This is a genomic window from Nocardioides sp. WG-D5 (assembly GCF_054031175.1).
In genome coordinates this window covers 561,878-615,702 of the sequence record NZ_CM132928.1, presented here as the reverse complement: position 1 = coordinate 615,702, position 53,825 = coordinate 561,878, and the positions used below count along the sequence as shown (strand labels likewise).

The following is a 53,825-nucleotide window of genomic DNA, read 5'->3' as shown; positions in this document are numbered from 1 at the left end:
ACGGACGTACGCGCTCTCCCAGTCGGTGGGGTCGTTGACGGTCATGGGACACAGTCTCTCCGACCGGCGCCTGGACGGTTCCCTGTGCCGTCGCCGACCGGTACGCTTTCGAACATGAGATCGACTGGCGGCGCGTCCCGACGTGACGTACCACTGCCGTTCGACATCGCTCCCGATGCGGTGCCGGCGCCCGCGAAGCGCTCGCCTGCGCCTGCGCCGGAAGACGGAGCGCAGGTCCATCGTCTCGTCGGTGCCCACCTCACCTCGCGCGGGCTGCCGCCCGGCTCCGACCTGGTGATCAACCCCCGCCGGCCCAGGCGCGGAGAGGTGGCGGTCGTGCGTTCCGGTGGCCGCACCCGGGTCGGCATCTTCGACCTCGAACGCGGTCGTGCGGTCCTGCGCTCCGACCGCGGCACCCGTTGGCTGCCGCCCGATGCCGTCTACGTCGGCGTCGCGGCCCTCGTCTCCCCGACCCTGGACGGGATGCCGACGGGCTGATCAGCGATTCGCGGCTGAGCGGCTGAGCGGCTGAGCGGCCGTCGTCGTGACGTACGACACGTCCTCACCGTCCCGGCGGGCAGGTAAGGGTTGCCTTCGTTGAATCGCTCGGGGGAATAACGTCACAATGGTGTTGTGAAATTCGACGAGACCACTCTGCAGCCCGCAGAGACCAGCGAGGAGAGCACCCGCCAGCGGGTGGCTCGGTCGCTGCTCGTCGACGGTCCGCAGACGGCTGCGACGCTGGCCAAGAGGCTCGACCTCACCCCGGCCGCGGTCAGGCGCCACCTGGACGCCCTGGCCGAGGAGGAGGCGGTGGAGCAGCGTGAGCCGCGCACCGCGTCGACGCGTGGCCGGGGGCGCCCGGCCAAGGTCTTCGCGCTCACCGACCAGGGTCGCGACGGCTTCGAGAAGAAGTACGACGACCTGGCCGTCGAGGCGCTCCGGTTCCTCTCCGAGGTGGCCGGCGAGGAGGCGGTGCGGGAATTCGCGGAGCGCCGCGCGGCGTTCATCAAGGAGGGACTGGACCGGATCGCCGCAGGCGAGACGGACCTCAGCCCCGCTCAGGTGCTTGCGAACGTGTTCACGGCCAACGGTTACGCGGCCTCCGTCAGGGAGCTGCCGTTGATCAACGGTCATGACGCGGGTGAGCAGCTGTGTCAGCAGCATTGCCCGGTCGCCCACGTCGCCCAGGAGTTCCCCGAGCTCTGCGAGGCGGAGACGGAGGCGATCGCGAAGCTGCTCGGCACCCACGTACAACGCTTGGCCACCATCGCCCACGGTGACGGTGTCTGCACGACGCACATCCCTCCCGGGTCCTCCGGGTCCGGTGAAGTTTCGAAGAAGAAGGAGCAGGTCACGACATGACCTCCATCGAGGAGCTCAACCCCGAGCTGAAGGGCATCGGGAAGTACGAGTTCGGCTGGGCCGACCCCGACGTCGCCGGTGCCGCCGCGCAGCGTGGTCTCAACGACGCCGTCGTGCGCGACATCTCCGGCAAGAAGTCGGAGCCGCAGTGGATGCTCGACCTGCGCCTGAAGGGTCTCAAGCTCTTCGGCCGCAAGCCGATGCCCACGTGGGGCTCGGACCTCTCGGACATCGACTTCGACAACATCAAGTACTTCGTGCGGTCCACCGAGAAGCAGGCCACCAGCTGGGAGGACCTGCCCGAGGACATCAAGAACACCTACGACAAGCTCGGAATCCCGGAGGCGGAGAAGCAGCGCCTGGTCGCCGGTGTCGCCGCGCAGTACGAGTCCGAGGTCGTCTACCACCAGATCCGTGAGGACCTGGAGCAGCAGGGCGTGCTCTTCCTCGACACCGACACCGCGCTCAAGGAGCACCCGGAGATCTTCCAGGAGTACTTCGGCACGGTGATCCCGGTCGGCGACAACAAGTTCGCCGCGCTGAACACCGCCGTGTGGTCGGGCGGCTCCTTCATCTACGTGCCGAAGGGTGTCCACGTCGACATCCCGCTGCAGGCCTACTTCCGGATCAACACCGAGAACATGGGCCAGTTCGAGCGCACCCTGATCATCGCCGACGAGGGCTCCTACGTTCACTACGTCGAGGGCTGCACCGCCCCGATCTACCAGTCCGACTCGCTGCACTCCGCGGTCGTCGAGATCATCGTGAAGAAGAACGCCCGCGTTCGCTACACGACCATCCAGAACTGGTCCAACAACGTCTACAACCTGGTCACCAAGCGCGCCGTCTGCGAGGAGGGCGCGACCATGGAGTGGGTCGACGGCAACATCGGCTCCAAGGTGACCATGAAGTACCCGGCGGTCTACCTGATGGGTGAGCACGCCAAGGGCGAGACCCTCTCGATCGCGTTCGCCGGCGAGGGCCAGCACCAGGACGCGGGCGCCAAGATGGTGCACGCCGCCCCCAACACCTCCTCGAGCATCCTCTCGAAGTCGGTGGCCCGCGGTGGTGGCCGCACCTCCTACCGTGGCCTGATCCAGGTCAACGAGGGCGCCCACGGCTCCAAGTCCAACGTGCTGTGCGACGCGCTGCTCGTCGACCAGATCAGCCGCTCGGACACCTACCCCTACGTCGACATCCGCGAGGACGACGTGTCGATGGGCCACGAGGCGTCGGTCTCGAAGGTCTCCGACGACCAGCTGTTCTACCTGATGTCCCGCGGCATGGCCGAGGACGAGGCGATGGCGATGATCGTGCGCGGCTTCGTCGAGCCGATCGCCAAGGAGCTCCCGATGGAGTACGCCCTCGAGCTCAACCGCCTGATCGAACTGCAGATGGAAGGAGCGGTCGGCTGATGACCGCAGCTGTGCAGGAGGCCCTGGAGCTCGGCAAGGTCGAGTCCCACCTCCACCCCGAAGGCTCTTTCGACGTCGAGGCGCACGAGGTGCCGAAGGGTCGCGAGGAGATCTGGCGGTTCACTCCGCTCAAGCGGCTCAAGGGCATCCACGACTCGGCGCCGTTCGCCGACGGTGCGACCAAGGTGGAGGTCGAGGCGGCCGCAGGCGTGACCGTCGAGACCGTGGCGGCCGACGATGCCGTACGCGGCTCCTCGGGTCTGGTCCCGACCGACCGCGTCTCGGCGCGGGCCTGGGCGGCCAGCACCGGCGCGACCGTCGTGCGGATCCCGACCGACACCGTGATCGAGGGTGCGACCGTGATCCGTCACCACGGCACCGGCTCGGAGACGGCCGGCGCCGGTCACGCGGTGATCGTCGCGGAGAAGTTCGCCAAGGCGACCGTCGTGCTGGTCTTCGAGGGCTCGGCCGTCGTCGCCGACAACATCGAGATCGTCGTCGAGGACGGCGCCGACCTCACCGTCGTCTCGGTCCAGGACTGGGCCGACGACGCCGTCCACCTCTCCACCCAGCACGCCAAGGTGGGCCGCGACGCCAACCTCAAGCACGTCTCGGTGAGCTTCGGCGGCGATGTCGTGCGTCACGACTTCTCGGCGGAGTACGCCGGCCCCGGCGGCTCCGTGGAGTCGCTCGGCCTCTACTTCGCCGACGAGGGCCAGCACATCGAGCACCGCCTCTTCGTCGACCACACCGCCCCGAAGACCAAGTCCCACGTGGTCTACAAGGGCGCGCTGCAGGGCGAGAAGGCCCACGCGGTCTGGATCGGCAACGTGCTGATCCGCAAGGAGGCCGAGGGCATCGAGACCTACGAGGAGAACCGCAACCTCATCCTCACCGACGGTGCCTGGGCCGACTCCGTGCCCAACCTGGAGATCGAGACCGGCGAGATCGAGGGCGCGGGTCACGCGTCGGCGATCGGCCGTTTCGACGACGAGCAGCTCTTCTACCTGCAGAGCCGCGGCATCTCCGAGACCGAGGCCAAGCGCCTGGTCGTGCACGGCTTCTTCAACGACCTGATCCGCCAGATCGGCGTCCCCGAGCTCGAGGAGAAGCTGACCGGCACGGTCGAGGCCGAGCTCGCCAAGAACATCAACACGCTTATCACGAAGGACAACGCATGAGCACGCTGGAGATCAAGGACCTGCAGGTCTCTGTCGAGACCGAGGACGGTCCCAAGGAGATCCTCAAGGGCGTCACGCTGACCATCAACTCGGGCGAGACCCACGCGATCATGGGCCCCAACGGCTCGGGCAAGTCGACCCTTGCCTACTCGATCGCCGGCCACCCGAAGTACACCATCACCGGCGGCACCGTCACCCTCGACGGTGAGAACGTCCTGGAGATGTCGGTCGACGAGCGCGCCAAGGCTGGTCTCTTCCTCGCGATGCAGTACCCCGTCGAGGTCCCCGGCGTCAGCGTGGCCAACTTCCTGCGCACCGCGAAGACGGCGTTGGACGGCGAGGCCCCCAAGCTGCGTACCTGGGTCAAGGACGTCAACGGTGCGATGGACAAGATGCACCTGGACCCGTCCTTCTCCCAGCGTTCGGTGAACGAGGGCTTCTCCGGTGGTGAGAAGAAGCGCCACGAGATCGCCCAGCTCGACATCCTCGACCCGGCCTTCGCGCTGCTCGACGAGATCGACTCCGGCCTCGACATCGACGCGCTCAAGGTGGTCTCAGAGGGCATCAACGACTTCCGTGCCCGCGAGGCCAAGTCGGTCCTGCTGATCACCCACTACACCCGCATCCTGCGCTACGTGAAGCCCGACCAGGTGCACGTCTTCGTCGCCGGCCGGATCGCGGAGTCGGGTGGCCCCGAGCTCGCCGAGGAGCTGGAGGCCAACGGCTACGAGAAGTACGTCACGGCAGGAGTCTGACATGAAGGGTCTGCTGCCCGACCTGGATCTGGTCCGCAAGGACTTCCCGATCCTGGAGCGCACCTTCGACGGCGGCGAGACCCCGCTGGTCTACCTCGACAGCGCCAACACCTCGCAGAAGCCGCAGATCGTGATCGACACCATGGTCGACCACCTGGAGCGGCACAACGCCAACATCGCCCGGGCGATGCACCACCTGGGTGCCGAGGCCACCGAGGCGTTCGAGGGGGCGCGCGACATCGTCGCGCGCTTCCTCGGCGCGCCCGAGCGTGACGAGGTGATCTTCACCAAGAACGCCTCCGAGGGTCTCAACCTGGTCGCCAACACCGTGCCGCTGGCTGCCGGCGACGTGGTCGTGACCACCGAGATGGAGCACCACTCCAACATCGTTCCGTGGCAGCTCGCCACGCAGCGTGCGGGTGCGACGCTGAAGTGGTTCGGGCTCACCGACGACGGTCAGCTCGACCTGTCGAACATCGACGAGCTGATCACGCCGGCGACCAAGATCGTCGCGCTGACCTGGGTCTCCAACATGCTCGGCACGATCAACCCGATCGGCGAGATCGCCCGCAAGGCGCACGAGGTCGGCGCCCTGGTCGTCGTCGACGCCGCGCAGGCGGCGCCGGTGGTGCCGATCGACCTGGCCTCGATGGCCGAGGAGGAGCGTCCCGACTTCCTCGTCTTCACCGGCCACAAGGTCGTCGGCCCGACCGGCATCGGCGTCCTGTGGGGCCGGCGCGCGGCGCTCGAGGCGCTGCCCCCGTTCCTCGGTGGCGGCGAGATGATCGCGACCGTGACGATGGAGAAGTCGACCTACGCGCCGATCCCGCACAAGTTCGAGGCCGGCACGCCGCCGATCGCCGAGGCCGTGGGTCTCGGGGCGGCGCTGGAATACCTCATGCACGTCGGCATGGAGAACGTCCACGCCCACGAGCAGGCGATCACGGCCTACGCGCTGGAGCGTCTCGCGAGCGTGCCCGGTGTGACCGTGCTCGGCCCGGCCGACGCCGCCAAGCGCGGCGGCGCGATCGCCTTCGAGCTCGACGGGGTCCACCCGCACGACGTGGCCCAGGTGCTCGACTCCAAGGGCGTCGCCATCCGCGCCGGCCACCACTGCGCCAAGCCGGCCCACCAGCGGTTCGGCGTGCAGGCCTCCAACCGGATGTCGTCCTACCTCTACACCACGCCCGCCGAGATCGACGCGCTGGTCGAGGGGTTGGAATACGTACGCACGTTCTTCAAGTTGGACCAGTGATGACTGCCGCCAACCTCGAAGCGATGTACCAGGAGATCATCCTGGACCACTACAAGAACCCGCACGGGAAGGGTCTTCGCGACCCCTTCGAAGCCGAGGTTCACCACGTCAACCCGACCTGCGGTGACGAGATCACCCTGCGTGTGCACGTCGACGGCGGCAAGATCGAGGACATCTCCTACGACGCCCTCGGCTGCTCCATCTCGCAGGCCTCCGCCTCGGTGCTCAACGACCTGGTCGTCGGCAAGAGCGTGGACGAGGCGATGGTCATCCACGAGGAGTTCCTGCGGCTGATGCAGGGCAAGGGTCAGGTGGAGCCCGACGAGGACATTCTGGAGGACGGCATCGCCTTCGCCGGCGTCGCCAAGTTCCCCGCCCGGATCAAGTGCGCGCTGCTCTCGTGGATGGCGTGGAAAGACGCCACCGCGAAGACTCTCGCTGAGGAGAACTGATGACTGAGACCGACCACAGCACACACGACCACGCCGGTCACGACCACGCCGGTCACGACCACTCGGGTCACGGCCATGGCCACGGTCACGAGGCCCCGGAGTGGCAGGGGATGCGTACGTCCACGGTCGAGGGCGCGAGCCTGAAGATCGAGGACGTCGAGGAGGCGATGAAGGACGTCGTCGACCCCGAGCTCGGCATCAACGTCGTCGACCTGGGCCTGATCTACGGCCTGCACATCGAGGACCACTCCAACGTGGTCATCGACATGACGCTGACCTCGGCGGCCTGCCCGCTGACGGACGTCATCCAGGACCAGACCGCCACCGCGCTGGAGGGCTTGGTCAACGACGTGCACATCAACTGGGTCTGGATGCCGCCCTGGGGCCCGGACAAGATCACCCCCGACGGCCGCGAGATGCTGCGCGCTCTCGGGTTCAACGTCTGAGGGTTTCGCCCGACGTGGGAGTCCTGAGGTCACCCGGTGACCTCAGGACTCCACGTCATTTCCCTCGGTTCACGGAGTCGCCACGAGGGCGGTGCCTGAGCCGAGATCCTGCAGCTGACTGCTGGAGCCCGACCACAGCACCTTCGTGCTCGTCGCGCTCGCGTCCACGACGTGACGCACGGCCACGTTGGACGCCAGCTGGTTGCTGGACAGGAAGTTCCGCGTCCCGCTCTTCACGAGCACGATCGTCGGGGTGGCGCCCGAGGGCACGATGCTCCCGGAGGGGACGCTGAAGGAGAAGAAGTTGGACGAGACGGCATTGTCGTTGCCGTTGAGGTGGACCATGCCGAACAGGTCGTCCTGAGGTGCCGGACCACCGTCGCCGAAGATCCGGCGGAAGTGGTTGCCGCTGATCAGATGCTCGTGGCAGGTGGTCTCCTGCACGATCATCCCGGAGAAGTTGCTGACCAGCTTGTTGCCGGTGATGACCGCGCGGTCGACTCCCTTGAACTGGATGCGGGCGCCCCAGAGCAGGCTGTTGCCGCTGATCAGACAGTTCTCGACGTTCTCGATGAAGATCGAGTGTCCGCCCCACGGGGTCACGATGTAGTTGTTGGTGATCTTGCCGACGATCGACCCGTTGATCATCCGGATGCCGTTGCCGCACTCGCCGATGAAGTTGTTGGTGATGCTGTAGGCGTCGGCGTTGCGGATGGTCACGGCCTCCTGCAGGTAGACGAAGCCCATCCCCTCGACGCGGACGGCGTCCGAGTCGAACTGGACCTTGATCCCCACCTTCCCGTTGCCGTTCGCGCCGGTGTAGGGCTTGGAGCTGCTGACGCCGTCGATGCAGAAGTCCTGGAAGACGACCGAGTTGAGTCGCCCGTTGGCGCCTGGCTGGCCGCTCTTGTCGACGAGGAATCCGACCTGGTTGGCGTTGGCGATCTGGACGTGGCTGGATCCGGGAAGCGTCTCGGTCCAGGCGGAGTGGTCGACGTCGTCGCGGATGGCCTCGGAGAGGAATCCGTGTCCGGAGCCCTTGACGGTGATGAAGCTGCGATCGATGACCGCCGTCGTCGCGAGGGTGTAGTGGCCGGGCGGGATGTAGATGACGGCTCCGGGCCGGGTGGTCTGGCCGGACTGCTGGGTGCGGATGTCGGCCATGATCTCGTTGATCACCCGGCCGATGTCGGTGTACGGCGAGACGCTGGCAGGGAAGGTGGTGACGTCGTAGACGGTGGATGCCATGGCGATGTCCTGTCTTCGTGGGGTTGTCAGAGGAGGCCGACGATGGCGGCGTACGCCGGATGGCTGGTCGCGGCCGCTGCCTGCTGTGGGGGCACACCGACCGTGGCGACGATCGGCGAGGCGGCGACGGTGGCGGCGCCGACGATGGCGAGCAGCTGCCGGCGGGTGACCACCGGCTCTGCCGCATGCACTGCTGGAGGTGTTGGCATGGTGCTCATCCCTTCACTGCGCCGGCGGTGAGTCCGGCGATCACATGGCGCTGGAAGACGGCGTAGATGGCGAGCTGGGGGAGGAGCACCAGCGTTGCGGCCGCCATCATGCCGCCGTAGTCGACGGTGTACTGGCCCTGGAACCGGGACACGGCGAGGGACACGGTGGCCAGGTCGGGGTCGTTGATCAGGATCGACACGAACGGGAACTCGTTGAACACGTAGACCACGTTGAAGATGACGATCGTGGCGAGGATCGGGCGCATGGTCGGAAGGACCACCGACCAGCAGATCCGGAACAGCCCGGCGCCGTCCATGATCGCCGCCTCCTCGAGCTCGCTCGGGAAGTCGCGGAGGAAGCCGGTCAGCAGGAGGGTGTTGAACGGGATCGAGACCGCGATGTAGGGGATGACCACGGCCAGATAGGTCCCGTAGATCCCCAGCGCGAGGTCGAGGCGGTAGACCGGGAACAGCAGCACGTAGACCGGGACTGCCAGACCCGACAGGAGGTAGAAGCGGAGGAAGGACTGCGTACGTCGCCGCCGGAAGACCATGCGGGTCAGCGCGAAGGACACCATGAACGAGACGGCGGTGCCGACGGTCACCGATGCCACCGCGATGATGAGCGTGTTCGCGTACATCCGGACCAGCGGCAGCGTCTCGAGCACGTTGCGGTAGTTGTCCAGCGTCAGCGAGTCGAGCGAGAACGGGTCGGACAGGATCGTGTCGCTCTGTTGGAACGACAGCAGCGTGATCCAGAGGATCGGCAGTACGACGAGGAACGTGATCAGGTACGCCGCGGCGCTGATGATGACGGCGGGCCGTCGCATCCGCCGGCCGGCTCTCGGCCTGGGCGTCGGCGCCGGCGTACGAGATCCGCTCATCGTCCTGTCCCTGCTGGTCGTGGCGTTCTCGGCCACCTGCGCGCTCATGCGAGCCGCCCGCGGCGCGAGAGGGTCAGGTAGGCGAGCGAGGTGAGCGCGCCGATGACGAAGACCACCATCGCGATCGCCATGCCCGAGCCGTAGCGCTGATCGGTGAAGGTGACGAAGTACATGTAGCTGACCAGGGTCTCCGAGCTGTGCACCGGCCCGCCCCCGGTGAGCATGTAGACCAGCTCGAAGATCTTGAACACGTTGGTGATCAGCAACAGCGACACGATCCCGATCGTCTCCCGCATCATCGGGATCGTGACGTAGCGCAGCTGCTGCCACCTGCTGGCCCCGTCGAGGGAGCTGGCCTCCATCACCTCCGCCGGCAACAGCCGCAGGCCGGCGTAGAAGATCGTCATCGCGAACCCGACGCTTGCCCAGATGAACACGACTGCGATCGAGTACGGCGCGAGGGAGTCGCCACCGATCCACTGCACGGGCGGGATCCCGAGCGGTTCCAGGAGGTGGTTGAGCAGACCCACCCGGGGGTCGAGGATGAACACCCAGACGAGCCCGACGAGGATCGGAGCGACGATCGCGGGACCGAAGAGGAGCGCCCGCAGGGCGCCGGCGGCACGGACGCGCTGCTGCATCAGCAGAGCGAGCCCGAACGAGGCCGGCACCAGGAACGTCACGCTCAGCACGAGGATGAGCAGGGTGTTGGTGACCGAGCGCCGGAAGAACGGGTCCTCACCCAGCGCGAGGTAGTTGTCGAGCCCGATGAAGTCGGCGCCGCTGAACCCGGCGGCGTCGGTGAGGCTGTAGCCGCCGGCGTACACGACGGGGTAGATGAAGAAGGCCGTGAAGAGGATGAAGGCGGGGAAGACCATCAGTGCGATCTTCCACGGGGAACTGACCCAGACCATGGGTGATGCTCGCTTCGCAGTAGTTCGGAGGCCGATGTGGGCGTGGGGTGTGCCGGCGTCGGCACACCCCACGGAAGGTCACTGGTTGTCGAGCGCCTTCTGCACCAGCGCTGCCGCCTCGGACGGGCTCAGCTGGTCCTGGATGACGCCGTAGATGCTGTCGTAGATGGCGTTGGAGACGTCGACCGAGAACAGCAGGTCGGGCTGGCTCTCGGGGCTGGTGACGTCGTCGGCCTGCGCCTCGTCGATGGCAGACGCGAGCACGCTCTGCTTGACCGGGTCGAGCTTCGGCTCGTAGTCCGTCACCGGCGGCTGACCGTTGTCGACCAGGATCTGCTGGCCCTCGTCGCTGTAGTAGAACTCCAGGAAGTCCTTGACGGCGTCGAGCTTGGCATCGTCGTCGGCCACCTTCTCGGCCACCACGAGCGGCGCGGACGCGACGTTCATGACGATGTTCTGCTCGCCGACGCCGTCGGAGAACTCCGGTCCTCGCCAGAAGTCGGCGTCCGGCGCCACCTTGGACTCCTGGATGGCGCTTGCCGCCCACACCCCCGAGTCGAGGAACGCGGCCTTGCCCTGGAGGAACTGGTCGACCGCCTGCTGGTAGGTCTGGGTGGACACGTTCGAGGAGAAGGCGCCGGCGTCGCGCAGCTCGGCGATGTGCTCGTACATCCGGATGAAGTCGGGGTTGTCCCACTTCTCCGAGCCGTCCAGGAGGCCCTCGGCCTTGTCCTCGAAGCCGAAGCGGTCGAGCCAGACGAGGAACTGCCACACGCTGAAGGCGGACTGGCTGGCGCCGTTGGAGATGGTGACCACGCCCTTGGCGTCGAGTGCGCGTGCCACCGCGAGCAGGTCGTCGAAGGTCTTCGGCATCGACAGGCCGTTGTCGGCGAGGACCTTGTTGTTGACCCACAGGCCGGTCAGCAGGCCCTGGTAGGGAGCGCCGAAGACCTTTCCGTCGGCGGTGTAGTTCGCGACGGTGCTGTCCGGCAGCCGGTCGAGGATGCCGAGCTCGTCGAGCACGGGGGAGAGGTCCATGAGACGGTCGCCCTCGAGCATCTCCTCGGCGTTGGCCTTGTAGACCCAGAAGATGTCGGGCAGCGTGTCGCTCTGGGCCGCGATCGAGAGCGACTGCAGGTGCTCGGCCACGGGTTGACCGCTGACCTCCACGTCGACGTCGGGGTTGGCGTCCTCGAACGCCTCGACGATGGCCCAGGTGGCCGGGTCGGCGGTCTTCACGTCGGCGTTCTGCATCGAGAGCGTGATCGTTGTCTTCCCGCCCTCGTCTGCATCGCTCGAGCAGGCCGCGAGAGACAGGATCGCGGTCACCGCGAGGCCCACGCCGACGGGGCGGCGGAGACGGCGGGACCAGGAGGGGTTCTGGCCAGGCATGGTGTGTCCTTCTGTTGGCGGTGCCCGAGGCTCGAAGTGCGATTTTATCGAAACGTTTGCGCGAATCGATTGCGAATCTAGTGGCGCCCGTCACACGCTGTCAAGAAGCTCGCGGCTCGTAGTTCTCGGTGGACTCGCGGAGCTCCAGCGTCTGGTTGAGCCGAAGGGTGCGAGGGCTCGCACCCGGTGCGGCCAGCCGGTCGATCAGCAGCGAGACCGCGGCTGCGCCCATCTCGAACGCCGGCTGTCGAACGGTGGTGATGGTCGGACGGAAGAGGTCCGAGTGGCTGAAGCCGTCGAATGCCGCGAACGCGATCTGGTCGGGTGTCGCCAGGCCGGCGTCGCGGAGGCACTCGAGCGCCGCGACCGCGAGGGGTGTGCTCGCCGCGATCACGCAGCTCGCGCGGTGTTGCTCGAGCGCCGTCGCGACTGCTTCCCGCACCTCCGCGATGTCGACCGCATCGACGACGACCTGCTGGGGCAGGTCCGCATCCGGGATAGCGTCGCGAAACCCGCGGAAGCGCTCGACGAGCGTGGGAACGCGCTGGTCGCCCGCGACGAGGACGAATCGGCGGTGGCCGGCCGCCTGGAGGTGCTCGACGAGCCTGCGCATCGAGTCGCGGTTGTCGGCGCCCACCTGGTCGTGGGGCGAGTTGTCGAAGACTCGGTCCAGAAGGACCACCGGGCGCGGTGCCTCCGACTCGAGGCGAGAGGAGACCGTCGCGCTGGACTCCGCACACCGCGCGATGATCAGTCCGTCGACACGGCGGGAGAGCAGCGTGTTCACGGCACGCTCCTCGCGTACGGGGTCCTCGGCCGAGTTGGCGAGGATCAAGGTCAGCCCCCGTGCTGCCGCGGCGTGCTCGACGCCGTGGACCATCTCGGCGAACGCGGGCTCGCCGGCGTCGGAGACGACCAGTCCGATGCTGTCGGTGCGCGCCCGGCGCATGGCGCGGGCGACGGCGTCCTGGCGATATCCGGTCTTCTCGATCGCGGCCATCACCTTGGCGCGGGTGCTCGGCTCGACGTTGCGGGTGTCGTTGAGCACGTGCGACACCGTCGATGTGGACACGCCGGCAAGTCGCGCGACCTCGACGATCGTAGCCATCCGCTCTCCAATCAATCGTTTTCGTGACCGGTGGCCTCTGGGTGGCGCCCGGGATTTTGCAGGTTAGCGCCCATTGCGCCCGATGCGCGACTGGCTCTACGATCCACGAGCTAGACGCAAACGTTTCGATGGGCGTTCGGACTCCACCCCGGACGCAGTGAAAGGACAACCATGAGTGCGCCATCCACCCCCACCGGCCTCCTCGGTGATCTCACCCGGGCACGACCAGGACGCAGCGCGCGGGCCTCGAGCTTCGACCAGACCGGGCGCAACCGCGACAACTGGATCGTGATGCCCGGGGAGGAGCGGACTCTCGCCGACATCGAGGGCCCGGGGGCGATCACCCACATCTGGATGACGCAGTCCTGCCGGATCCAGCCCGGGCCGGGACAGATCGCCCCCGAGGTGGTCGGCGTGCCGATGCTCGAGATCCACAACGCCCTCGGCGTCAGCTGGGAGGTCGTGGATCCCGACTACTACCGGAAGATCCTGCTGAAGATCTACTGGGACGACCAGGAGACGCCGAGCGTCATCGCGCCGCTCGGCGACTTCTTCGGGCTGATGAACTCGCTCAGCGGCAGCTATGACTCGTTGCCCCTCTCGGTGTCCGCGAAGGAGGCCGAGCTGCACACGTTCGGCGGCAGCGCCGCGTTCAACAGCTACTTCCGGATGCCGTTCGCGCACCGCGCCCGCGTGGTCGTCGAGAACCAGAACGACATCCCCTACCTGCAGTACTTCTACATCGACTACGAGCTCTCGCCGGACCCGCTTCCCGACGACACCGTGTACTTCCACGCCCACTGGCGCCGATCGCTGCCCAACGTGGGCTGGGGACCCGACCTCCAGGCGAACAGCATCGAGACGACCATCCCCAACCTCACCGGCGCCGACAACTACGTCGCGCTCGAGACGACCGGGCGCGGCCACTACGTGGGCTGCAACGTCGCGGTGCGCCACTTCCAGGGATCGTGGTGGGGCGAGGGCGACGACATGATCTTCATCGACGACGACACCTGGCCGCCCAGCCTCCACGGCACCGGCATGGAGGACTACTTCGGTCACGCCTGGGGCATGCAGCACAACGCGTACAACTTCAACGGGACGATCGTGCACGAGGAGGACGTCCCCGGGTTCCACCACAGCTATCGCTTCCACATCGTCGACCCGATCCGGTTCGAGAAACGGATCAAGGTGACCTTCGAGCACGGTCACGGCAACCACCTCTCCGACGACTGGTCCTCGACGGCGTACTGGTACCAGACGCTTCCGTCGCCCGTCCTGACCGTGCCTGAGGTCGAGGACCGGCTTCCTCTCCGTCCGGTCGACCGCGTCATCGAGGTCCCGCTCCCTCCGCTGAACGCCGACCAGCAGGCGGCCCGCGAGGCCGCGGCCGAGAGGATGGCGGCGTTCGTCGCGAAGCGGGATGCGCTGCGTGAGGAGCGCCGGCTCGAGGTCGACGCCTGGGAGCAGGGCAACCGCGATCAGGCTCGTGAGATCCGGCGCGAGTACGACGGGCGGAACTGACGTGCGACCGACCCTCCACTTCACCGCGGCGTCCGGCTGGATCAACGACCCGCACGGCATCACGTTCCGCGACGGCGCCTACCACCTCTTCCACCAGTACGTCCCGGGCAGCATGGTCTGGGCGCCGAACTGTCACTGGGGGCACGCCGTCGGCGACGACCTGCTCGCGTGGGAGCACCGTCCGGTCGCGATCGCACCGGGCGAGGGCGACGACGGCATCTGGACCGGGAGCCTGGTCCGCGACGACGACGGATCGGCGCGCATCCTCTACACCTCGGTGGTCCAGCCGGGCATCGGCATCGGTCGGATCAGGGTGGCCACTCCCGAGGACGGCTCCTGGACGGCATGGAACAAGGGCGACGTACTGATCGAGGCTCCTGACGATCTCGACCTGATCGCCTACCGGGACCCGTTCGTGATGCGCGACGGCGACGGCTGGCGGATGTTCGTGGGTGCGGCCGACAGCACCGGCCTGGCCATGGCACTCACCTATACGTCGGCCGGCCTCGACCAATGGACCTACGACGGGGTCGCGGTGTCACGGTCGACCGGCGAGACCGACCCGGTCTGGACGGGCGCGCTGTGGGAGTGTCCCCAGTTCTTCGAGATCGAGGGCCGCTGGGTGATGGTGAGCTCGATCTGGGACGACGACGTCCTGCACCACGCCGGCTACGGGATCGGGCAGCTCGCCGACGGGCGCTTCGTGGCGGACACCTGGGGCCAGCTCAGCTTCGGTGACAGCTACTACGCCCCGTCGTTCTTCCGCGACCGGCAGGGCCGTCCCTGCCTGATGTTCTGGATGCGCGGGGTGAGTGATCCAGCCGAGGGCTGGGCCAGCTGCCTGAGCCTTCCCCATCTCCTCTCGATCCGAGGGGACCGGCTGGTTGCGGAGCCCCACCCGGACCTCGACGACCGCCGCAGCGAGGACGGGGCGACCGCGACCGCGTACGACGTCATGTGGGATCCGGCGCCTGACGGCGACCTCCTGGTCCTCAGGTCCCAGGAGGCGGAGAGTGCCGTCGTGTCGGTCCGCGACGGCGTCCTCCGGCTCGATCGCCCGGGCCAGAAGAGCGCCCGGATGCCGTGGACCGAGGGATCGGTACGCGTCGTCGTCGACGGCCCGGTCATCGAGATCGCCTCCGTGGACGGTCTGCTCGGCGGCGCGATCGACCCGGTTCGGCAGATCATGCCCACGCAGGGTGAGTCCCGCACGTGGACGCTCACGCGAAGCGCGGTGAGCGGGCGTGCTGGAAGATCAGGCTCGTCTCGGTGAGGGCGACATCCGGGTTGCTGCTCAGGTGCTCGACCACGAAGGCGTTGAGCGCTGTGGAGTCCGGTGCGGCGACGTGGACGAAGAAGTCATAGGTGCCGCCGAGCAGGAACGCGTTGAGCACTCCTGGCAGCTCCGAGAGATCCCAGAGGAACGGGTCGAGCCGGCTCCTCGCGTTCGGCTGGATCCGTACCGCCACCATCGCCTGGAGCGGCCGGCCGGCCAGTGCTGGGTCGATGTCGGCGTGAAAGCCGCGGATCACGCCACGCTCGCGTAGCGCTCGGATCCGCGTCAGACAGGTCGAGGGGGCGATGCCGGCCTTCGCCGCGAGTGCGTTGTTCGGGATCCGGGCATCGATCGAGAGCTCCTCCAGCAGGATGTGGTCGATGTCGTCCAGCGGCGGACGCTCGACCGTCCGCCGCTCCAACCCGCTGCGAGGTGCCCGAACATTGTTCGATCGTCCCGTGTGGATCCGGCCGGATTCCGAAGATCGCGATGTCATACGCCGATCCTAGAGAATTATCAGCGAATCTCTGGCGCTGGACCGAACATCATGTTCAGAGTTGAGCCATGAGAATCGGCGTTCCCAAGGAAGTCAAGAACCACGAGTATCGGGTGGCGATCACCCCTTCGGGTGTTCACGAGCTGGTGGCCAACGGCCATGAGGTGTTCGTGCAGGCCGGTGCCGGTCTCGGTTCCTCGATCACCGATGGCGAGTATGCGGCGGTGGGTGCCAAGATCCTGGGTGATGCCGATGAGACCTGGGGCAACGCGGAGATGGTGTTGAAGGTCAAGGAGCCGGTGGCGGAGGAGTATCACCGTCTGCGTGAGGGCCTGACCCTGTTCACCTATCTGCACCTGGCTGCGGACAAGCCGCTGACGCAGGAGCTGTTGGCGAAGAAGGTCACCGCGATCGCCTACGAGACCGTGGAGCTGCCCAACCGGGCGCTGCCGTTGCTGTATCCGATGTCGGAGGTCGCGGGCTGTTTGGCGCCGCAGGTGGGCGCGTACAACCTGATGAAGGCCCAGGGTGGTCGGGGTGTGTTGATGGGTGGTGTCGGTGGTGTGGCCAACGCCAAGGTCGTGATCATCGGTGCTGGTGTCTCGGGGCAGAACGCGGCCAACATCGCGCTCGGGATGGGTGCGGATGTGACGTTGCTGGACACCGATCTGGAGAAGCTGCGGATGTCGTTTTGGCGTTACTCCAACCAGGTCCACGGGCTGGCGTCGAACAAGCTGGTGCTGGAGGAGCAGGTGCTGCAGGCCGACCTGGTCATCGGTGCGGTGCTGATTCCGGGGGCGGCGGCGCCGAAGCTGGTCTCGAATGATCTGGTCTCGCGGATGAAGCCGGGTTCGGTGCTGGTTGATATCGCGATCGACCAGGGTGGTTGTTTCGAGGACTCCCACGCCACCACCCACGCCGACCCGACCTACCAGGTCCACAACTCGACGTTCTACTGCGTGGCCAACATGCCGGGTGCGGTGCCGAACACCTCGACCTATGCGCTGACCAACGCGACCATGCCCTACGCGGTCGCGCTGGCCAACAAGGGCTGGAAGCAGGCCCTGCGTGAGGACGCCGCGCTGGCCAAGGGCCTCAACACCCATGCCGGTGAGCTGACCAACGCCCCGGTCGGCGAGGCCGTCAGGATCGACACGGTCGCACTGGAGACCGTGCTGGCCTGAGGCCGAACCGGCGCGTTCTGACGCGCTAGCCCGCCGAGTCGGCTCGTCATGACGAGCCGACTCGGCGGTGTGTCACGAGGACGCCGGACGACTCAGGCAACGCTGCGGGCGCGCGTGATCGCCTCCTGGCTTCGCTTGTAGGGCTTCCGTCCGGGGGTTCTGGGGGTGTCGCGGGGTCTGCCGCTCTCCAGCAGGACACCACCCCAGACGCCCCATTCCCGTCGGTCGATGCCGAGGTCGAGGCAGGTCTGCCGCATCGGGCATCGCGCGCAGACCTCCTGGGCCTCGGCGAGCTGGGTGAGGTCCTCGGGGTGAAAGAGCTCCGGGTCCTCGCCCACGCAGGCCCACTCGTCGGTCCGGGGAGTCGGGTGCTTCAGCGTCAGCTCATAGGTCTTGGTGCTGAATCCCTCTCCGAAGAGTGTGTTGATCTCCATCTCGTTCACCTCCTGGTGACTGTTGCTGAACATGAGAAAGGGCCGCTCCGTGTCGATCGGAGCGGCCCGGTGGGTGTGGTGAGCACCTACGTCTGATGCGGCTCCGGGCGCGTAAACTCCACGCCCCGGACCGGGCGGTCCAGGGAGGTGCAGATGGTCGTCTCGCGCATGACGCCCATGCTATTGACCGGGGCGGTGGCGAGACCACTGGTTTGTCGGGAAACGTGCCGGTGACGGCGGCTTAACCCGCTGCGTACGCGGCCTGGTTAGCGTCCGGGGACCGCCTCCCCGACGCTTAGGAGACCCGATGAAGGTCCTGAAGTCCCCGGCCGTCCTGATCCTCGTCGGTGCGATAGCCGGCATCGTCTTCGGCCTGGTGGCCGGGGAGTGGGCGGCGAACCTCAAGTTCGTCGGTGACATCTTCATCCGGCTGATCCAGATGTCGATCGTCCCGCTGGTGGCCTCGTCGGTGATCGTGGCGACGGGCGCGATGACCGGGGCAGGCGCCGGCAGGCTGGCCGGAGCGACGTTCGGCTGGATGCTGGGCTTCGCCGTGGTCGCGGCCTTCGTCGGCTGGGGACTGGCCGAGCTGATCCAACCGGGCGCGGGGATGCGCTACGACGGGGAGCTCGACCCGGCCCTGGCCGACTCGGCCGCGGAGACGGCGGTCGGCTGGCAGCAGACGGTGACCAGCTTCGTCTCCACCAACGTGGTCGAGGCGATGGCCACCGGCGCGATGGTGCCGATCATCGTCTTCGCCCTGCTCTTCGGCCTCGCGCTCAACCGCTACAGCGCCGTCAATGGCCCGACCGTCGTGCTCACCTTCTTCGAGCAGGTCCAGGCGATCGTCCTGCTGATGATCAGGTACGTCATGCTGCTGGCCCCGATCGGCGTCTTCTGCCTCCTCGCCGACCTCGCCGGCCGGGTCGGCTTCGCGGTCGTCACCACGGCCCTCGCCTACCTCGGGGCGACGCTGGCCGGGGTCGTGATCATCTTCGCCCTCTACCTCGTCGTGGTCGTCGCCGTCACCCGGCTGAACCCGCTGCTCATGCCCGCGAAGCTCGCCGAGCAGACCGTCGTCGCCATCACCACGACGTCGTCGGCGGTCACCTTCCCGACCGTGCTGAAGAACGCCGTCGAGAAGTTCGGCATCTCGAAGCGCGTCGCGGACTTCACCCTCTGCCTGGGGATGACGATGGGCTCGTGCGGCGCGGTCCTCAACTACACGATCGTGGTGCTCTTCCTCGCCCAGGCCTCCGGCGTCTCGCTCTCGCCCGGAGACATCGCTCTCGGCATGGCGCTCGCGGTGCTGCTCAACATCGGCACGATCACGGTGCCGGGCGGCTTCCCGGTCGTCGCGATCTTCCTCGCCACCTCGCTGGACCTGCCCATCGAGGCCGCCGGACTGCTCATCGCGGTCGACTGGTTCACCGGGATCCTGCGTACGTTCCTCAACGTCAACGGGGACACCATGGTCGCCCTGCTCGTCGCGCACGGTGCCGACGAGATCGACCGGGACGTGTACGCCGGGACGAAGCCGTCGGTCGAGCCGGTCACCGAGGAGGCCGCGGCCTGACACGATGGCGGCATGGACGTAGCCGCCCGCACCGCAGCCAACCGCCGTCTGCTCGCCGACTTCTTCGAGGGTCTCGACGAGGCACAGCTGGAGACGCCGAGCCTCTGCCCGGCATGGACGGTGAAGGAGGTGCTGGGACACAGCGCGATGCCGTTCTCTGTCGGGATCGGACGGCTGCTGTGGCGTACGTTGCTGGCCGGCGGCTCCATCGACCGCGCTTCCGCCGCGATCGCCGAGGAGCAGGCGCGACGGCCGGTCGCCGAGCTGACCGGGCTGCTGAGGACGTACGCCGAGAAGCGGGTGCCGGCTCCCGGGGTCGGTCCGATGGGCCAGTTCACCGACCACTGCATCCACCTGCGCGACTGCGCCCGGCCGCTCGGCCTGGACACCGACGTCCCGCTCGAGGACTGGCGGGCGGTGCTCGACTGGCTGCCGACGAAGCAGGCCTCGCTCGGGGTGGTTCCGGCCGGCCGGCTCGACGGGCTCGCTCTCCGCGCGACCGATCAGGACTGGTCCTGGGCGCGGACGAGGCCGCGGAGGTCACCGGTCCGAGCGAGGCTCTGGCGATGGCCCTCTCCGGCCGGTCGGTCGCACTCGCGGACCTGACCGGGACCGGAGTCGCGACGCTGCGGGAGCGGCTCTGCTGACGCGCGGGTAGGCTCCGCGGACGTGGAGGCACCTGGTCGGATCTGGTTCGGTTACATCGCCGCGGTCGTGCTCGTGCTGGTTGGGTTCCTCTCCTCCGATGTTCGTGCGATCTACCTGGCCATCGTCATGCTGGTCGTGGCCGTGCTGGGGGAGTGGTATCGCGGTCGGCAGGCCGCTCTCGCACTGGCGGCGCAGAACGCAGACCTTCCCGAGCTGGTCGCGCGATGGGCGCGGGGCTGGGCCTACTCGCGGGGCTTCCCGCGTCCCGCGGCGGTCCCCGGAGGCGTACGCGTCGAGGTGGGGGAGCCGGAGCGGCGGGTCGAGTGGGTGGCGACCGACGACGCGGACACGCTCGGCGAGCTCGTCGACACGGTCCGGGCCACGCCCGAGGCGTGGCTGTCGGTGGTGACCGAGTCGCCTGCGGGCGTACGCCCCTGGTTCGCAGAGGGTGGGTTGACGGCGACCGACGCCGAGGAGGCGCTGATGTCGATCCGCCTTGCCGACCACGAGTCCCGGCCGCTCCCCGAGGGCTACCGCGTCGAGGTGGAGCGTGATGGCGGCGTCATCGCGGTGAGGGTGCGCCCGGACGACGCCGCGGAGGCGGTGGCGGCCGGCGGGCGGATCGCGGTCATCGGCACCGACGCCGTCGCCGACCGCATCCAGACCGATCCCGGCCACCGGCGCCGCGGGCTGGGCGCCGCGGTGATGAGCCTGCTCGTCGCGGCCGCACGGGAGGCCGGTGCGGTCCAGGGCCTCCTGGTCGCCAGCGAGATGGGCGAGGCTCTCTACGCCGAGCTGGGCTGGCGCGTCGAGGCCCGCCTGGTCACGGCCCGGTCGGCCGCGCCGCGTACGTCGGCCGAGTCCCGGCACGGCTAGACCCGACTTGTGGTTGAGTGACGCCTATGAGCGACGACGTGACCCCTGCGCCTGAGGCCCCTGACTTCGACTCCCAGCAGGAGGCCGACATCGCCGCGTTCTGGGAGGACGTCAAGCACCACGCCCACCTCAGCGCCGCACCCGGCTATTTCGGCGCCTCGCCGCTGGAGGCGCTGCAGCCCCCGGCCTGGGCCTTCGGAGGCACGCCGGAGCAGTCCAACGAGCTCCTCGAGCTCGTCCTGGAGGGCGTGAAGACCGCGACCGCCTCGGCGATGTGGGACTACGAGGCCGCCGAGGAGCCCATCCCGACCGTCGGCACCCTCGGCATCGTCCTCGACGGTGCCGGTCACCCGCGGGCTCTGGTCGTGACCACCGCGGTCGACGTGGTGCCGTTCGACGAGGTCTCCGAGGAGCACGCTCGCGCCGAGGGCGAGGGCGACGGCTCGTTGGAGCACTGGCGTGAGGTCCACCGGCGCTTCTTCTCCGAGGAGGCCGGCCACGACCGCGGCTTCGCCGAGGACATGCCCGTCGTCCTCGAGCGCTTCGAGCTCATCTGGCCGAAGCCCGAATGAACCCAGCCGGATGTCACCGCAGGAGCTGACCGACCGGGTCCGGGCGATCTGCCTCGGGTTCCCGGAGAGCGCCGAGCGGGTCACCCACGGCGCGCCCGGGTTCTTCGTGAAGAAGCAGTTCGTGATGCTGTGGCCACAGGGCCACCACGGGCGCGACGAGCCGCACCTGTGGGCGGCCGCGTCGGCGGGGGTGCAGGACGAGGTCGTCGGCGACGATCCCGAGCGCTTCTTCGTCCCTCCCTACGTCGGTGGACGGGGCTGGATCGGCATGCGGCTCGACGGTGACGTCGACTGGTCCGAGGTCGCCGAGGTCTGCGAGGACGCCTACCGGCAGATCGCGCCGGAACGCCTGCTGCGCCGGCTGTGAGGGACATTTTCGTGGCCGTTCGTCCTGGTCTGACCGACAGTTCGGCAACGGATCGGTAGCCATCGCGCGGCGGGTCTTTCCATGCCGTGCGGACATGTGGGAGCGTCCGCGCGTTCGGCCGAGTTCGGCGGTCTGCGGGGCGACTTGCGGTGGTCCGTTCCCGTGCGCCCGTCGTGGGTGCCAGAGGCCGGTTCTCTCTCACACACCGCAAGTCATCTGGAGGTTCCTCATGGGCTGGTTCATCGCCCAGAGCTTGGTATTCATCCTGGTCGCGTTCGCGATCGGACTGCTCGTCGGCTGGCTGATCTGGGGCCGCCGCAGCAAGCGCACCGTCGTCGAGGAGTCGGCGGCCGCGGCGCCGGAGGCCGACACCACCTCGGAGTCGGAGGTCGAGCCTGAGATCGAGCCTGAGGTCGAGGCTGCTGCCGTCCCCGTTGCTCGAGCCGAGTCCGAGGACGCGGTGGCTTCTGAGCCTGAGCCGGAGCCTGAGCCGGCGGCCGAGGCCGAGCCTGAGGTCGAGGCCACGGCCGAGGCCGCGGTCGTCGCCGAGGCGGAGTCCGTCGCGCGCGAGGCGGCTGAGCAGAAGCCCGAGCCGGAGCCGGAGCCGCAGGACCTCAAGCGGATCGAGGGCATCGGCCCGAAGATCGACGCAGCGCTGAAGGCGCAGGGCTATGTGACGTACGCCCGTGTCGCCGCGGCCACGGAGGACGAGCTCCGTGCGGCGATCAAGGCGGAGGGCGTGCGGTTCGCTCCGTCGGCGAGCTCGTGGGCGCGCCAGGCGCAGCTCCTGGCCGAAGGCGACGAGGACGGGCTGAAGGAGTTCCAGGACTATCTGGTCGGCGGTCAGGACCGCAGCGTGAAGTTCCACGAGAAGGTCGACTTCGCCGACGTCGACGAGATCACCGACGCCGAGGACAAGGCCGAGGCACTGGCCGAGGATGCGGCCGAGGTCGCCGCGGTCGAAGCCGCTGAGGACGACGCCTCCGGGGCGAAGGCATGAGGCTGCGTCGGATCGTCCTACCCGTCATCGTCGGCGTCGTCCTGCTCGGCGGGCTCACGGCGGTCCAGGACACGGTCTTCCGCGAGCGGATCGAGGACAAGCTGACCGACAAGGCGGCCGCAGCGCTGTCCGAGGCCGGGCTCGACGAGGTGGAGGTCGCCTTCACCGGGCGCGACGGCGAGGTCACCGCGAAGACGGAGGCCGCCGCGGTCGAGGCCGGCGCGCTCGTCGAGGACGTCAGCGGCGTACGCGTCGTCCAGGCCTTCGGCCCGGATGGTGCGGTCACCGGTGAGGACGGGAGCGGCACGGACGCAGTGGGCGGCGACAGCGAGGCCGAGGCGACCACGGAGCCCGAGCCGTCGGAGCCGGCCGTCACGGCGGAAGCGTCGCCGACGCCGACCACGGAGGAGCGCGAGGCGGCGCAGGCCGAGCTGGACAGGTTCCGGTCGATCGGCTTCGAGCACAACAGCGACGTGCTGACCAGCGACGGGCTCGGCGTGGTCAAGGCGCTGGCGGCGACGCTGACCGAGCACCCGGACGTCACAGTGCGGATCGAAGGGCACGCCGACATCACCGGGATGCTCGCGCACACCCAGGACCTGAGCGAACGCCGGGCCAAGCGGGTCCTGGACACGCTGGTGGGTCTGGGTGTCGAGGCGGACCGGCTCACCTCGAAGGGCTACGGCGAGACCCGGCCGATCGTCCCCGGCAAGCCGGACCCGGGCAACCGACGCGTCGAGCTCGTCATCACCAACTGATCCGGGCCGACTGATCGGCTCCCTGTCGACCGGGACGGTAACGTACGGCCATGCCCAACGTCGCCGTCCCGGTCGCTCGGATCCAGCGCTGGGTCGACAACTTCGCGGCACGACACGGCGAGACCCGGCTCGCGGTCGACTCGGGTGCGCTGACCGGTGACGCGGCCGACGGATCCTCGTTCATCGCGGCGCTGCCGTTCGAGAAGACGTACGCCGGGCCGGCCGAGGTCGAGGCGTTCATCGCCGCGTCGGCGGCCCCGCAGGACTGGGGCATCCTGCTGGTGCGCAAGGGCGGCTTCGCGATCGCCCGGATGAACGGCGCCGAGATCGCCGACCACAAGATCGGCCGCCGCCACGTCCAGGGAAAGACCAAGGCCGGTGGCTGGAGCCAGCAGCGCTTCGCCAGGCGCCGGGCGAACCAGGCCAGCGCGGCCTACGAGGCGGCCGCCGAGCACGCCGCACGGATCCTCGACGGGCTGAGCGGTCCGCTCGTCACCGGCGGCGACCACGGCGGCGTCGACGACGTGCTCGAGGACCGGCGGCTGCGGCCGCTCACCGTCGCCGGACCGTGGCTGGCCGTGCAGAACCCCAACCGCGCGGTGCTCGATCAGGCGATCGAGGACGCCCAGAAGGTGAGGATCGAGGTCCTCAACGCCGACTCGTGACGCCTCGGCGTCAGGCGAGCTGCCAGACTCCCGGCGAACCCTTGATCATCGAGCCGTCGCTCAGGAGCGTCTGGCGGGCGCGGCGGGCCGCGTAGCGCCAGCGGAGCTCGCCTTCCGGGGTGGTCTCGAAGTCGCCCGGCAGGAGCTGGTCGGCCAGCTGGGTCTCGAGCTCGTCGAGGACGGCGTCGGCCGTCATCGAACCGCCGGAGGCCTCGAGGATCTCGAGGATGAGCGGCGCGAAGGCGGCAGGTGGGGTCCACTTGCGCGGAGCGGACTTGGTGACGACCTTCGGGGCGGAGGCCGTCGAGCTCGTCGTGGTCTTGCGGACCCGGGTCGCAGGCTTCCGCACCGGAGCCGGAGCGGGCGGGGCCGGGGGCCGGCCGTGGATGCACTGTGACTTCGGCAGGTCACACAGCTCGCAGTAGTCAGTCTCGGACATCGGCTCAACGATATCGGCCCGATCACGCCGTCGTGGCATCCCGGCGGCGAATACGGTCACGACCTGCGAGGATGCGCTACTTTGGCAAGCATGTGGCAACCCGACCCCGGGTGGCTCGTCCTTCCCGGAGGCACCGGACCCTCCACGCTGGGGGTCTGGCGCACCGCCGTGGGCGAGGAGCCGGTCGTGGTCAAACGGATCGGTCGCCCGGGGACGTACGACCCGGTCGAGCTGAGCCGGCGGCGACACTTCGCCTACTGGCGGCGGGCGGCGGACGTCGCCACCACCGGGCTGGTCGACGACACCCCGGGCATGATCTCCGCCCGCACGAGCGTCGCCGAGGACGACGAGGGCATCACCCTGACCACCGAGTGGGTCGAGGACGCCGCCAACTCCGGTCTCTTCGCGGCCCTCTCGATGGGTCGATTCGCCGGTGCGGACCTCGGCGAGGCGCGCTGGCTGGCGCGCGACCAGTTCCGCGACCGGATGGCGCGGGTGGAGTACAACGGCGGCTGGCCGACCATGATGCGTACGACCGCCGCGGACATCGCCCACACCCTCTGGGAGCGGCGCGGTCGTTTCACCGATCTCCTCGACGGGCTTCCCCAGGTCGCCCAGCACGGCGACCCCGCGCCCCAGAACCTCCTCGGCCGCACCGGCGACGGCGAGCGGCTGATCGCGATCGACTGGTCGAGCCTCGGCCTGGGTCCCGTCGGTGGGGATCTCGGGCTCTACCTGCTGCACGCCCGGGAGTCGTTCGAGCCGTTACTGGAGGCGTACGTCCTGGGGCTGCCGCCCGGCATCGCGACCCGCGAGCAGGTGACTCTCGGTGCCCAGATCAGCGCGGTCTACACCGCGCTCAGCCGTGCCGAGTGGGCGCTGAGCCGGGTCACGCCGGGGGAGGGCCCGCTGCTCGCGAAGTTCCGCCACCCCGCCGTCGCGCCGCATCTGCGGACTCTGCAGAAGCAGGCTCCGTTGGTGGAGGCTCTGCTCGAGATGTGAGCTGCGCCCCCACGAGGACGGCTACGGCCGGTCGAGATCCCGCGCCTTGAACGTGTCGCAGCCCGCGATCGAGTCGGGGGTGGTCATGCCCTTCTTGAACCAGGCGATCCGCTGCTCGGAGGAGCCGTGGGTGTACTGCGAGGTGTCCACGCGGCCGGTGGTCTGCGACTGGATGTGGTCGTCGCCGACGGTCTTGGCGGCGGAGATGCCCTCGGAGATGTCCTGCTCGGTGATGTCCTCGATGAACTCGTCGCTCTCCGCGGCAGCGGTCCACATGCCGGCGTAGCAGTCGGCCTGCAGTTCCAGGCGGACGGCGTCGGAGTCGGGGCCCTGCTGGGTGCGGACCTGGCCCATGGTGCCGAGCAGGTTCTGGATGTGGTGACCGTACTCGTGGGCGAGCACGTAGGCGCGTACGAAGGTGGTGTCCTGACCGCCGAGCTGCTCGAAGATCGAGTCGAAGAAGGTCGGGTCGAGGTAGATGGTCTGGTCGGCCGGGCAGTAGAACGGTCCGACGGAGCTCGACGCGGAGCCGCAGCCGCCGGTCTGGACCTGGTCGGCGAAGATCACCACCGACTGCTCGGGCTCGAACCGGCCGGAGAGGTCGGGCTGGGAGTCCCAGTAGCCGGTCAGCGAGTTCTCCAGCGCGACGAACGCGCAGTTCTCGTCGTTGTTGGCGTCCTCGCCGGTCCGGCAGGAACCGAAGTCGCCGGTCTCCCCGCCCTCGGCCGCCTGGAGGCCGCCGAAGGTGCCGGTGCCGACCGAGGTCGAGCCGCCGCCTTCGCCGAGGACCTGCGGGCCGACGCCGGTGCACTGGGTGATGAGGAAGAAGACCAGCAGCACGATGACGGTGCCGATCCCGCCGCTCGCCTTGCCGCCGGGGATCGGGATGCGGGCGCCACCTCCGCCGAACCCGCCACCGCCACCGCCGCCGGACGTCCGGCTGGTGTCGAGTCTGGCCTTCGGGTTGAACCGCATCTTGTCCCCCTGGAGGTGGTGATGTGTGGAGCCGAGTGCCCCGCCCATACACTAGTGACGGTAATGATCACTGCCCATGACCTAGAAGTCCGCGTCGGCGCCAGACTTTTGATGGAGAACGTCACTTTCCGAGTCGGACCCGGCGACAAGGTCGGGCTCGTGGGCCGTAACGGCGCCGGGAAGACGACCCTGACGAAGGTGCTCGCCGGCGACCATCTGCCTGCCTCCGGAACGGTTTCCAACACCGGTGAGATCGGCTATCTGCCCCAGGATCCGCGGGTCGGCGACCCCGAGGTGATCGCCAAGGACCGCATCCTGTCGGCCCGCGGGCTCGACGATGCCGTACGCCGTATGCGCATCGCCGAGGAGGAGATGGGCTCCGACGACCCGAACGTCCGCGAGAAGGCGATGAAGCGCTACCAGCGCGCTCACGACGAGCTCGACGCCGGCGGTGGCTACGCGGCCGAGACGGAAGCCCTGCAGATCGCCCAGTCGCTCGGCATCCCCGACCGGATCATGACCCAGCCGCTGAAGACGCTCTCGGGCGGCCAGCGGCGGCGTGTCGAGCTGGCACGCATCCTGTTCTCGAGCGCCGAGGTGCTGATCCTCGACGAGCCGACCAACCACCTCGACGCCGACTCGATCATCTGGCTGCGCGACTGGATGAAGTCCTACAAGGGCGGCTTCATCGTGATCTCCCACGACAACGACCTGCTCGCCCAGACGGTCAACAAGGTCTTCCACCTCGACGCCAACCGCGAGGTGATCGACATCTACAACATGCCGTGGAAGCAGTATCTGACCCAGCGCGAGACCGACGAGGCCCGGCGCAAGCGCGAGCTGATGAACGCGCAGAACAAGGCCAAGACGCTCACCGACCAGGCCAACAAGATGCGCGCCAAGGCCACCAAGGCGACAGCTGCCCAGCAGATGCTCAAGCGCGCCGAGAAGCTGATGGAGGGCGTCGAGGGCGAGCGGCAGCAGGAGAAGGTCGCCGCGATCAAGTTCCCCTCGCCCGCGCCGTCCGGCAAGACCCCGCTCACCGCCAACGACCTGTCCAAGTCCTACGGCGCCCTGGAGGTCTTCACCGCCGTCGACCTGGCCATCGACCGGGGGACCCGGGTGGTCATCCTCGGGCTCAACGGCGCCGGGAAGACCACGATGCTGCGCATCCTGGCCGGGGTCGACGAGCCCGACACCGGTCGCGTCGTGCCCGGTCACGGCCTCAAGATCGGCTACTACGCCCAGGAGCACGAGACCCTCGACACCAAGCGGTCGGTGCTGGAGAACATGCAGTCCGCGGCGCCACAGCTCACCGACACCGAGGCCCGCACCGTGCTCGGTGCGTTCCTCTTCACCGGTGACGACGTGCACAAGCCCGCCGGGGTGCTCTCCGGTGGGGAGAAGACCCGGCTGGCGCTGGCCTCCCTGGTCGTCTCCGCGGCCAACGTGCTCCTGCTCGACGAGCCCACGAACAACCTCGACCCGGCCTCCCGCGAGGAGGTGCTCAACGCGATCCGCCGCTACGAGGGCGCGATCGTGCTGGTCACCCACGACGAGGGCGCCGTGCACGCGCTGGAGCCCGACAAGGTGCTCATCCTCCCCGACGGTGTCGAGGACCTCTGGAACGAGGAGTACGCCGACCTGGTCTCGCTCGCCTAGCTCAACGTCCGCACGAACCTGACCGGCATCGAGGTCGGGTAGCGGTAGGAGAGCGAGTCGGTGTTGCGCTCGACCTGGTCGGCCGGCACCGCGAGGGTGACCTCGGGGAGGCGCTCCAGGACGGTGCGTACGGCCGCCTGGACGATGATCGTGCCCGGCCGCTGGGCCGGGCAGGAGTGCGGGCCGGCGCTCCACGACATGTGGGCCCGGTTGCCGATCTCGACCCACGGGTCGCCGCCGGTCATCAGCGGGTCGAGGTTGGCCGCGGCGATGCACGGCACCACCGCGTCGCCCTTCCGGATCAGCTGACCGCCGAGCTCGACGTCGCGCAGCGCGAAGCGCGGGGTGATGTTGTAGCAGGGCGGGTCACGCCACATCACCTCCTCGATCGCCTGGTCGACGCCGAGACGGCCGCCACGCAGCCTGCCCGCGAAGCGCTCGTCGGAGAGCATCAGCAGCAGCGTCTGGGTGATCGTCGCGATGGTCAGCTCGTTGCCGGCGATGATCATCACGATCATCGCCTCCATGACCTCGTTGTCGTCCCAGAGGCCGGGGTCGTCGATCAGGTGCGAGGTCAGGTCGTCGCTGGGATCCATCCGGCGTCTGGCGATGTGGTCGACGATCTCGACGGCGAGCTCGATGACGCCCTCCTGGGCGAGCTGCCCACCGCCCAGGACCTTGTGCGCGGCCTTGCGCATCGAGTCGCCGACCTCGGGGCCCATGCCGAACATGGCAGCGACCGAGAGGAGCGGGATCAGCACGGCGTAGTCCTGGACCAGGTCGGCCTCGCCGCGCTCGAGCATGTCGTCGACGAGGTCGTTGCAGATGCTGCGTACCTGCGCGGCGTAGCCGTGCTCGTCGACCCGGGAGAGGGCTCGGTCGACGGGCGAGCGCAGCCGCCGGCGCAGCTCGCCGTCGTTGTGGAAGGAGTTCTGCCGGGTCGTCACGAACGGGTAGATCGGCATGTCCGGCAGGATCTTGCCCTCCTGCACCGCGCTCCAGTTGTCGCCGTTGCGCGAGAAGACCTCCTCGTTGCGGATGACCTCGCTGAACTCGGCGTAGCCCATCGCGAACCAGAGGCGTACGCCGGGGGAGAGCTCGCCAGGGGCCACCGGACCCCACTCGGCCCGGAGCCGGGCGTGCACCTCCCGCGCCCGGGGCCCGACGGTGTCGGGTGCCTGGACGAGGTCGGTGAGGTCGGCGAGACGTACGGTGCGGGTCGGGGTCATCGCGGGGCCTGTTCGTCTGGGTCTGGGCTGCGTGGTCAGTGGGTCTTGAGGGCGTGGCGCACGAGCGCGGCGAGCGCTCGGACGCAGGCGTTGCGGTTCTTGGCGTTGCACACCACGATCGGGGTCTCCTCGTCGAGGTCGAGCGCCGTGCGGATCTGGTCGGGCTCGTAGTTCGGGGCGCCGGGGAACTGGTTGATCGCGACGACGAAGGGCAGCGACGTACGCGTCTCGAGCTGGTCCAGCACCTCGAAGGAGTCCTCGATGCGGCGGGTGTCGACCAGGACCAGGGCGCCGGCGGCTCCCTCGGCGAGGCCGGACCACAGGTCCCAGAAGCGGCGCTGCCCCGGCGTGCCGAACAGGTAGAGCGCGATCTCGTCGGTCAGCGTGATCCGGCCGAAGTCCATCGCGACCGTGGTCGTCGACTTCTCCGGCGTCGCCTCGACCGAGTCGATCCCCTCGCTGGCCTGGGTGATCGACTCCTCGGTGCGCAGCGGCTCGATCTCGCTGACCGCGCCGATCAGCGTGGTCTTGCCGACCCCGAAGGAGCCGACGACCAGGATCTTGACCGACTCGACGACCGTGGGGGCCAGATAGTGGTTGTCAGAGGTGGTTGAGAGCATGCAGCACCTTCTGGAGGGTTTCACGGGAGGGGCCGGCGGCGGTGTCGCTGTCGGGGCGTACGCCGATCAGGCCGGCGTCGATCATGTCCGAGGCGATCACCGCGAGGACGCTGACCGGCTGGCCGAGGTGGACGGCCATCTCCGCCATCGAGATCACGCCGAGGCACTGGGAGAGGACCTCGCGCTCCTGGCGGCCCACGGACGCCGGTGTGGCCGACGGGCTGGTGTGGCCGATCAGGAGCGTCGCCGGGGTCAGCCGGTGGGTCGGGCGGACGCGACCGCCGGTCCGGACGTAGGACCGGATCGGGTGGTCGACGTAGTCGTCAGGCACGTCGGGCATCGGCTCAGATCGAGCGTCTCGGGGTGCTCATCGCGCGCTCCCCGATCATCAGCACGGTCGCCTGCATCTGCTGGGCGACCAGCGCCGGGTCGATGCTCATCTCGGTGACCACCGCGAGCCGGGAGCCGTCACCGGCGCCACGGATGAACAGGAAGCCGCCGTTGAACTCGACCATCACCTGGCGGGGGTGGGCGTCGACGCCGAACTGGCGGCTGATCCCGTGGCCGAGCGAGGTCAGCCCGGCGCACGCCGCGGCCAGCTTGTCGGCCTCCTCGCGCGGGGTGTGGCTCGTGCGGACCCGGACGAGCCCGTCGGCGGAGAGGACCACGACATGACGTACGCCGCGTACTCCCGCGACCAGCTCCAGCATCCAGCTGTTCTCATCGGTCATGGTTCCTCCAGTGGTTCTCGGGTGCGGAATCGGTCTCCGCGGCGGTGCTGCCGTCGGTGGGATCGACGGCCTGGTGGGGGATGGTCGTGCTGGCCGCGGGTGTGGCCGGGGCACTGAGGAAGCTGCTCATCCACGCGCCGGCCTGCTCGGCCGTCGGCTCCGGGCGGGGTGGGACGACCCGGCCGACCGGCTGCTGTCCGGTCGCGAAGCGCTGGCCGCGTTTCGAGCGGCGCTGGGGCAGGCCGTCGGAGGTGAACAGCGACGGCTCCCGCTTGTCGAGGCCGGCGAGAGGATCGGGGGCCTTCGCGGCGGCGTGGACCGGCCAGGCCGGCGTCGTCGACGCCGGCGGCGCCTTCGGGGCCTGGGCGAGGAGCGAGGCGGGCATGGGGGTCGAGACCGGCGTACGCGGCTCCGGCTCGACCGTCGTCGGGCTCAGCGGCGTGGTCATCGCCTCGGGGACGAGTACGGCGACCCGCAGGCCACCGTGGACCGACTCGGTCAGGTCGACCCGGAACCCGTGGCGGCGGACGTAGGTGCCGACGACCGCGAGGCCGGTCTGCGGGATCTCGCCGAGGTCCTGCAGGCGCACCTGCCGGGTGCCGGAGGCGATCTCACGCATCCAGGCGAGGTTGGTCTCGTCCATGCCGACGCCCGCGTCGTCGATCTCCAGGGCCGCCCCGCGGCGTACGGACCGGATGGTGACCAGCACATCGGTCGCGGGTGGTGAGGACTGGGTCGCGTTGGCGAGGAGCTCGGCGACGAGGTGGATCAGGGACTCGACGTACGCACCCTGGACCGCGACCGGAGGGTCGCCCTCCACCCGGACGCGGCGGTAGGCGGTGATCCGGCCGGCTGCCCCACGTACGACGTCGGCGATCGCGAGCGGGTCGCGCCAGTGCTGCCCCGGCTGCTCCCCGCACAGCGTGGCGATGCTCTGCGCCAGCCGCGCCTGTTGCGCCGCCGCGTGGTCGACCCTCATCCCGGCCTCGAGCACGTCCGGCTCGGCCGGGAACTTCGCCACCATCCGCGTCGACTCCTCCTGGATCCGGTGCGCCGACGCCTGCACCTTGCGCGACAGCGACAGCACCGCCACCCGCATCCCGGCGTCGCCACCCCGTCCAGCCGCCCCAGCCGAGGCGTCAGGTACGTCGGCCGAGACGTCACTCTCGTCGGCCGAGACGTCACTGGGGTCGCTCGAGGTGTCAGCCGGTGCCAGTTCGGCCGACGGAAGTGACGCCTCGGCCTGCGCTCCCGACTCCTCGGCCGACGCGGGTGACTCTTCGGCCGACGCGGGTGACGCCTCGGCAGGAGCGGACTCGTAGGCCATCGCGGTGAGCCAGAGGGTGAGGGCGACGACGGGTACGCCGGCGAGGATCCAGCGCCAGATCCACTGGTCACCGGAGGCGGTGACGAAGATGACGGGGGAGAGCGCGACGAAGAGAAGGATCGCGGTACTGCAGAACCATGGACCGGCTCGGTGGAGTCGGGCCAGGAGTGGTCGGGTCATGTCGGGCACCTGGTGTGGGGGTGAACAGTCAGGCATGAACCCGCGGGTCAGGACAGGGGGACGATTCCTGATCCAGCCCCCGGAGACCGGCGCACACACGCGCACCACTTCATACCACCAACAGAGCGCTTGGTCACCTGATCCAGGTGATTTTGACCATATTTCGACGATGGTCCTGGAAGCGGCCGTACGCGTCCGGGCGACTAAGGTGTCGGGGTGTCACAAATGGGTCCAGGCTTCGGTGCGACCGGCGGGGCGATGGGCGGCGGCGGGATCATGCGCAACCTGCGCGCCGACCGCACCGTGCTCCAACGGGGGTTGCCGAAGGGCACCGTCAAGCGCGTCATCTCCTACGCCGGACCCCACCGGGCTCTGATCAGTGCGTTCCTGCTGTTCACGGTCTTCGACGCCGCGCTCGTGGTGGTCACCCCGCTGCTGACCCAGCGCCTCATCGACGACGGCGTGCTCGCCAAGAACCTCTCGCTGGTGATCTGGCTGGCCGCGGCGATGGCGCTGGTGGCGGTGGTCGACATGGCCTTCGGGGTGGTCTCTGGCTGGCTCTCGACGCGGATCGGCGAGGGGCTCATCTTCGACCTGCGCACCCAGGTCTTCGGCCACGTCCAGCGCCAGTCGCTGGCCTTCTTCACCCGCGCCCAGACCGGTGCGCTGGTGAGCCGCCTCAACACCGACGTGCTCGGCGCCCAGCGGGCGTTCACCTCGACGCTGTCCAACAGCGTCTCCAACCTGATCTCGGTCTTCGTGGTCGGCGCGGCGATGCTGGTGCTCTCCTGGCAGGTGACGCTGATGTGCGTCGCGCTGTTCCCGATCCTGTTCCTGACCTCGCGCTGGGTCGGGCGCCGGCTGGCCGGGCTGACCCGCGAGCAGATGGACGGCAACGCGGCGCTGGCGACGACGATGACCGAGCGGTTCAACGTCGGTGGCGCCCTGCTGCTCAAGCTCTTCGGCCGTCGCGACGAGGAGGATGCGGCGTTCGCGCAGCGTGCCGATGTCGTACGCCGTCTGGGGATCCGGATCGCGCTGCTGACCCGTCTGTTCGGGGCGACGATGCAGATGGTGCCGGCGCTGGCGACCGCGCTGGTCTACGGCTTCGGCGGCTGGATGGTGATCCGCGGCGACGTCACGCTCGGCACCCTGACCGCGCTCGGTCTGCTGCTGGTGAGGCTGCTGGGGCCGCTGCAGGCGCTCTCCAACGTACGCATCGACGTGATGACCGCGCTGGTCAGCTTCGACCGCGTCTTCGAGGTCCTCGACCTGCCCTCGCTGATCAAGGAGAAGCCGGACGCGGTCGAGGTGCCCGCCGATGCCGCGTCCGTGCGGTTCCGCCACGTCGCCTTCACCTACCCCCGCTCCGACGAGGTCTCGCTGGCTTCCCTGGAGACGATCGCTCGGCCGGAGAGCCGCGAGGTGCGCGAGGTGCTGTCCGACATCGACTTCGCCGCCGAGCCGGGCGAGATGGTCGCCCTGGTCGGCCCCTCCGGCGCCGGGAAGTCGACGATCACCCACCTGATCGCCCGGCTCTACGACGTACGCTCCGGCTCGGTCGAGGTCGGCGGTCTCGACGTGCGCGACGTGACCCTGGAGTCGCTCGAGGCCGCGGTCGGCTACGTCACCCAGGACGCCCACATGTTCCACGACACCGTCCGCGGCAACCTGCTCTACGCCCGCCCCGGCGCCACCGACGAGGAGGTCTGGGCGGCCCTCGAGGCGGCCCAGGTGGCCGGCGTCATCAAGGGACTTCCCGACGGGCTCGACACCGTCGTCGGCGACCGCGGCTACCGGCTCTCCGGCGGAGAGCGTCAGCGCCTCGCGATCGCCCGGCTCCTGCTGAAGGCGCCCCACATCGTGGTGCTCGACGAGGCCACCGCCCATCTCGACTCCGAGTCCGAGGCCGCGGTGCAGACCGCCCTGGACGCCGCGCTGGCGGGACGTACCTCCATCGTCATCGCCCACCGGCTCTCGACCATCCGTGCCGCCGACCGCATCCTCGTCATCGAGGCCGGCCGCGTCGTGGAGTCCGGCACCCACGAGTCGCTGCTCGCCGACGGCGGGCTCTACGCGGAGCTCTACGAGACGCAGTTCCGGCGCTAGGGCCCGGGGTCAGCTCTTCCCGCTGCGTTCCTTCTCGTACGCAGCCTGGTAGGCCGCCTTCACGGCCTGCTTCTGAGCCAGCTTGGCGGCCTTCTTGCGGGCGCGCTCGTCGAGCTGGTCATCGCCGTCGGAGGCGTCATCGTCTGGTGCAGGCTCGTCCCGGCTCTGCGTACGCCGCTCGTCGTACATCAGGTAGAAGAACCCGGCGATCGCGAGGATGCCGAAGAACCACCACTGGAGCCCGTAGAAGAAGTGGGGGCCGTTGTCGAGCTCGGGGAGGTCGGCCTGGCGGAGCTGGACAGCGGGTTCGGGGGACTCGGTGTCGAGGTGGAGCCAGCCGGTCAGCAGCGGCTCGTCGACCACCTTCGCGACCTGGGCCGAGGAGAGCGCGCGGGTGGCGTGGTAGCCGTCGACCTGGGCGACGTCGGTGGAGTCGCCGGTGCCGTCGGCGCGTACCCAGCCGGTGATGGTGACCTCGCCGGTCGGGGGCGCCGGAAGATCGTCGAACTTCTCCTGCGACTCGGTCTGGAGCCAGCCGCGGTCGACCAGCACCGCGGTGCCGTCGGCGAGCACCAGCGGGACGACGATGTCGATCCCCTTGGCGTCGTCGGGGGTGCGGTAGCGCCAGATGATCGTGTCGTCGACCGCGTACGTCCCGGTGGCGGTCACCCGCCGCCACTCGTCCTTCTCGGCCACCTTCGTGCCCTCGGCCAGCACGTCGGAGACCGGCGCGGGCTCGGCGTGCTCGTTGGTGCGGACGATCTGGTTGCTGGCCTTGCGGTCCTCGAGACGGTCGAACTGCCACTGGCCCAGCCACCACGTCCCGTAGGCCAGGATCAGCACGAACACCGTGAAACCGGCCCAGCGACGGCTGAGCAGGAAACGGAACGAACTCACGCCACGAGACTAACTGGCATACGGTCCTCGCTCACGATCCGGGTCGCGGCTGCCTAGACTGGTGTGATGACGACCTCCCCGACAGATCAGGTCCAGCAGAGGCTGGTCGACCGGTTCGGCCGGGTCGCGACCGATCTGCGCGTCTCGCTGACCGATCGCTGCAACCTGCGCTGCACCTACTGCATGCCGCCGGAGGGGCTCGACTGGCTGCCCGGCGACGAGGTGCTCACCGACGACGAGGTCGTGCGGCTGATCGGTGTCGCCACCGGGCAGCTCGGGGTCCGCGAGGTGCGGTTCACCGGCGGGGAGCCACTGGTCAGGCGCGGGCTGGTCTCGATCGTCGCGCGCACCCGCGAGGTCGCTCCCGACGCGGAGCTCTCGATCACGACCAACGCGCTCGGTCTGGCCCGGATGGCCGGCTCGCTCGCGGAGGCCGGCCTCGACCGGGTCAACGTGTCCCTGGACTCGATCCGGCCGGACACGTTCGCGGAGATCACCCGTCGCGACCGGCTGCACGACGTCGTGGCCGGCCTCGAGGCCGCCGCGGAGGCCGGTCTGGGACCGATCAAGATCAACGCGGTCCTGCTACGAGGCGTCAACGACGACCAGGCCGCCGAGCTGCTCGGCTGGTCGGTCGAGCGCGGCTACGAGCTGCGGTTCATCGAGCAGATGCCCCTCGACGCCCAGCACGGGTGGTCGCGCGACACGATGGTGACGGCCGACGACACCCTCGCCGCGCTGTCGGCGGCGTTCGACCTGACCCCGGCCGAGGAGCCCCGCGGCAGCGCCCCCGCCGAGCTCTTCTACGTCGACGGCGGCCCGGCCAAGGTCGGCATCATCGCCTCCGTCACCCGCCCCTTCTGCGGCGACTGCGACCGGGTGCGTCTCACCGCCGACGGGCAGGTGCGCGACTGCCTGTTCGCGCGCTCCGAGTCGGACCTGCGTACGCCGCTGCGTGCCGGCGCCTCCGACGCCGACCTCGCTGCGAGGTGGGTCACCGCGATGGCCGGCAAGCGCGCCGGCCACGGCATCGACGACCTCGGCTTCCTCCAGCCCGACCGTCCGATGTCCGCCATCGGCGGCTGACCCCTCCCGCCGAGACCGTAGAAGCGACGGCCGAATCTGTCGTTGTGGGCGACGAAAGTCGACTCTCGTCACCCACAACGACAGATTCGGCCCCCACAACTCACTTCTCGGCGACGGGGTGCCCGACGCGGTCGAGAGCGTCCAGGACGAGCTCCCAGTAGCCCTCGACGTCGAGGGTGATCGCGACCTGGGCGTTGGGCGGCTCGTCGAGGCGGCCGTGGAGGTCGACGACGGTGGCGCCGCGGGTCCAGCGGCCCTCGGTCTCGACGGCGACGAACGACTTGTGCCAGGTGATCAGGCCGGGGTCGATGAGCGCCGCGATGGTGCAGGGGTCGTGGACCGGGGGAGCGGCGAAGTCGAAGACGTCGGAGTAGGTGCCGCCGAAGAAGCCCATCAGGTCGGCGCATGCCCGGCCGACCGGATGATCCATGGCCCGCATCCGCGCGACGACCTCGGGAGTGGCCAGCGCCTGGTGGGACAGGTTGAGCCCGACCATCCGGATCGGCAGGCCGCTGGTGAGGACGAGGTCGAGTGCCTCGGGGTCGGCGTAGGCGTTGAACTCGGCGGCCGGCGTGGTGTTGCCGCGTTCGGTCGAGCCGCCCATGAAGACGATCTCGGCGATCTTCGCACCGACCTCGGGATGATCACGCAGCAGCACCGCGACGTTGGTGATCGGTCCGGTCGCGACGACGGTGACGGGATCCGGGGCAGCCAGAAGGGACGTACGCAGGAGCTCGACCGCCCCGATCGAGACCGGCGCAGCGAGCGGCTCGGGAAGATCGGGCCCGTCGATCCCGGTCGCGCCGTGGATGAAGTCACCGATGTGGATCTCACCGGCCAGCGGCCCGGCGGCTCCGGTGGCGACCGGGACATCGGGCCGCTCGGCCAGGGCGAGGATCCGCTGGGCGTTGTAGGTCGCCTTCTCCACCTGGCAGTTGCCGAAGGTGGTGGTGATGCCGAGCAGGTCGATACGAGGGTCGCCCAGCGCCAGCAGGATCGCGATCGCGTCGTCGTGGCCGGGGTCGCAGTCGAGGAGGACAGGGATCGGGTTCATCGCACAGCCTCTCTGTCGGAACAGCTAATGAGCGACGACGTCCTTCAGGAACCCGCGTGCGCCCAGGAAGTCGCTCAGTGACTGCTTGTGCGCCTCGCACGCGAGCCAGATCTTACGCCGCTCGGGCGTGTGGATCTTGGGATTGTTCCACTGCAGCTCCCACGACCCGGGGTCCTGACAGCCCTTCGCCGAGCACAGGTCGGAGTCGAGGGCACCCATCAGTCGTCACCCTTCTGGTGGAGCTGCTGCTCGCGTCCGCTGGTGAGCTGGCGCGGGCCGTAGGGCGAGTCCATGAGGTTCATCTCGTCGCTCTTGGTGTTGGTCGCGTTGGCCATCACCACGGCGATGTAGGGCAGGATCAGGGCGGCCGCTATCAGGATCGGCCACAGCCACGTGATGCCTGCCAGGCCGGCGATCACGGCGCCGATGAAGCAGAGCGAGCGGATCGACATCGAGATGGCGTAGCGCTTCTGACGGATCGCGATGTCCTCGGCGCGGCTGCGCCCCGCCGTCGTGATCCTGATCGGTTGCGCCTTGGACATACCGCCAGTCTAGGTCGTGCCCGATGAGCGTCGGTCAATGGTGTGGTCCCAACAGGGGCGCTCCGAGCGCCGTTGGAGGGTTCTCACAAGCAAATCCAAGGCATTGGTCGTACGCCGAAGTAATCGCTACCGTCGCGCCTGTGACTGACAGTGAAGACCCCACAACGCAGAGCCCAGCGCGGGCACCCCGCTCGGTGCTCGTCACCGGTGGCAGCCGTGGCATCGGCCGGGCGATCGCGGAGGCCTTCGTGGCCAACGGCGACAAGGTCGCCGTGACCTCCCGCAAGGGCGGGGCGCCGGAGGGCGCCCTGGACCTGGTGTGCGACATCACCGACCCCGCCGCCGTCGAGGAGGCGTACGCCGCCGCCGAGGCCGCCCACGGACCGGTCGAGGTCCTGGTGGCCAATGCCGGGATCACCAAGGACACGCTCGTCCTCCGGATGTCGGAGGACGACTTCACCTCGGTGATCGACACCAACCTGACCGCGTCCTTCCGGCTCGCCAAGCGCGCCTCGAAGGGCATGCTGCGGCTGCGCCGCGGCCGGATCATCTTCATCTCCTCGGTCGTCGGCCTGTTGGGCAACCCGGGCCAGGTCAACTACGCGGCCTCGAAGGCCGGGCTGGTCGGGATGGCCCGCTCGCTCGCGCGTGAGCTCGGCTCGCGGGGGATCACCGCCAACGTGGTGGCGCCGGGGTTCGTGGAGACCGAGATGACCGCGGTGCTCACCGACGAGCAGCAGAAGGCGATCACGGACCGGGTCCCGCTGGCGCGCTACGCGACGCCGGACGAGGTGGCCTCGGCCGTGACGTGGTTGGCAGATGCGGGTTATGTGACCGGGGCCGTGATCCCGGTCGACGGCGGACTTGGAATGGGGCACTGATCATGGGTTTGTTGGACGGCAAGACTGTTCTCGTCGCGGGAGTCACGATGGACTCCTCGATCGGCTTCGCGGTGGCCAAGGTGGCCCAGGAGCAGGGCGCCCGCGTCCTGATCTCCAACTTCGGCCGCGCGCTGTCGATCACCAAGCGGATCGCGAAGCGGCTCCCCGAGGAGCCGCCGGTCCTCGACCTCGACGTCACCAACCAGGAGCACCTCGACGGCCTCGCCGACGCGCTCCGGGCCGAGGGCGTCGAGCGGCTCGACGGGGTCGTGCACTCGATCGCGTACGGCAACCCCGAGACGCTGCTCGGCGGCAAGTTCCTCGACGGCCCGTGGGACGACGTCTCCCAGGCCGTCCAGGTCAGCGCCTACTCGCTCAAGTCGCTCGCCATGGCCACCCGCCCGCTCCTGGGCCCGGGCTCGTCGATCGTGGGGCTGACCTTCGACGCGACGATCGCCTGGCCGGCGTACGACTGGATGGGTGTCGCCAAGGCCGCTCTCGAGTCGACCTCGCGCTACCTCGCCCGCGACCTCGGTCCCGACGGGATCCGCTGCAACCTGGTCTCCGCAGGCCCGCTGAAGACCCTCGCCGCGAAGGCGATCCCGGGCTTCGAGGAGCTCGACGAGGGCTGGGGCACCCGGGCGCCGCTGGGCTGGGACAACACCGACCAGGGTCCGACCGCCAAGGCCGTCTGCGCGCTGATCTCGGACTTCTTCCCGGCGACCACCGGCGAGATCGTCCATGTCGACGGGGGCTATCACTCGCTGGGTGCGTGAGGCCATAGGGTTGCCGCATGCGGACCCTTGTCATCATGCGGCACGCCAAGGCCGAGTCGTCGGCACCGACCGACTACGAGCGCCAGCTGACCGAGCGCGGCCATGCCGACGCGGTCGTGGCGGGCGAGTGGCTGGCCGAGCAGGGCGTGGACCCGGACTACGTCCTGGTCTCGGCCGCCGACCGCACCACCCAGACCTGGGAGGACGTCGCGGTGGGGGCGTCGTGGGACCTGACGCTGGCGGAGTACGACCAGGGTCTGTACGCCGCCGGCACCTCCACCGCTCTCGACCTGATCCGTGAGGTCGACGACGGCCACACCACGGTCGTGGTGATCGGCCACAACCCCACCATGTTCTCGCTGGTGCAGCTCCTCGACGACGGCGAGGGCGACGACGAGGCCGGCAACCAGCTCGCGCTGGGCTTCCCCACCGCCGCCGTCGCCGTGCTCACCTACGACGGCGACTGGTCCGAGCTCGACGAGGCCGAGGCCTCCGTCACCGCCTTCCACGTCGCCCGCGCCTGAAGCGCCGCCGACTCGGCCGGGGACCACCCCTGTCAGAGCAGGGGAGGGGCGGGGGTGACGATGCCGGCCTCGGCGTCGGCCGCCTCGATCTCCTCGCGGGAGATGCCGAGGAGATACATGATGGTGTCGAGGTAGGGGACGTTGATCGCGGTCCCGGCTGCGGAGCGGACCGCGGGCTTGGCGTTGTAGGCGATCCCGAGCCCGGCGGCGGCGAGCATGTCGAGATCGTTGGCGCCGTCGCCGATCGCCACAGTGGCCGCCTCGGGGATGCCGATCTCGGCGGCGAACTCGCGCAGCGCGCGGGCCTTGCCGGCACGGTCGACGACCTCGCCGACCACCTCACCGGTGAGGACCCCGTCGACGATCTCGAGCTCGTTGGCGCGGGCGTAGTGGATGCCGAGGTCGGCCGCGAGCCGGTCGGTGATCTGGGAGAACCCGCCCGAGACGATGGCGAAGCGGTAGCCGAGACGGCGCAGGGTGCGGACCATCGTCCGTGCGCCGGGGTTGAGCTGCAGCCCGGCGTAGACCTCGTCCAGCGCGGTCGCGGGGACGCCCTTCAGGTACTTCACCCGGCCACGGAGCGACTCCTCGAAGTCGAGCTCGCCGCGCATCGCCGCCTCGGTGACCGAGGCGACCTCCTTCTCGTAGCCCGCGTGGGCGGCGATCATCTCGATCACCTCGCCGTCGATCAGCGTCGAGTCGACGTCCATGACGATCAGTCGCATGCCGCGGCGGACCAGGTTGGCGGGCTGCACCGCGATGTCGACGCCCTGGGCGGCGGCCTCGGCGGACAGCGTCACCCGCAGCTCGTCGGGGGAGGCCCCGCTCACGTGCAGGTCGAAGGCGGTGACCGGGTAGCGGGCGAGCCGGATGATCCGGTCGATGTTGCCGCCGGCCGAGGCGATGGTGCGCGTCACGGACGCGAGCGCGGCGGCCTTCAGGGGCAGGCCGAGGACCGTGACCCGGGCGCGGTCGGCGGGCTCGCGCGGGGTGTCGCCGACGCCCTCCTCGATCTCGACGGTCATGTCGAGGGCGTGGGCGGTCTCCTCGATCGCGTGCTTGAGCGCGTCGGTGCTCGCCGCGTCGGCGGGCGCCGTCACCAGCAGGCCGAGCACGAGCCGCGCGCGCAGCACGATCTGCTCCAGGTCGACCACGTCGACCCCCGCCAGCGCCAGCGTCGCCAAGGTGGCCGAGGTCAGCCCGGGTCGGTCGTTTCCGGCGAGGGTGATCAGCAGGGTGTCGGGACGGCGCTCGAGCGCGTCGAATTCCTCGGTCATCGCTGCACAGGATAGTGGAGTCACCGCCTGCGTCTCAGTCCGGCGGCCACACCTCGGGCGATCCCGCCGCGGTGAGCGCCCTCCGCGCCGCTCGGTCGAGGCCGACGAGCGCCTCGCGCCGCTGGAACATCTCCGAGGCGGAGACGGCTCCGCCCTCGTCCTCGAGCGCCACCGCGACGATCTCCCGGGCCTGTACGCCACGGGCGGCGAGCTCCACGCAACGCGCCGGCACCCCGGGCGCGCCGGCCAGCGCGGGCCGGTGGCGCAGGTTCATCAACCGGTCGGCGACCTCGGGCCGCCACCGCGCGACGTCGAGCTCGGCGAGCGCCGTCGCCGACTCGCTCAGGGCGAGCCGGAGAGCCCGGTCGGCCTCACCGACGTCGGGGAGCTGACGGCGCTGGGCTGCGTACGCCTGCCACTCGATCACCGCCCCGACCCGGACCGGTACGAGGCCGATGCCGGCGTCGCACATCACGGCCTCACCGGCCTCGAGCGCGGCATCGTTGAACGCCTTGGGGCCACCCAGCCCGACCGGGTCGCCCTCGGCCGGGAAGGCCACCCCGACGGCGGTCGCCCCCTCCGTACGCAGCCGCCCCATCCCGCTCACGAAGGTGTCCGCGACCCCCTCGGTGCCACCGAGCCCGAGCGCGGCGAGCCCGCTGACGGTGTGGGTCGCGTCGGGCCCGATCACCGCGTCGAGCACCAGGTCGGTGACCGCCTCACCGCGCAGCCACGCCGTCACCCACCAGGCCAGCCGCAGCGCCTCAGGGGTGGTCTCCACCGACACCGGATCAAGCTCCGAATCCTCGACACTCACAGCTTCCCACCCTATCCCCGAGCCCACCGACCCCTGCCGATAGATTTGCCGCCATGGCAGCCGTGCTGGAGTTCACCGACGTCACCGTACGCCGCGGAGGCAACGCCCTTCTCGACTCTGTGAGCTGGGTGGTCGAAGAGGATGAACGCTGGGTGATCCTGGGCCACAACGGCGCCGGCAAGACCACGCTGCTCCAGACCGCCGCCGCCCAGCTCCACCCGACCTCGGGCGTCGTGAAGATCCTCGGCGAGCAGATCGGCCGTATCGACGTCTTCGAGCTGCGCCCGCGCATCGGTCTCACCTCCGCCGCGCTGGCCGACCGGATCCCGCGTCACGAGCTCGTCCGCGACGTCGTGGTCAGCGCCTCCTACGGGGTCGTCGGCCGCTGGCGCGAGCACTACGACGACCTCGACCACGACCGCGCCCAGGAGCTGCTGATCGAGGTCGGCATCAAGCACCTCGGCGAGCGGAGGTTCGGCACCCTGTCCGAGGGCGAGCGCAAGCGGGTCCAGCTTGCCCGGGCGCTGATGGTCGATCCGGAGATGCTGCTGCTCGACGAGCCGGCCGCCGGTCTCGACCTGGGCGGCCGCGAGGACCTCGTCTCGACGCTCTCGACCCTCGCCTACGACCCCGACAGCCCGGCCACGGTGCTCGTCTCCCACCACGTCGAGGAGATCCCGCCGGGCTTCAGCCACGTCCTGATGATGCGGTCGGGCCGGATCACCGCCCAGGGGCTCATCGAGGACACCCTGACCGCGGCCAACCTCTCCAAGACCTTCGGCATGCCGCTCGAGCTGGAGACCAGCGAGGGCCGCTACTGGGCCAAGCGCCGGGCCCGCCACACCCGGTAGTCCGCTCAGGCACCGTCGGTAAAGAAACCGTTAGGAAGCCGGTACGGAAACATCCCCACGTTCATGGGGTCACCTGGATAGGGTGACGGCCATGGACTGGCAGGAGTGGGACTGGGCGATCTGGACGGCACTCGGAGCGCTGCTCGTCGTCGGAGAGCTCTTCAGCCTCGACCTGATCCTGCTGATGCTGGCGACCGGCGCCTTCGCGGGCGCGGTGACCGGCGCGTTCACCGACAGCTTCGTGATCCAGGCGATCGTCGCGCTGGCGGTCTCGGTCTCCATGCTCGCGGTCGTACGCCCGGGGCTGGCCAGGCGGCTCCACAACGGCCCGGAGATCCAGATCGGCGCGCAGAAGCTGATCGGCGTCCAGACGGTCTCGACCGTCGAGATCAGCGCCCACAAGCCTGGGCAGCTCAAGCTCGAGGGCGAGCTCTGGACCGCTCAGCCCTATGACGAGACGCTCGTGATCGCGGCCGGTACGCCGGTCGAGGTGCTCGAGATCAGAGGAGCGACGGCCTACGTCCATCCTCTTCCGGAGCTCGGGACTCCGTAGTTTCCGGGCAACCTGACGCAACCGAAACAGACAAGGACTGATTGGCATGGGTGGCATCATCCTGGCCCTCCTGGTCATCTTGGCGGTGCTGGTGATCACCACGCTGGCCAAGACGATCAAGATCATCCCGCAGGCGCGGGTCGGCATCGTGGAGCGCTTCGGCAAGTTCCAGTCGAAGCGCGACCCCGGCCTGAACGCGGTGATCCCGTTCGTCGACAAGGTGCGCTACATGATCGACATGCGTGAGCAGGTCGTCGCGTTCGCGCCGCAGCCGGTGATCACCGAGGACAACCTGACCGTCTCGATCGACACGGTCATCTACTTCCAGGTCAACGACCCGGTCGCGGCGACGTACGAGATCGCCAACTACATCCAGGCCGTCGAGCAGCTGACCATGACCACCCTGCGCAACATCGTCGGTGGCATGACCCTCGAGGAGACCCTGACCAGCCGCGAGCAGATCAACTCCGGCCTCTCGATCGTCCTCGACGAGGCCACCGGCCAATGGGGCATCAAGGTCAAGCGCGTCGAGATCAAGTCGATCGACCCGCCCATGTCCATCAAGGACGCGATGGAGAAGCAGATGCGCGCCGACCGCGACAAGCGCGCGGCGATCCTGACCGCCGAGGGTCAGCGTCAGTCCGCGATCCTCTCCGCCGAGGGAAACAAGCAGTCCGCCATCCTCAACGCCGAAGGTCAGCGCGAGTCGCAGATCCTGGCGGCGCAGGCCGACCGTGAGGCCGCGATCCTGCGTGCCCAGGGTGAGGGCCAGGCCATCCAGACCGTCTTCCAGGCGATCCACGACGGCCGCCCCGACCAGTCGCTGCTGGCCTACCAGTACCTGCAGATGATGCCGAAGATCGCCGAGGGAGACGCCAACAAGGTGTGGATCATCCCGAGCGAGATCGGCGCCGCGCTCGAGGGTCTCGGCTCGACGATGAACAGCCTCAAGGGCATCCCGGACGAGGTCGAAGGCCCTGTCAAGCGGGTCGACATGGGCTCGGCCGAGCCGACGCTCGACCTCGAGAAGTCGTCCTCCGCGGCTGCTGCCGTCGAGGAGGCCCTCGCCGAGGCGAAGCAGGCGGAGGCGCCCAACCGGCCGCAGACCCAGGCGACCCCGGCGACCCCGCCGGCTCCGCAGCCTCCTGCAGAGCCGACCGTCTAAGTGGATCCTCTCCAGTCCGCCCTCATCCTGCTCGCCGGGGTGGGGGCGGGCACCATCAATGCCGCCGTCGGTTCCGGGACGCTGATCACGTTCCCGACGCTGCTGGCCTTCGGCGTACCCCCGGTGGTCGCCAACGTGTCCAACACGATCGGCCTGGTTCCGGGCTCCCTGGCCGGCGCCTGGGGCTACCGTCGCGAGCTCGCCGGGCAGCGCGGGCGGATCCTGCGGCTCGGCGTCGCCGCTCTCATCGGTGGCGCCGTCGGCGGGATCCTGCTGCTGGTGCTGCCTCCGGGTGCGTTCGAGGCGATCGTCCCGGTGCTGATCGGGCTCGGCGTGGTGCTGGTGATCACCGGTCCGCGCATCTCCCGGTGGGTCGCCGAGCGGCACGGTGACGCGCCCGACGACGGCAGCGAGCGCTGGTGGGTCTGGCCGGCGGTCGCGATGCTCGGCGTCTACGGCGGCTACTTCGGTGCCGCCCAAGGGGTGCTGATGATCGCGATCATCGGCATCGGGGTGGCCGAGTCGCTGCAGCGCCTCAACGCGCTCAAGAATATCCTGGTCGCCACCACCAACGGCATCTCGGGCCTCCTCTTCGCGGTCGTGGCCGACGTCGACTGGAGGATCGCCGCCCTCATCGCCGTCGGCGCGGCGCTCGGTGGCCTGCTGGGCGCGCGGATCGGGCGGCGACTGCCGCCCAACGTGCTCCGCGGAGTGATCGTCGTGGTCGGCGTCAGCGCGCTGGTGGCCTTCCTCGTCAACTGAGTCCGGGCGTCTGATGGGATGGATCCATGGAGCTCTACGACGCGATGCGAACCACCCATGCCGTACGCGACTTCACCGACGACCCGCTGCCCGATGAGGTCCTCGCCAGGATCCTCGACAACGCCCGGTTCGCGCCGTCCGGTGGCAACCGGCAGGGCGCGCACGTCGTGGTCGTACGCAGCCAGGAGACCCGTGAGCGCCTGGCCGAGCTGACGGCGACGGGTGCCCGTCGGTACATCGCGCAGCAGCGGGCGGGGGAGATGCCCTGGAACACCGTGCATCCCACGGCGGTGACCGAGGAGGAGATCGCCGAGACCCGGGTGCCACGGGGGATGACCGAGCCGCTGCGTACCGCGGCCGTGGTGCTCGTCTTCCTCGTCGACCTGGGCCTGGTCGCCTCCATCGACTCCGAGCTGGACCGGGTCGGCGTCGTCTCCGGCGCCTCGGTCTATCCGCTGGTGTGGAACACGCTCCTGGCCGCGCGCAACGAGGGGTTCGGCGGGGTGATGACGACGATGGCGGTCGCCGAGGAGCCGGCACTCCTCGAGCTGCTCGGCGCCCCTGAGGGCCACGCCGTCGCCGCCGTCGTGCCGCTCGGCAAGCCCGTCAAGCAGCTCACCAAGCTGCGCCGGCAGTCGGTCGAGGAGTTCGTCACCCTCGAGACGTACGCCGGGACGCCCCTGAAATGACTGATGGCGGGGCCCCGGAGGACCCCGCCATCAGCTCTCGGACCTGAGGGTCAGGCCTTGTCGGCAGGAACGGTGGCAGCGGCCGGCCCGCTCCCGTTGCCGCTCCCGTTGCTGTGGTCGTCCTCGATGACCGCGAGCGCGAAGTCGTCGCCGTGCTCGGTGACACCGGTGATGACGGCCTGCTCGACCGCCTCCGCGGCGTACTGCCCACGCACGATGATCGGGTCGCTCTGCAGGTCCTTCTGCAGCGCCACGACCAGTCCGACCATGATGACCGTGAACGGCAGAGCCGCCACGATCGTGATCGTCTGCAGGCCGCCCAAGGCCTCCTCGCCACCGGCGATCAGCCCGAGGATCGCCACGACACCGGTCGCGACACCCCAGAAGATCACGGTGAGACGTTTGGGCTCCTCGGTGCCCCGCTCGGAGAGCGTGCCCATCACGATGGATGCCGCGTCGGCGCCGGAGATGAAGAAGATCGCGACCAGCACCATGACCAGGATGCTCATGACCGTGGCCAGCGGGAACTGCTCCAGGGTCGTGAACAGCTGCGACTGCGCGGCTCCGTCGCCGAAGATGTCGGCGCCGTCACGCTGCAGGTCGATGGCGGTGCCACCGAAGATGCAGAACCAGACCACGCTGACGGCGCTCGGGACCAGGAGCACGCCGGAGACGAACTGCCGGATCGTGCGACCCCGCGAGATCCGAGCGATGAACATGCCGACGAACGGCGTCCAGGAGATCCACCAGGCCCAGTAGAAGATGGTCCACGTGCCGAGCCATGCGGAGGTCTCTGCGCCGCCGACGCCGGTGCGGGCCGACATCTGGGCGAGGTCGCCGACGTAGGCCCCGAGCGAGGTCGGGATCAGGTCGAGGATGAAGACCGTGGGGCCGACCACGAAGAGGAAGAGCGCCAGCAGCAGCGCGAGCACCATGTTGATGTTGGAGAGCCACTGGATGCCCTTGGCGACACCGGTGACCGCAGAGATCACGAAGCAGACCGTCAGGACCGTGATGATGCCGATCAGGACGGCGTTGCCGACCTTGCCGATCTCGGCGACGATCTGCAGACCGGCCGAGATCTGGTAGGCCCCGGTGCCCAGCGAGGTCGCCGATCCGAAGAGAGTGGCGAAGATGGCGAAGATGTCGATCGTCTTGCCGACCGGGCCCTCGACGGTGCGCTTGCCGAGCAGGGAGGTGAAGGCCGAGGAGATCAGGCTGACTCGGCCTTTGCGGTAGGCCCCGTAGCCGATCGCAAGACCGACGACGGCGTAGATCGCCCACGGGTGCAGCGTCCAGTGGAACATGGTGGTCGACATCGCGTGCTCGATGGCTTCGGGGTTGCCCGCCCCGCCGGTGCCGGGCGGCGGGTTCACGAAGTGCCACAGCGGCTCGCCCACGCCGTAGAACATCAGCCCGATGCCCATGCCTGCGCTGAACATCATCGCGATCCACGAGGCGGTCTTGAACTCGGGCTTCTCGTCGTCACGGCCCAGGGGGATGTTGCCGTACTTACTCGCTGCGAGCCAGATGATGTAGACGACGAAGGCGCTGGCGGTCAGCACGAAGAACCATCCGGCGTTGTCGAGCACCCAGCCGAGAGCGTGATCGGACGCCTTGCTCAAGCCCTCGGTATTGATGAAACCCCAGGCCATGAACGCGATCGCGATGGCCGCGGCGATGCCGAAGACGACCCAGTCGATTCCCTTACGTTGTTCCTGTTCGCTCGAGATCGGCAGGTCCAGCGCAGGGTGGGGAACGACTTCGCCCGTGGGGGATTTGATGAGGTCAGAGGGGTTGTGATGGTCGGAATGGTTCGGACTGTCTGTCTTCTTCTCAGAAGTCACACTGTTGTCCTTCCGGTTGGGTTCGGGACCACAGCACCCTAACGCGCACTGTCTTTGCCTTCTGTTCACCGGGGTGGCAGCGCCACCGATCGACAACGAGTCCTGGACCGACAGTGTCGACCTGGTTCGCGTGTTGTTCGGGTGCCGTGGGTCGCCGTGGTCGCCGGAAGCTAGTGCCGGGGTCGGCCGAGCTGCGCCTCGGGCGTGAGCTCGGCGGCGAGACCGTCGCCGGTCGCGGCCCGGGCCAGGGCGCGACCCAGCAGCGGTGCCTGCTTGAAGAGGTTGTGACCGGCGACGAAAGCGATGTTCCCTGCCTCCCAGACGGCCACGCCGTCCTCGCTCCGCGGGAGGTCGGTCACCCAGCAGTGGACGAACTCCTGCGGCTCCGGGTCGAGGCCGGGCAGCGCCCGTGCGACGTACGCGCGTGCGCGGTCGTCCAGCGAACGAATCGCCGCCGGGTCGATGAACGTCCCGTCGTCGCGGACGCCGACGGTCTGGCTGAGCCCGACGGCGTAGCGGCTGTTGCCCGGCAGCGGCGTCGCGTAGACGCCGACCTCGCCGAAGTCGCCGCTGCCGTCCTGCAGGCACGCGACCCGCGCAGGAGCGGCGCCCTTCACGGCGAAGGTCAGCCGTACGTGCGCGGCGAGACGGACCGGCAACGAGAGGCCGACGCTCCGGGCCAGACGAGCGGTCTCGCGGCCGGCGCACACGATCACCTTCGAGTAGACGGCGCGGTCGGTGACGCTGCGCACCTCGACCTCCTCGCTTCCGCGGGGTTCGATCGACACCACCTCACCGGTCACCACGGCGTCGCCGAGCTGACCCGTGAGCGCTTCGATGGCAGCACGCGTACGGATCGCTCCGCCCGCCTCGTCGAGCATCGCTGGTCCGAAGTACCCGGCGAGCAGCGGCATCCGCTCGGCGAGCTCGTCCGAGTCGATCGCGCGCGCGGCGACGCCGCCGACGCGGTCGAGCACACGAAGCCGCGCCAGTGCGCTTTCGCCGATCGCCACCGCACCGTCTGATGAGATTAGCTCGACGCCGAACCGTTCGGCCCACTCGGACCACACCCCGCGGCTCTCGCGCGCGAACGCGACGAGCCGCGGGTCGTCGTGCGCATGCCGGAAGATCCGCGACTCGCCGGCGGACTGGCCGTGGCCGGGCAGGCCGGTCTCGTACAGCCGCACCGAGACGCCCTGCTCGCGTAACGCGTAGGCGGTCGAGAGGCCGACGATCCCGCCGCCGACCACCGCGACCTCAGGCGAACCCGTCATCGGAGCGCGCGTGCCGACCCGAACTCGGACACGATCGTGTCGCAGAAGGCGGGCAGGTCATCGGGAGACCGGCTGGTGATCAGGTTGCCGTCGACCACGACGTCCTGATCGAGAACCTCCGCGCCGGCGTTGCGCAGGTCGGTACGGATGCTCGGGAACGACGTCAGGGGTGCGACCCTCGACCACGCCGGCCTCGACCAACGTCCAGGGGCCGTGGCAGATGCTGGCGACCGGTTTCCCGCTGTTGACGAAGTCACGGACGAAGGCGACCGCGTCGGGGTCGACCCGAAGCTGGTCCGGGTTGACCGTGCCGCCGGGAAGCAGCAACGCGTCGTAGTCGGTCACGGAAGCGTCCGCGACCAGACCGTCGACGGTGACGGTGCCCGCTGCGTTCAGGTCGTTCTCACGGGCCTGGATCTCGTCGTCGTGGACCGACAACACCTGGGTCTGGGCGCCGGCGGCCGTCAGCGCCTCGCGGGGCTGCTCGAGCTCGATGCGCTCCACGCCGTCCGCAGCGAGGATCGCGACCCTCGTGCCGTTCAGTTCCTGTGACATGAGAACCCTTCAGATCGATACCGTTCGAGGCGGGCGAACAAGGTCACCCGACGAGCCGGAAATGTGGTCGAGCGTTGGTCGACTTCCGACCTTCTGCGCCGACCCTGGTACCCGGGCCTACGGTGTTCATGCTCCGCAGCCACATCGCGGAAATATTGCGGCCCTACCGTTGATCCCATGCGATACCGGCAGAGTCTCCACGGGCACGGCTTCGAGTTCGACGGTCTGGTGGAGGTGCTGGCGCGGGCGACGCCGCTGCGCTCCGGTGACGTCCTCGCCGGCTGCGCCGCACGGTCCGACACCGAGCGGATGGCGGCTCGGATGGTGCTCGCCGACCTGCCGCTGAGTGTCTTCCTCGAGGAGCAGGTGGTTCCGGCCGAGTCCGACGACGTCACCCGGCTGATCCTGGAGACGCACGACACGGACGCGTTCGCCCCGGTCAGCGGCCTGACCGTCGGGGCCTTCCGGGAATGGCTGCTCGACGCCGCCGCGCGTCGCGACACCGGGCTGCTGACCGCCGTGGCGCCGGGCCTGACTCCCGAGATGGTGGCGGCTGTCTCCAAGATCATGCGCAACCAGGACCTGATCGCGGTGGCCGCGGCCACCGAGGTGGTGACCGGCTTCCGCACGACGATGGGCCTGCGGGGACGGCTGGCGACCCGGCTGCAGCCGAACCATCCCGCCGACGACCCGGCCGCCGTCGCGGCCTCGATCCTGGACGGCCTGCTCCTCGGCTCCGGCGACGCACTGATCGGCATCAATCCCGCCTCCGACAACCCGGGTACGGTCGCCGACCTGCTGCGTCTCCTCGACGACGTACGTCTCCGCTACGAGATCCCGACGCAGAGCTGCGTCCTGACGCACGTCACCACGACGATCGACCTGATCGAGGCCGGGCTGCCGGTCGACCTGCCGTTCCAGTCGATCGGTGGCACCCAGGGCGCGAACGAGGGGTTCGGGGTGACCCTGGCGATGCTGGCGGAAGCCGACGAGGCGGCACGGTCGCTGGGCCGCGGCACGGTCGGGGACGAGGTCATGTACTTCGAGACCGGCCAGGGGTCGGCACTCTCGGCCGACGCCCACCTCGGCACCGGTGGACGGCCGGTCGACCAGCAGACCCTGGAGGCGCGGGCGTACGGCGTGGCCCGGGCGTTCCGGCCGTTCCTGGTCAACACGGTGGTCGGCTTCATCGGTCCCGAGTACCTCTACGACGGCAAGCAGATCATCCGCGCCGGGCTGGAGGACCACTTCTGCGGCAAGCTGCTCGGCGTGCCGATGGGCGTCGACGTCTGCTACACCAACCACGCCGAGGCCGACTCCGACGACATGGACACCCTGCTGACCCTGCTCGGCGTCGCCGGCTGCACGTACGTGATGGCCGTCCCGGGCGCCGACGACGTGATGCTCGGCTACCAGTCGACCTCCTTCCACGACGCCCTCTACGCCCGGCAGGTCCTCGACAGACGCCCGGCGCCGGAGTTCGAGGAGTGGCTGGGCTCCGTCGGCCTGCTCGGCCCCGACGGCTCCGTACGCGACATCGACCCGGCCGCGACGGTGCTGAAGGAGCTGGCCCGGTGAGCGAGTTCTGGGACGAGGTGCGCCGGGCCACGCCGGCCCGGATCGGGCTGGGCCGGGCGGGCAACGCCGTGCCCACCGCCGAGGTCTTGGCCTTCGGGGCCGCCCACGCGGCCGCACGCGATGCGGTCCATCTCCCGCTCGACGTCGACGCGCTCGTCGAGGCGCTCGGCGGGCTGGGACTGGGTACGCCGCTGGTGGTCGCATCCGCGGCCCCGGACCGCGCGACGTACCTGACCCGGCCGGACCTCGGCCGTGTGCCCGGCGCCGACCTGGAGCTCGGGTCGGGCGGGGCCGACCTCGCCGTCGTCGTCGCCGACGGGCTCTCCGCCGAGGCGGTGGCCAAGCACGCGGTGCCGCTCCTGGAGCACCTGCTCCCGCTCCTCGACAGCACGATGAGCGTCGCCGCGCCGGTGGTCGCCACCCAGGCCCGGGTCGCGCTGGGCGACCACATCGGCCGGGCGCTGGGCGCGCGACTGGTCCTGGTGCTGATCGGGGAGCGGCCGGGGCTCTCCTCGAGCGACTCGCTGGGGGCCTACCTCACCTGGGACCCACGGCCCGGCGTCCTCGACTCCGCCCGCAACTGCGTCTCCAACATCCGGCCGCCCCACGGCCTGGACCATGCGACGGCGGCACGCACCATCCTCAGCCTGGTCGCCGGGGCCCGCCAGCTCGGAGCGACCGGCGTGGCGCTCAAGGACGGATCTTTCACAGGGCTGTTACCTGGCGCGACGACGGCCGCCACGCACGATTCCTAGCCTCACGATCATCCACCCCCACGAGATCCGGAGGCGTGCCATGCCCGAGGCACACGAAACCGTCGAGCCGGTCCGGCTCGATGACGAAGCACATCTGGCCAGACTCGGCTACAAGCAGGAGCTGGCTCGCACCTGGTCGGGGTTCTCGAACTTCGCCATCTCGTTCTCGATCATCTCGATCCTCGCCGGCTGCTTCACCACGTTCGGCCAGGCGTGGAACAACGGCGGACCGGTGGCCATCTCGTGGGGCTGGCCGATCATCGCCGGCTTCATCCTGATCATCGGCTTCACGATGTCCGAGCTGGTCTCGGCGTACCCGACTTCGGGCGGCATCTACTGGTGGGCCGCCAAGCTCGGCGGACCGGCGGCGGGCTTCTTCACCGGCTGGCTGAACCTGATCGGGCTGCTCGCGGTGACCGCGAGCGTCGCGTACGGCGCCGCGACCTTCCTGGACCTGACGCTCTCGACGCTGAGCGAGGGCTGGGCGGAGGGCTACTCGCTGGGCCGTGTCTATGCGATCTTCCTGGTCATACTGGTGCTGGCCGCGCTCGCCAACATCTTCTCCAGCCATCTGCTGGCCGTCATCAACAACATCTCGGTGTGGTGGCACGTCGCCGGCGCCGCGGTCGTGGTCCTGGTGCTGGTCATCGTGCCGGACCACCACCAGAGCTTCAGCTATGTCTTCACCGAGCGGATCAACAACTCGGGCTACGCCGACGCGAAGTACTGGTTCCTGGTGCTCCCGCTCGGGTTCCTGCTGACCCAGTACACGATCACCGGGTTCGACGCCTCCGCCCACCTCTCGGAGGAGACCCAGGGTGCCGCCGACGGTGCCGCCAAGGGGATCTGGCGCTCGATCTTCTACTCCGCGATCGGCGGGTACGTCCTGCTGCTGGCGTTCCTCTTCGCCGTGCAGGACCCCGAGGGCGTGAGCGAGGGCGGTGGCGCGGTCGATGTGATCTTCGGCCAGGCGCTGCCCACGTCCTGGCACTTCGTGGTGCTGCTGATCTCGACCGCCGGGCAGCTCTTCTGCGCCACCGCATGCGTGACCAGCGCCTCCCGGATGACGTACGCCTTCGCCCGCGACGGCGCGGTCCCCGGCTCCTCGCTGTGGGCGAAGGTCAACGAGTCCCGGAAGGTCCCGGTCAACGCGGTGCTGCTGGTCGCCGTCGTCGGCGCGGTCATCACCCTCCCGGCGCTGTGGGGCGTCGGCGGCATCCCGCTCGCCTTCTACGCGGTCACCTCGGTCGCGGTGATCGGCCTCTACCTCGCCTTCGCGATCCCGATCTTCCTGCGCTGGAAGGCCGGCGACTCCTTCGAGACCGGGCAGTGGACCCTCGGCCGGCACTACAAGTGGCTCAACCTGATCGCCGTCGCCGAGATCGCGATCATCTCGGTCTACTTCATCCTGCCGTTCGTACCCTCCGGCTGGATCACCAGCGACGACTTCTCCTGGGAGTCGGTCAACTACGCACCGATCCTCACCGTCGGCTCGCTGATCGTCCTCGGGATCTGGTGGGCGGTCTCGGCCCGGACCTGGTTCAAGGGGCCGAAGACCACCCTCGACTGACGCCGAGCCTCGGACGCCGGGGCTCAGACGCCGTACGCAGCCAGCCAGCGCTCGATCTCGGCGTAGGCCTGCTTGCGCACCTCGGGGCGCGACAGGAT

The 53,825-nt window shown here is 69.2% G+C and carries 60 protein-coding genes and 1 pseudogene (2 of these 61 running past the window's edge); 34 read left to right on the top strand and 27 right to left on the bottom strand.

From position 1 onward, the window contains the following. On the bottom strand, window positions 1–45 hold the 5' end (the start) of the coding sequence (locus tag ACWZJV_RS03065) for a methyltransferase domain-containing protein (RefSeq protein WP_457180189.1). Its footprint begins 552 nt before the window's first position; only the first 45 of its 597 coding nucleotides appear in the window; it begins with the start codon at window positions 43–45; its stop codon lies off the left edge, out of view. Between the two features lie 69 nt (window positions 46–114). Between ACWZJV_RS03065 and ACWZJV_RS03060 the strand changes: the two genes are divergently transcribed. The 8 genes from ACWZJV_RS03060 (at window position 115) to ACWZJV_RS03025 (ending at window position 6,869) form a co-directional block, all read left to right on the top strand. Continuing rightward, window positions 115–498, top strand: coding sequence for a hypothetical protein (locus tag ACWZJV_RS03060; RefSeq protein WP_040754980.1), 384 nt, complete (start codon window positions 115–117; stop codon window positions 496–498). Between the two features lie 135 nt (window positions 499–633). Continuing rightward, window positions 634–1,365 (top strand): helix-turn-helix transcriptional regulator, encoded by a 732-nt coding sequence (locus ACWZJV_RS03055; RefSeq protein WP_008357131.1) that lies wholly within the window; start codon window positions 634–636, stop codon window positions 1,363–1,365. Continuing rightward, the gene (gene sufB, locus ACWZJV_RS03050) at window positions 1,362–2,780 is read left to right on the top strand and encodes a Fe-S cluster assembly protein SufB (protein WP_008357130.1); all 1,419 of its coding nucleotides are present in this window, start codon (window positions 1,362–1,364) and stop codon (window positions 2,778–2,780) included. The genes ACWZJV_RS03055 and sufB overlap by 4 nt, the downstream gene beginning before the upstream one ends. Then, window positions 2,780–3,961 (top strand): Fe-S cluster assembly protein SufD, encoded by a 1,182-nt coding sequence (sufD, locus tag ACWZJV_RS03045; protein WP_457180188.1) that lies wholly within the window; start codon window positions 2,780–2,782, stop codon window positions 3,959–3,961. The genes sufB and sufD overlap by 1 nt, the downstream gene beginning before the upstream one ends. Beyond that, window positions 3,958–4,716, top strand: coding sequence for a Fe-S cluster assembly ATPase SufC (gene sufC, locus ACWZJV_RS03040; RefSeq protein ID WP_008357128.1), 759 nt, complete (start codon window positions 3,958–3,960; stop codon window positions 4,714–4,716). The genes sufD and sufC overlap by 4 nt, the downstream gene beginning before the upstream one ends. Before the next feature lies 1 nt (window position 4,717). Continuing rightward, entirely contained in the window at window positions 4,718–5,971 is a 1,254-nt protein-coding gene (locus tag ACWZJV_RS03035; protein WP_457180187.1) for a cysteine desulfurase, read from the top strand. Continuing rightward, window positions 5,971–6,423, top strand: coding sequence for a Fe-S cluster assembly sulfur transfer protein SufU (sufU, locus tag ACWZJV_RS03030; protein ID WP_231380243.1), 453 nt, complete (start codon window positions 5,971–5,973; stop codon window positions 6,421–6,423). Before ACWZJV_RS03035 ends, sufU begins: the two co-directional genes overlap by 1 nt. A gap of 110 nt (window positions 6,424–6,533) precedes the next feature. Next, window positions 6,534–6,869: a metal-sulfur cluster assembly factor gene (locus tag ACWZJV_RS03025; protein ID WP_050800687.1), complete on the top strand. Its 336-nt coding sequence runs from the start codon at window positions 6,534–6,536 to the stop codon at window positions 6,867–6,869. Between the two features lie 69 nt (window positions 6,870–6,938). Here the strand turns inward: ACWZJV_RS03025 and ACWZJV_RS03020 are convergent, their stop codons facing one another. From ACWZJV_RS03020 to ACWZJV_RS02995, 6 genes are all read right to left on the bottom strand, one after another. Next, a complete protein-coding gene (locus ACWZJV_RS03020) occupies window positions 6,939–8,117 on the bottom strand; it encodes a NosD domain-containing protein (RefSeq protein WP_457180186.1) in 1,179 nt (392 codons plus the stop codon). Window positions 8,118–8,143: 26 nt separating this feature from the next. Further along, entirely contained in the window at window positions 8,144–8,326 is a 183-nt protein-coding gene (locus ACWZJV_RS03015) for a hypothetical protein (protein WP_196873769.1), read from the bottom strand. 5 nt (window positions 8,327–8,331) lie between these two features. Beyond that, window positions 8,332–9,258 carry a carbohydrate ABC transporter permease gene (locus tag ACWZJV_RS03010; protein ID WP_457180185.1) on the bottom strand — a complete coding sequence of 309 codons (927 nt, stop codon included), beginning with the start codon at window positions 9,256–9,258 and terminating at the stop codon, window positions 8,332–8,334. Beyond that, window positions 9,255–10,124: a carbohydrate ABC transporter permease gene (locus tag ACWZJV_RS03005; RefSeq protein WP_040754978.1), complete on the bottom strand. Its 870-nt coding sequence runs from the start codon at window positions 10,122–10,124 to the stop codon at window positions 9,255–9,257. Before ACWZJV_RS03005 ends, ACWZJV_RS03010 begins: the two co-directional genes overlap by 4 nt. A 78-nt stretch (window positions 10,125–10,202) precedes the next feature. Then, window positions 10,203–11,516, bottom strand: coding sequence for an ABC transporter substrate-binding protein (locus ACWZJV_RS03000; RefSeq protein ID WP_457180184.1), 1,314 nt, complete (start codon window positions 11,514–11,516; stop codon window positions 10,203–10,205). A 100-nt stretch (window positions 11,517–11,616) separates the two neighbouring features. Next, the gene (locus ACWZJV_RS02995; protein ID WP_457180183.1) at window positions 11,617–12,624 is read right to left on the bottom strand and encodes a LacI family DNA-binding transcriptional regulator; all 1,008 of its coding nucleotides are present in this window, start codon (window positions 12,622–12,624) and stop codon (window positions 11,617–11,619) included. 171 nt (window positions 12,625–12,795) lie between these two features. On the opposite strand from ACWZJV_RS02995, the gene ACWZJV_RS02990 reads away from it, so the two are divergent. Then, window positions 12,796–14,148, top strand: a complete 1,353-nt coding sequence (locus ACWZJV_RS02990; RefSeq protein ID WP_457180182.1) for a glycoside hydrolase family 172 protein — start codon at window positions 12,796–12,798, stop codon at window positions 14,146–14,148. Between the two features lies 1 nt (window position 14,149). Next, window positions 14,150–15,421: a glycoside hydrolase family 32 protein gene (locus ACWZJV_RS02985; RefSeq protein ID WP_457180181.1), complete on the top strand. Its 1,272-nt coding sequence runs from the start codon at window positions 14,150–14,152 to the stop codon at window positions 15,419–15,421. Here ACWZJV_RS02985 and ACWZJV_RS02980 read toward each other — a convergent pair. Continuing rightward, the gene (locus tag ACWZJV_RS02980) at window positions 15,369–15,920 is read right to left on the bottom strand and encodes an Lrp/AsnC family transcriptional regulator (RefSeq protein WP_457180180.1); all 552 of its coding nucleotides are present in this window, start codon (window positions 15,918–15,920) and stop codon (window positions 15,369–15,371) included. The genes ACWZJV_RS02985 and ACWZJV_RS02980 overlap by 53 nt on opposite strands. A gap of 68 nt (window positions 15,921–15,988) precedes the next feature. Between ACWZJV_RS02980 and ald the strand changes: the two genes are divergently transcribed. Continuing rightward, the gene (ald, locus tag ACWZJV_RS02975) at window positions 15,989–17,104 is read left to right on the top strand and encodes an alanine dehydrogenase (RefSeq protein ID WP_457180179.1); all 1,116 of its coding nucleotides are present in this window, start codon (window positions 15,989–15,991) and stop codon (window positions 17,102–17,104) included. Window positions 17,105–17,196: 92 nt separating this feature from the next. Here ald and ACWZJV_RS02970 read toward each other — a convergent pair whose 3' ends face one another. Then, entirely contained in the window at window positions 17,197–17,538 is a 342-nt protein-coding gene (locus ACWZJV_RS02970) for a WhiB family transcriptional regulator (protein WP_457180178.1), read from the bottom strand. A 307-nt stretch (window positions 17,539–17,845) separates the two neighbouring features. Between ACWZJV_RS02970 and ACWZJV_RS02965 the strand changes: the two genes are divergently transcribed. The 8 genes from ACWZJV_RS02965 to ACWZJV_RS02930 all read left to right on the top strand — a co-directional run bounded on the left by ACWZJV_RS02965 (window position 17,846) and on the right by ACWZJV_RS02930 (window position 24,000). Then, a complete protein-coding gene (locus tag ACWZJV_RS02965; RefSeq protein ID WP_457180177.1) occupies window positions 17,846–19,114 on the top strand; it encodes a dicarboxylate/amino acid:cation symporter in 1,269 nt (422 codons plus the stop codon). A 12-nt stretch (window positions 19,115–19,126) separates the two neighbouring features. After that, complete coding sequence (locus ACWZJV_RS02960) at window positions 19,127–19,720, top strand: maleylpyruvate isomerase N-terminal domain-containing protein (RefSeq protein WP_457180176.1); 594 nt, start codon at window positions 19,127–19,129, stop codon at window positions 19,718–19,720. Window positions 19,721–19,783: 63 nt separating this feature from the next. Next, the gene (locus tag ACWZJV_RS02955) at window positions 19,784–20,638 is read left to right on the top strand and encodes a GNAT family N-acetyltransferase (RefSeq protein ID WP_457180175.1); all 855 of its coding nucleotides are present in this window, start codon (window positions 19,784–19,786) and stop codon (window positions 20,636–20,638) included. Window positions 20,639–20,664: 26 nt separating this feature from the next. After that, the gene (locus ACWZJV_RS02950) at window positions 20,665–21,210 is read left to right on the top strand and encodes an ASCH domain-containing protein (RefSeq protein WP_457180174.1); all 546 of its coding nucleotides are present in this window, start codon (window positions 20,665–20,667) and stop codon (window positions 21,208–21,210) included. 10 nt (window positions 21,211–21,220) lie between these two features. Then, a complete protein-coding gene (locus tag ACWZJV_RS02945; RefSeq protein ID WP_457180173.1) occupies window positions 21,221–21,577 on the top strand; it encodes an MmcQ/YjbR family DNA-binding protein in 357 nt (118 codons plus the stop codon). Between the two features lie 229 nt (window positions 21,578–21,806). Then, window positions 21,807–22,577: a hypothetical protein gene (locus ACWZJV_RS02940; RefSeq protein ID WP_457180172.1), complete on the top strand. Its 771-nt coding sequence runs from the start codon at window positions 21,807–21,809 to the stop codon at window positions 22,575–22,577. Next, window positions 22,574–23,335, top strand: a complete 762-nt coding sequence (locus tag ACWZJV_RS02935) for an OmpA family protein (RefSeq protein WP_457180171.1) — start codon at window positions 22,574–22,576, stop codon at window positions 23,333–23,335. Before ACWZJV_RS02940 ends, ACWZJV_RS02935 begins: the two co-directional genes overlap by 4 nt. Window positions 23,336–23,385: 50 nt before the next feature. After that, window positions 23,386–24,000 carry an acVLRF1 family peptidyl-tRNA hydrolase gene (locus ACWZJV_RS02930; protein ID WP_457180170.1) on the top strand — a complete coding sequence of 205 codons (615 nt, stop codon included), beginning with the start codon at window positions 23,386–23,388 and terminating at the stop codon, window positions 23,998–24,000. Window positions 24,001–24,010: 10 nt separating this feature from the next. Here the strand turns inward: ACWZJV_RS02930 and ACWZJV_RS02925 are convergent, their stop codons facing one another. Further along, window positions 24,011–24,439 (bottom strand): hypothetical protein, encoded by a 429-nt coding sequence (locus tag ACWZJV_RS02925; RefSeq protein ID WP_008357088.1) that lies wholly within the window; start codon window positions 24,437–24,439, stop codon window positions 24,011–24,013. Window positions 24,440–24,529: 90 nt separating this feature from the next. On the opposite strand from ACWZJV_RS02925, the gene ACWZJV_RS02920 reads away from it, so the two are divergent. Further along, window positions 24,530–25,441, top strand: a complete 912-nt coding sequence (locus ACWZJV_RS02920) for a phosphotransferase (protein ID WP_008357086.1) — start codon at window positions 24,530–24,532, stop codon at window positions 25,439–25,441. Between the two features lie 21 nt (window positions 25,442–25,462). Here ACWZJV_RS02920 and ypfJ read toward each other — a convergent pair whose 3' ends face one another. Next, entirely contained in the window at window positions 25,463–26,464 is a 1,002-nt protein-coding gene (ypfJ, locus tag ACWZJV_RS02915) for a KPN_02809 family neutral zinc metallopeptidase (RefSeq protein ID WP_457180169.1), read from the bottom strand. A 15-nt stretch (window positions 26,465–26,479) separates the two neighbouring features. Here ypfJ and abc-f point away from each other — a divergent pair, with 15 nt between their 5' ends. Then, entirely contained in the window at window positions 26,480–28,078 is a 1,599-nt protein-coding gene (gene abc-f / locus ACWZJV_RS02910; RefSeq protein WP_008357082.1) for a ribosomal protection-like ABC-F family protein, read from the top strand. Here abc-f and ACWZJV_RS02905 read toward each other — a convergent pair. From ACWZJV_RS02905 to ACWZJV_RS02885, 5 genes are read right to left on the bottom strand one after another with little or no spacing between them, the layout of a single operon-like run. Further along, complete coding sequence (locus ACWZJV_RS02905) at window positions 28,075–29,307, bottom strand: hypothetical protein (RefSeq protein WP_457180168.1); 1,233 nt, start codon at window positions 29,305–29,307, stop codon at window positions 28,075–28,077. The two genes, abc-f and ACWZJV_RS02905, sit on opposite strands and share 4 nt — an antisense overlap. A 35-nt stretch (window positions 29,308–29,342) precedes the next feature. After that, window positions 29,343–29,927 (bottom strand): GTP-binding protein, encoded by a 585-nt coding sequence (locus tag ACWZJV_RS02900; protein WP_457180167.1) that lies wholly within the window; start codon window positions 29,925–29,927, stop codon window positions 29,343–29,345. Continuing rightward, window positions 29,908–30,267: a DUF742 domain-containing protein gene (locus ACWZJV_RS02895; RefSeq protein WP_008357075.1), complete on the bottom strand. Its 360-nt coding sequence runs from the start codon at window positions 30,265–30,267 to the stop codon at window positions 29,908–29,910. Before ACWZJV_RS02895 ends, ACWZJV_RS02900 begins: the two co-directional genes overlap by 20 nt. Window positions 30,268–30,271: 4 nt before the next feature. Beyond that, window positions 30,272–30,658: a roadblock/LC7 domain-containing protein gene (locus ACWZJV_RS02890; protein ID WP_008357073.1), complete on the bottom strand. Its 387-nt coding sequence runs from the start codon at window positions 30,656–30,658 to the stop codon at window positions 30,272–30,274. Further along, window positions 30,648–32,165, bottom strand: coding sequence for an ATP-binding protein (locus ACWZJV_RS02885; protein WP_457180166.1), 1,518 nt, complete (start codon window positions 32,163–32,165; stop codon window positions 30,648–30,650). Before ACWZJV_RS02885 ends, ACWZJV_RS02890 begins: the two co-directional genes overlap by 11 nt. A 225-nt stretch (window positions 32,166–32,390) precedes the next feature. On the opposite strand from ACWZJV_RS02885, the gene ACWZJV_RS02880 reads away from it, so the two are divergent. Next, window positions 32,391–34,274, top strand: a complete 1,884-nt coding sequence (locus ACWZJV_RS02880; protein WP_457180165.1) for an ABC transporter ATP-binding protein — start codon at window positions 32,391–32,393, stop codon at window positions 34,272–34,274. Between the two features lie 9 nt (window positions 34,275–34,283). Here ACWZJV_RS02880 and ACWZJV_RS02875 read toward each other — a convergent pair whose 3' ends face one another. Continuing rightward, entirely contained in the window at window positions 34,284–35,171 is an 888-nt protein-coding gene (locus tag ACWZJV_RS02875) for an SURF1 family cytochrome oxidase biogenesis protein (protein WP_457180164.1), read from the bottom strand. 66 nt (window positions 35,172–35,237) lie between these two features. Between ACWZJV_RS02875 and moaA the strand changes: the two genes are divergently transcribed. Continuing rightward, window positions 35,238–36,257: a GTP 3',8-cyclase MoaA gene (moaA, locus tag ACWZJV_RS02870; protein WP_008357067.1), complete on the top strand. Its 1,020-nt coding sequence runs from the start codon at window positions 35,238–35,240 to the stop codon at window positions 36,255–36,257. Window positions 36,258–36,357: 100 nt separating this feature from the next. Here the strand turns inward: moaA and ACWZJV_RS02865 are convergent, their stop codons facing one another. The 3 genes from ACWZJV_RS02865 to ACWZJV_RS02855 are packed head-to-tail and all read right to left on the bottom strand — an operon-like array spanning window position 36,358 to window position 37,853. Then, window positions 36,358–37,311, bottom strand: a complete 954-nt coding sequence (locus ACWZJV_RS02865; RefSeq protein WP_457180163.1) for a nucleoside hydrolase — start codon at window positions 37,309–37,311, stop codon at window positions 36,358–36,360. 24 nt (window positions 37,312–37,335) lie between these two features. After that, a complete protein-coding gene (locus ACWZJV_RS02860) occupies window positions 37,336–37,530 on the bottom strand; it encodes a hypothetical protein (RefSeq protein ID WP_008357063.1) in 195 nt (64 codons plus the stop codon). After that, window positions 37,530–37,853, bottom strand: a complete 324-nt coding sequence (locus ACWZJV_RS02855) for a DUF3099 domain-containing protein (RefSeq protein WP_457180162.1) — start codon at window positions 37,851–37,853, stop codon at window positions 37,530–37,532. Before ACWZJV_RS02855 ends, ACWZJV_RS02860 begins: the two co-directional genes overlap by 1 nt. A 140-nt stretch (window positions 37,854–37,993) precedes the next feature. Between ACWZJV_RS02855 and fabG the strand changes: the two genes are divergently transcribed. From fabG to ACWZJV_RS02840, 3 genes are read left to right on the top strand one after another with little or no spacing between them, the layout of a single operon-like run. Then, on the top strand, window positions 37,994–38,734 hold the full coding sequence (gene fabG, locus ACWZJV_RS02850; protein ID WP_307785581.1) for a 3-oxoacyl-ACP reductase FabG: 741 nt from the start codon (window positions 37,994–37,996) through the stop codon (window positions 38,732–38,734). A gap of 2 nt (window positions 38,735–38,736) precedes the next feature. Further along, window positions 38,737–39,510 carry an enoyl-ACP reductase FabI gene (fabI, locus tag ACWZJV_RS02845; protein ID WP_196873791.1) on the top strand — a complete coding sequence of 258 codons (774 nt, stop codon included), beginning with the start codon at window positions 38,737–38,739 and terminating at the stop codon, window positions 39,508–39,510. Between the two features lie 17 nt (window positions 39,511–39,527). After that, entirely contained in the window at window positions 39,528–40,034 is a 507-nt protein-coding gene (locus ACWZJV_RS02840) for a SixA phosphatase family protein (protein WP_196873792.1), read from the top strand. A 32-nt stretch (window positions 40,035–40,066) separates the two neighbouring features. Here ACWZJV_RS02840 and serB read toward each other — a convergent pair whose 3' ends face one another. Together serB and ACWZJV_RS02830 are read right to left on the bottom strand one after the other, a co-directional pair. Beyond that, window positions 40,067–41,311 (bottom strand): phosphoserine phosphatase SerB, encoded by a 1,245-nt coding sequence (serB, locus tag ACWZJV_RS02835; protein WP_008357052.1) that lies wholly within the window; start codon window positions 41,309–41,311, stop codon window positions 40,067–40,069. A gap of 34 nt (window positions 41,312–41,345) precedes the next feature. Then, the gene (locus tag ACWZJV_RS02830) at window positions 41,346–42,128 is read right to left on the bottom strand and encodes a hypothetical protein (protein WP_457180161.1); all 783 of its coding nucleotides are present in this window, start codon (window positions 42,126–42,128) and stop codon (window positions 41,346–41,348) included. Between the two features lie 53 nt (window positions 42,129–42,181). Here ACWZJV_RS02830 and ACWZJV_RS02825 point away from each other — a divergent pair, with 53 nt between their 5' ends. The 5 genes from ACWZJV_RS02825 (at window position 42,182) to ACWZJV_RS02805 (ending at window position 46,148) form a co-directional block, all read left to right on the top strand. Next, a complete protein-coding gene (locus ACWZJV_RS02825; RefSeq protein WP_008357048.1) occupies window positions 42,182–42,979 on the top strand; it encodes an ABC transporter ATP-binding protein in 798 nt (265 codons plus the stop codon). A gap of 91 nt (window positions 42,980–43,070) precedes the next feature. Continuing rightward, entirely contained in the window at window positions 43,071–43,532 is a 462-nt protein-coding gene (locus tag ACWZJV_RS02820) for an NfeD family protein (protein ID WP_008357045.1), read from the top strand. Between the two features lie 46 nt (window positions 43,533–43,578). Further along, window positions 43,579–44,697: an SPFH domain-containing protein gene (locus tag ACWZJV_RS02815; RefSeq protein ID WP_457180160.1), complete on the top strand. Its 1,119-nt coding sequence runs from the start codon at window positions 43,579–43,581 to the stop codon at window positions 44,695–44,697. Further along, window positions 44,698–45,459 (top strand): sulfite exporter TauE/SafE family protein, encoded by a 762-nt coding sequence (locus tag ACWZJV_RS02810; RefSeq protein WP_457180159.1) that lies wholly within the window; start codon window positions 44,698–44,700, stop codon window positions 45,457–45,459. Window positions 45,460–45,485: 26 nt separating this feature from the next. Continuing rightward, the gene (locus ACWZJV_RS02805) at window positions 45,486–46,148 is read left to right on the top strand and encodes a nitroreductase family protein (RefSeq protein ID WP_457180158.1); all 663 of its coding nucleotides are present in this window, start codon (window positions 45,486–45,488) and stop codon (window positions 46,146–46,148) included. Between the two features lie 50 nt (window positions 46,149–46,198). Here ACWZJV_RS02805 and ACWZJV_RS02800 read toward each other — a convergent pair whose 3' ends face one another. The 4 genes and pseudogenes from ACWZJV_RS02800 to ACWZJV_RS02785 form a co-directional block, all read right to left on the bottom strand. Further along, the gene (locus ACWZJV_RS02800; protein ID WP_457180157.1) at window positions 46,199–47,995 is read right to left on the bottom strand and encodes a BCCT family transporter; all 1,797 of its coding nucleotides are present in this window, start codon (window positions 47,993–47,995) and stop codon (window positions 46,199–46,201) included. A gap of 170 nt (window positions 47,996–48,165) precedes the next feature. Then, window positions 48,166–49,269, bottom strand: a complete 1,104-nt coding sequence (locus ACWZJV_RS02795) for an NAD(P)/FAD-dependent oxidoreductase (RefSeq protein WP_457180156.1) — start codon at window positions 49,267–49,269, stop codon at window positions 48,166–48,168. Further along, complete coding sequence (locus ACWZJV_RS02790) at window positions 49,266–49,526, bottom strand: DJ-1/PfpI family protein (protein WP_457180155.1); 261 nt, start codon at window positions 49,524–49,526, stop codon at window positions 49,266–49,268. The genes ACWZJV_RS02795 and ACWZJV_RS02790 overlap by 4 nt, the downstream gene beginning before the upstream one ends. Next, a pseudogene (locus ACWZJV_RS02785) lies at window positions 49,498–49,824 on the bottom strand (DJ-1/PfpI family protein); the annotation flags it as partial. The gene ACWZJV_RS02790 and the pseudogene ACWZJV_RS02785, both read right to left, overlap by 29 nt. Before the next feature lie 177 nt (window positions 49,825–50,001). On the opposite strand from ACWZJV_RS02785, the gene ACWZJV_RS02780 reads away from it, so the two are divergent. From ACWZJV_RS02780 to ACWZJV_RS02770, 3 genes are read left to right on the top strand one after another with little or no spacing between them, the layout of a single operon-like run. Next, window positions 50,002–51,402 (top strand): ethanolamine ammonia-lyase subunit EutB, encoded by a 1,401-nt coding sequence (locus ACWZJV_RS02780; RefSeq protein ID WP_457180154.1) that lies wholly within the window; start codon window positions 50,002–50,004, stop codon window positions 51,400–51,402. Continuing rightward, a complete protein-coding gene (gene eutC / locus ACWZJV_RS02775) occupies window positions 51,399–52,157 on the top strand; it encodes an ethanolamine ammonia-lyase subunit EutC (RefSeq protein WP_457180153.1) in 759 nt (252 codons plus the stop codon). The genes ACWZJV_RS02780 and eutC overlap by 4 nt, the downstream gene beginning before the upstream one ends. A 40-nt stretch (window positions 52,158–52,197) precedes the next feature. Then, window positions 52,198–53,727, top strand: coding sequence for an amino acid permease (locus tag ACWZJV_RS02770; RefSeq protein WP_457180152.1), 1,530 nt, complete (start codon window positions 52,198–52,200; stop codon window positions 53,725–53,727). Between the two features lie 23 nt (window positions 53,728–53,750). Here the strand turns inward: ACWZJV_RS02770 and ACWZJV_RS02765 are convergent, their stop codons facing one another. After that, window positions 53,751–53,825: the 3' portion of an alpha/beta hydrolase gene (locus tag ACWZJV_RS02765; protein WP_008357027.1), read on the bottom strand. It continues 867 nt past the right edge of the window; the window shows 75 of its 942 coding nt (coding positions 868–942); its start codon lies beyond the right edge, outside the window; it ends in the stop codon at window positions 53,751–53,753.

Bases quoted from the DNA above. Each gene is read 5' to 3' on its own strand.
- ACWZJV_RS03060 (WP_040754980.1), top strand. From the start codon at position 115: ATGAGATCGACTGGCGGCGCGTCCCGACGTGACGTACCACTGCCGTTC.
- sufB (WP_008357130.1), top strand. From the start codon at position 1,362: ATGACCTCCATCGAGGAGCTCAACCCCGAGCTGAAGGGCATCGGGAAG.
- sufD (WP_457180188.1), top strand. From the start codon at position 2,780: ATGACCGCAGCTGTGCAGGAGGCCCTGGAGCTCGGCAAGGTCGAGTCC.
- sufC (WP_008357128.1), top strand. From the start codon at position 3,958: ATGAGCACGCTGGAGATCAAGGACCTGCAGGTCTCTGTCGAGACCGAG.
- ACWZJV_RS03035 (WP_457180187.1), top strand. From the start codon at position 4,718: ATGAAGGGTCTGCTGCCCGACCTGGATCTGGTCCGCAAGGACTTCCCG.
- sufU (WP_231380243.1), top strand. From the start codon at position 5,971: ATGACTGCCGCCAACCTCGAAGCGATGTACCAGGAGATCATCCTGGAC.
- ACWZJV_RS03025 (WP_050800687.1), top strand. From the start codon at position 6,534: ATGCGTACGTCCACGGTCGAGGGCGCGAGCCTGAAGATCGAGGACGTC.
- ACWZJV_RS03020 (WP_457180186.1), bottom strand. From the start codon at position 8,117: ATGGCATCCACCGTCTACGACGTCACCACCTTCCCTGCCAGCGTCTCG.
- ACWZJV_RS03015 (WP_196873769.1), bottom strand. From the start codon at position 8,326: ATGCCAACACCTCCAGCAGTGCATGCGGCAGAGCCGGTGGTCACCCGC.
- ACWZJV_RS03010 (WP_457180185.1), bottom strand. From the start codon at position 9,258: ATGAGCGCGCAGGTGGCCGAGAACGCCACGACCAGCAGGGACAGGACG.
- ACWZJV_RS03005 (WP_040754978.1), bottom strand. From the start codon at position 10,124: ATGGTCTGGGTCAGTTCCCCGTGGAAGATCGCACTGATGGTCTTCCCC.
- ACWZJV_RS03000 (WP_457180184.1), bottom strand. From the start codon at position 11,516: ATGCCTGGCCAGAACCCCTCCTGGTCCCGCCGTCTCCGCCGCCCCGTC.
- ACWZJV_RS02995 (WP_457180183.1), bottom strand. From the start codon at position 12,624: ATGGCTACGATCGTCGAGGTCGCGCGACTTGCCGGCGTGTCCACATCG.
- ACWZJV_RS02990 (WP_457180182.1), top strand. From the start codon at position 12,796: ATGAGTGCGCCATCCACCCCCACCGGCCTCCTCGGTGATCTCACCCGG.
- ACWZJV_RS02980 (WP_457180180.1), bottom strand. From the start codon at position 15,920: ATGACATCGCGATCTTCGGAATCCGGCCGGATCCACACGGGACGATCG.
- ald (WP_457180179.1), top strand. From the start codon at position 15,989: ATGAGAATCGGCGTTCCCAAGGAAGTCAAGAACCACGAGTATCGGGTG.
- ACWZJV_RS02970 (WP_457180178.1), bottom strand. From the start codon at position 17,538: ATGGAGATCAACACACTCTTCGGAGAGGGATTCAGCACCAAGACCTAT.
- ACWZJV_RS02965 (WP_457180177.1), top strand. From the start codon at position 17,846: ATGAAGGTCCTGAAGTCCCCGGCCGTCCTGATCCTCGTCGGTGCGATA.
- ACWZJV_RS02960 (WP_457180176.1), top strand. From the start codon at position 19,127: ATGGACGTAGCCGCCCGCACCGCAGCCAACCGCCGTCTGCTCGCCGAC.
- ACWZJV_RS02950 (WP_457180174.1), top strand. From the start codon at position 20,665: ATGAGCGACGACGTGACCCCTGCGCCTGAGGCCCCTGACTTCGACTCC.
- ACWZJV_RS02945 (WP_457180173.1), top strand. From the start codon at position 21,221: ATGTCACCGCAGGAGCTGACCGACCGGGTCCGGGCGATCTGCCTCGGG.
- ACWZJV_RS02940 (WP_457180172.1), top strand. From the start codon at position 21,807: ATGGGCTGGTTCATCGCCCAGAGCTTGGTATTCATCCTGGTCGCGTTC.
- ACWZJV_RS02935 (WP_457180171.1), top strand. From the start codon at position 22,574: ATGAGGCTGCGTCGGATCGTCCTACCCGTCATCGTCGGCGTCGTCCTG.
- ACWZJV_RS02930 (WP_457180170.1), top strand. From the start codon at position 23,386: ATGCCCAACGTCGCCGTCCCGGTCGCTCGGATCCAGCGCTGGGTCGAC.
- ACWZJV_RS02925 (WP_008357088.1), bottom strand. From the start codon at position 24,439: ATGTCCGAGACTGACTACTGCGAGCTGTGTGACCTGCCGAAGTCACAG.
- ACWZJV_RS02920 (WP_008357086.1), top strand. From the start codon at position 24,530: ATGTGGCAACCCGACCCCGGGTGGCTCGTCCTTCCCGGAGGCACCGGA.
- ypfJ (WP_457180169.1), bottom strand. From the start codon at position 26,464: ATGGGCGGGGCACTCGGCTCCACACATCACCACCTCCAGGGGGACAAG.
- abc-f (WP_008357082.1), top strand. From the start codon at position 26,480: ATGATCACTGCCCATGACCTAGAAGTCCGCGTCGGCGCCAGACTTTTG.
- ACWZJV_RS02905 (WP_457180168.1), bottom strand. From the start codon at position 29,307: ATGACCCCGACCCGCACCGTACGTCTCGCCGACCTCACCGACCTCGTC.
- ACWZJV_RS02900 (WP_457180167.1), bottom strand. From the start codon at position 29,927: ATGCTCTCAACCACCTCTGACAACCACTATCTGGCCCCCACGGTCGTC.
- ACWZJV_RS02895 (WP_008357075.1), bottom strand. From the start codon at position 30,267: ATGCCCGACGTGCCTGACGACTACGTCGACCACCCGATCCGGTCCTAC.
- ACWZJV_RS02890 (WP_008357073.1), bottom strand. From the start codon at position 30,658: ATGACCGATGAGAACAGCTGGATGCTGGAGCTGGTCGCGGGAGTACGC.
- ACWZJV_RS02885 (WP_457180166.1), bottom strand. From the start codon at position 32,165: ATGACCCGACCACTCCTGGCCCGACTCCACCGAGCCGGTCCATGGTTC.
- ACWZJV_RS02880 (WP_457180165.1), top strand. From the start codon at position 32,391: ATGGGTCCAGGCTTCGGTGCGACCGGCGGGGCGATGGGCGGCGGCGGG.
- moaA (WP_008357067.1), top strand. From the start codon at position 35,238: ATGACGACCTCCCCGACAGATCAGGTCCAGCAGAGGCTGGTCGACCGG.
- ACWZJV_RS02865 (WP_457180163.1), bottom strand. From the start codon at position 37,311: ATGAACCCGATCCCTGTCCTCCTCGACTGCGACCCCGGCCACGACGAC.
- ACWZJV_RS02860 (WP_008357063.1), bottom strand. From the start codon at position 37,530: ATGGGTGCCCTCGACTCCGACCTGTGCTCGGCGAAGGGCTGTCAGGAC.
- ACWZJV_RS02855 (WP_457180162.1), bottom strand. From the start codon at position 37,853: ATGTCCAAGGCGCAACCGATCAGGATCACGACGGCGGGGCGCAGCCGC.
- fabI (WP_196873791.1), top strand. From the start codon at position 38,737: ATGGGTTTGTTGGACGGCAAGACTGTTCTCGTCGCGGGAGTCACGATG.
- ACWZJV_RS02840 (WP_196873792.1), top strand. From the start codon at position 39,528: ATGCGGACCCTTGTCATCATGCGGCACGCCAAGGCCGAGTCGTCGGCA.
- serB (WP_008357052.1), bottom strand. From the start codon at position 41,311: ATGACCGAGGAATTCGACGCGCTCGAGCGCCGTCCCGACACCCTGCTG.
- ACWZJV_RS02825 (WP_008357048.1), top strand. From the start codon at position 42,182: ATGGCAGCCGTGCTGGAGTTCACCGACGTCACCGTACGCCGCGGAGGC.
- ACWZJV_RS02820 (WP_008357045.1), top strand. From the start codon at position 43,071: ATGGACTGGCAGGAGTGGGACTGGGCGATCTGGACGGCACTCGGAGCG.
- ACWZJV_RS02815 (WP_457180160.1), top strand. From the start codon at position 43,579: ATGGGTGGCATCATCCTGGCCCTCCTGGTCATCTTGGCGGTGCTGGTG.
- ACWZJV_RS02805 (WP_457180158.1), top strand. From the start codon at position 45,486: ATGGAGCTCTACGACGCGATGCGAACCACCCATGCCGTACGCGACTTC.
- ACWZJV_RS02795 (WP_457180156.1), bottom strand. From the start codon at position 49,269: ATGACGGGTTCGCCTGAGGTCGCGGTGGTCGGCGGCGGGATCGTCGGC.
- ACWZJV_RS02780 (WP_457180154.1), top strand. From the start codon at position 50,002: ATGCGATACCGGCAGAGTCTCCACGGGCACGGCTTCGAGTTCGACGGT.
- ACWZJV_RS02770 (WP_457180152.1), top strand. From the start codon at position 52,198: ATGCCCGAGGCACACGAAACCGTCGAGCCGGTCCGGCTCGATGACGAA.